Source organism: Hymenobacter terrestris (assembly GCF_013377905.1).
GTDB lineage: Bacteria > Bacteroidota > Bacteroidia > Cytophagales > Hymenobacteraceae > Hymenobacter > Hymenobacter terrestris.
In genome coordinates, this window is record NZ_JABKAV010000005.1 from 1 (window position 1) to 57,671 (window position 57,671).

Genomic DNA, 57,671 nt, shown 5'->3' on the forward strand with positions numbered 1-57,671 from the left:
CCGCCCGCGTTGAAAGTAATTCTAAGAGCGGGCGCGGCGGGGGGGGGGGAACAGCCCCCGCCCCTACCGCGTTTATCATAGAAAGCCCGCTGGTGCGGGCTTTTTTGTTTGCCTGACTTCCAACCTCAGCGGCACGTTTTGCCTCTCTCTTGGCGTTGGGGTTTTCGTACCTTTGACGCAAGCTGGTTAAACCGGCCGGCTTCCCTCCTATTTCAGCGAGTTCCTTTAGCAATGGCAGATATTACGTGTTCCTTCTGCGGCAAGAACAAGAAAGACGTTACGGTGATGATTTCGGGCATTAACGCTCACATCTGCGAACGGTGCGTGGGGCAGGCCCAGCAAATCCTGAACGAGGAAAATAAGATTCGGGCCAACTCCAAAACCCCGAAGTTCAACCTCGTGAAGCCGCGGGAGATGAAGGAATACCTCGACCAGTACGTGGTGGGCCAGGACGAAGCTAAAAAGGTGATGTCGGTGGCGGTGTACAACCACTACAAGCGCCTGATGCAGACCCCGCAGAAAGACGACGTGGTGATTGAGAAATCGAACATCATCATGGTAGGCGAAACCGGCACGGGCAAAACCTTCCTCACGCGCATGCTGGCCAACATTCTGCAGGTCCCCTTCTGCATTGCCGACGCTACTGTGCTTACCGAGGCTGGCTACGTGGGCGAAGACGTGGAAAGCATCCTGACGCGCCTGCTGCAAGCCGCCGACTACAACGTGGAAGCGGCCGAGCGTGGCATTGTGTACATCGACGAAATCGATAAGATTGCCCGCAAGAGCGACAACCCCAGCATCACGCGCGACGTGAGCGGCGAGGGCGTGCAGCAGGCCATGCTGAAGCTGCTGGAGGGCACGACGGTGAACGTGCCACCCCACGGCGGGCGCAAGCATCCCGAGCAGAAGATGATTACGGTGAATACCGAAAACATCCTCTTCATCTGTGGCGGCGCCTTCGTGGGCATTGAGCGCATCATCAAAAACCGCCTCAATACTAAGCCCATCGGCTTTGCCAAAACGCAGCTTGATGAAAAGGTAGACACCAACAACTTCCTGCGCTACGTGACGGCCCAGGACTTGAAATCGTTTGGCCTGATACCCGAGTTGATTGGCCGCCTGCCGGTGCTCACCCACCTCAACCCGCTCGACCACGCCACGCTACGCAAAATCCTGACGGAGCCCAAAAACTCCATTGTGAAGCAGTACCAGCGCCTCTTCGACATGGAAGGCATTGCGCTGAGCTTCTCGGAAGGTGCCCTCGAATATATCGTGGTGAAAGCCGACGAGTACCGCCTTGGCGCCCGCGGCCTGCGCAGCATCTGCGAAGGTATCATGACCGACGCCATGTTTGATATGCCTTCCGAAGAAGGTGTGAAGGAGCTAATGATAGACGAGGACTACGCCCGGAGCAAGTTCGAGCAGACTGCTATGAAGCAGTTGCGGGCAGCATAACCTAAAATAGCCGACAGCCGCCAGCTTTCATCAAAGAGGAGGCCCTGTTCCATCCGGCGTAAGCCAGACGGAACAGGGCCTCCTCTTTTGGCTATCGACCGCTTAATCGAAGTTGGAGTCGCGTAGTTGCACGGGGCCATCCGGCGACTTTTTGCGTAGCCGAATATTGAATAGCTCAACCAAAAGTGAGAAAGCCATAGCGAAGTACAGGTAGCCTTTCTCGATTTCCTGGTGACCGGCTTCCATTACCAGCATCACACCGATCATGATCAGAAACGACAGTGCCAGCACCTTGATGGTGGGGTTACTGTTGACGAATCCAGCTACTGTCCCCGAGAAGGCCAGCATCAGACCCATCGAGATAATCACGGCGACAATCATCACCAGCACATTATCCACTAGGCCTACGGCCGTCAGAATGGAGTCGAAGCTGAACACGATATCGACTATTATAATCTGGAAAATAACATTGGTCATGGTAGCCGAACCCGCGCCGGGCGTCTCCGTTTCTTCTTCGCCCTGTAGCTTGGTGTGCAGTTCGGTAGTGCTTTTGTAAATCAGAAACAGGCCCCCACCCAGTAGAATCAGGTCGCGGCCGCTCACGCCGAACGGCACATCCTGCCAAGGCAGGTTGAGGGTAAAGAGGGCCGTTCGCAGCCCGATAATCCAGCTGATACTCAGCAGCAGTCCGAGCCGGAATACCAGGGCCAGAATGAGGCCAATAGTACGCCCGCGCGCCTGCTGCGCAGGCGGTAGCCGATTGACAATGATAGAGATGAAGATAATATTGTCGATGCCCAGCACTATTTCCATCAGCGTCAGCGTCAGCAAGCTAACCCAAGTAGCAGGCTCAGCGAAAGCGGCAAAGTTGTACATGAAAAGTAAGTAAGAGTTAAAGGGGGAAAGTTAAAAGATACAGGGTCCAGCGACTCCTTTACAGCACCGTATTTGTTGCCTGATATGGCGCGCTGCTTTTTTCAGGACGCAAATTGCGCTGAAATGATTTAGGGAAGCCCGGCGGCAAAAATTTAGTTCTTCATCGAAGAATTTTATGCAAAAGACTTGCGCAAAGAGAGTGTAGCGCGAAGCTGGCTCTTCGTGCTACACTCTCTTTGCGTAATTCCTGATACTATGTTAGCTCGCTATGTCGCCGTCTGCTTCGGGCTGGTGTAGCACAGCTTCCACGAAGTAAGTAGCCTCGCCTTTGGGCATAGGCCACACTACTGTATCGCCGGGGCGGCAGCCGAGTACGGCGGTGGCCACAGGGGCCAAAATGGATATTTTTTTAGCCTTTATGTCGGCGTGGCGCGGATACACAAGCGTGATTTCGAGCGTGCTGTCGTTGGCTGCGTTGCGCAGGCGCACGCGTGAGTTCATGGTTACCACATCGGGCAGCACGGCGTACGATTCCACCATTTCGGCTCGTCTCAGTTCCCGCTCCAACCCTTCGACCACCCGATTGCCGGTTTGCTGGCGCTCCAAACGTACAAGTTCGAGCAGGCGCTGATAATCGACCTTAGTAATATAGATGGGGCCGGAAGTAGACGGGGCGGTTTTCATGGATGAAAAGGCAAAAAGTGAAAGAATACGCACGGCAGGGCCATCGGGTAGCACACGTGCTTTGCTCAAGTTACTATAAAGGTTGCGGGCCGGACCATGATCGGCCGGTTGTAGCCAGCCGATCCAGAGAGCCAGCAGGAGCCATACGGATATAGCCGCCAAATCGCCGGACCGCTAAGCCTTACTAATTCAGTATTTGTTTGCGGCCATTTATGAACAATATCTTCCCGCTCACCCAAGCCAACACTGGCGGCGAACAGTAGCGCACTGCTCCTGCAATGTCGTCAACTTAGCCCAGCCGTTGCAGCGGCATACGGGCCAGCATCCGCCTTCTTGATTCGGACATGCTTCCGGTGACCAATACCCAGGCACGCACCGCCCCAATTAATGGCTTTTACGCGCATAATGAAGACTAAATCGGAGGCCATATTGCGGGTCGTGTGATTGATGGCGGAAAAACGACAGGCCCAACTGGCCGTCGTAGGCCACATCGAGCTTATAGCCTTCGCCCCGAAAGCCTTTTTCGACGAAATAAGCGAGCTTGGACTCATCCTGCGCCAACAGTGCTTTCGTAAACCAGTGCGCTGAAAAAGCTCAAAACTACGGTAAACCCAACCGCTGCTGCTCGGCGGCTCGACAGTCCGCGTGTTTTTCGCAACTTGCCCCCATGCACGCTCCCCGCTTCGCCCCGCCCGCCCTCGTCCCCGAGCTCTACACCAATCGACTGCTGCTGCGGGCCTTCCGCATGGCAGACCTGCACGAGTACGCCGCCCTGCACCAGGACCCCGACTTCTACCGCCATCTGACCAAGAAACCCATGCCTGAGGAAGACACCTGGCGGCGCATGCTCACCCTCATCGGGCACTGGGCGCTGCTGGGCTATGGCTACTGGGCCTTGGAGGAACGGGCTACTGGCCGCTTCTGCGGCACGGTAGGTCTGGCCGAATATCATCGCGACCTCACGCCTTCCATCGACAATATCCCCGAAGCCGGCTGGGTGCTGGCCCCACGCCTACATGGCAAGGGCTACGCTGCCGAGGCCGTAGCCGCCGCCCTGGCCTGGGCCGATGCGCATTTGGCCGCCCCGCGCACTGTCTGCATCATCAATCCCGAAAACGAGCCATCGCTCCGGCTGGCCGCCCGCTTCGGCTACCGCGAAATTGCCCGCCCTACCTACCACGACGAGCCGATCGTGCTGCTGGAGCGCCGGATAGGCGCTTGATCACAGTTGCACAGGACGGGGTAGGATGCGAGGACAAGCCCCGCACCCTACCCCGTCCTGTGCACCCGCACTCGTTTATTGAATAAAGTCCGGGCGAATCAGGTTTTCGAAGGTGAAGATTTCGTCCCACTTTTTCTGCGTGAGCAGGCCGCGCTCGGTTACGGCAATATCATGAACCGATTTGCCGGTTTTGAGGGCTTCCTTGGCAATACCGGCCGAGGCCTCGTAGCCTAGCAGCGGGTTGAGTTGCGTTACGATACCCACGCTGCCGTACACCAGCTCGGCAGCGTGCTCGCGGTTGGCCGTGATGCCTACCACGCACTTTTCGCGCAGCGTGCGGCAGGCGTTGCTCATGTAGCTGATGCTGGTAAACAGTGCGAAGCTGATAACCGGCTCCATTACGTTGAGCTGCAGTTGGCCGGCCTCGGCGGCCATGGTCACCGTCAGGTCGGCCCCAATTACGTAGTAGGCCGTCTGGTTCACCACTTCGGGAATAACCGGGTTCACTTTGCCGGGCATGATGCTGGAGCCGGGCTGCTGGGCAGGTAGATTGATTTCGTTGAAGCCGCAGCGCGGGCCCGAGGACAGCAGGCGCAAATCGTTGCAGATTTTGGAAAGCTTAACGGCCGTACGCTTCAGCACGCCCGAGAGCTGCACGTAGGCGCCGGTATCGTAGGTGGCCTCAAACAGGTCGCCGGCCAGCAGCAGCTCCAGGCTCGAAATGGTGCTCAGGTGGCGCGTAACCAGCTCGGCGTATCCATTAGGGGCGTTTACACCGGTACCAATGGCCGTGGCGCCCATATTAATTTCGCTAATGAGACGGCGGCTGTCCTCGATGCGCGAGAGTTCCTCGCGCAGGTTGGTGGCAAAAGCCCGGAACTCGTCGCCCATGCTCATCGGCACGGCATCCTGGAGCTGAGTGCGGCCCATTTTCAGCACGTCGCGGAACTCGTCGCCCTTGGCGGCGAAGGCTTCGGCCAGCTCGCCCAGGCCTTCACTGTAGCTTACCAGCTTCAGGCTAAGGGCAATGCGGAAGGCCGTGGGGTAGGCGTCGTTGGTACTCTGCGAGCAGTTGACGTGGTTGTTGGGATGGCAGAACTGGTACTCGCCCTTTTGGTGGCCCATGATTTCGAGGGCCACGTTGGCAATCACCTCGTTGGCATTCATATTCACCGAGGTGCCCGCACCGCCCTGAATCATGTCAGTAGGGAAGTGGTCGTTGAACTCGCCGGCCGCTACCCGGTCGCAGGCCGCGGCAATGCCCTGGGCAATGTCGGCGGGCAGCACGCCCAGCTCGTGGTTGGCCAGGGCGGCGGCCTTTTTCACGAAGGCCAGCGCCCGCACAAACAGCGGCTCGGAAGAAAGCGGAATGCCCGTGATGGCGAAATTTTCGAGGGCCCGTAACGTCTGGATGCCGTAGTAGGCCTGGTTCGGAATCTCGCGCTCACCCAGAAAATCGTGTTCGAGGCGGAAGTCAGCAGTTGTCATAAGTAGTGGGCAGCGGATGGTGGGAAGTAGAGGACGAAGGTAAGCCACCCAACCGAAGCAGCCACCCGGTAGTGCCAGTGTGGCGCTACCGGGTGGCTGCTTCGGTTGGGTTCGGCTGGGTGTTTAAGCCGTGTGCCTAGAAATTGTACGCCAGTCCACCGGTTACGGATGTGGATTTACCCACGTTGCGGCCCGCCACGTAGGCGCTGCCGCCAACTACCAGCCCAAAGCCCTGCGCCAGCGGGCGGAAACCGCTCACGCCTACCCGGATAAAGTTGACACGGGTAGCCGGGAAAAACCCGTCGAAGCCCGGCTGCAGAATATCGGTGCCGGGGCCCGAGCGCTGCATGGTAGCCCAGCCGTCGACGTAAATGGAGGGACCAGCATAGCCGGTTTTCAGCTCGGCCAGAAAAGCGTTGGGCACCCGGCCCGAGCGCAGGCTATAGCCCGCCTGCCCGGTTACGAACACGCCCGAAGCCGTTTGCAAATGCGCAATGCCCGAGCTGGACACTTTAGTAGCGCGGTTGCCGATGGCAATAATGTACTCCAAGCCCTGTTCGCTTTTATAGTTGCTGGCCGGGGTGCTCAGGCTCACGGCACCCAGCAAATTGAGCACGCTGCTGCCCAACACCGTGGAATAGGCCTTGAACTTGAGTAGTCCGGTAACGTCCTGCAGGCCCTGGCGCACATTGGTGTAGCCCAGGTCGTTGATTACCTGCTCGCCGGCGTGGCCTTCGGAGCGGACATACGGCAGACTTATAACCGCCTCAATTTTATCGGTGAGGCCGTAGTTAGCAAACAGGTTGACCGACTGAATCTGAATCCGCTCAAAAATCGGCACGCGGTCTACTTTTTCGGGTACCAGATATACTTGCTGGTACCACTCCTGGGTAGTAGAAATGGAAACCGAGCCGTGTTTACGGCCCGACATAAAGCCGTTGCTCAGGCTCTGGGCCGAAGCCTGTAGAGCGCTCAGCAGCAAAACAGCCACGATGGGCGAGAAGTAGCGTTGTTTCATCGAAAAAAGAGGTTACACAAGAAAAGAAAGTTAAAGAGGCTTAGCCGGAATAACACAATTCCCGATTCGAGAACAAAAGTAGCCTTTCTTAGTTATCCTAGTTGCCGACTTACGGAAAATAATTAGCTAACGGTTTGCAAATTGAATAAATCCGAAGAACTTTTGTTCTCGTTAATACGCCCTGAATTCGACAATGACTGCCGAAAAAACCCAATTTTTGTTTCTTAAAAGCATGGCTAGATTCTCTACACGCTGTTTCTACCTTCTGGGCGCCACTTCGCTGCTATTGGCCAGCTGTTCCGAAAAGCAGGACGCCACTCCTTCCATCGCCTCTATTGCCGTCAATACGGCCGAGTTCCAGATATTAGAAGATGCTGCTGTACGGGGTGGAGTAGTACCGCTGCTATCCAATAAAAATCCTAACGACCCCAGCGGTAACTTCACGGTTTTTGCACCCAACAATGCGGCTTTCGCCCGGCTGGGCCTGAACTCGGCCGCCGACCTGAACAGCCTGCAGAAGGAGTTTCTGACTAACACGCTGTATTACCATGTTGCCAACGGCAACCTGCCCGGCACTGAGCTAACGGCCGGCAGCACTTCGCCCTCGGCCCTGACTTCCGCCTCGGACATGCCGGTAAGCCGCCGCATTGTAGTCCGGGCCGATGGCACGCGCTACGTGAACGGCTCGCGCATAGTGGCCACCGACGTACCGGCCGCCAACGGCACTGTTCATGTAGTGGATAAGGTGCTGCTGGCTACCGGAACCGATATCGTGCAGTCGGCTATTGCGCTGAGCCAGGCCAAGGTATTCGTGCAGCCAGAGCTGACGTTTCTGGTGGAAGCCGTGCTGTACGCCGAGTTGGACGGAGCCCTGTCGGCCACGCCGGGCGGCCCGCAACTCACCGTTTTTGCTCCTACCGATCAGGCCTTCCGCGAACTGGGCACCCTGCTGAACGTGCCGCTGCTGGTGCCGGCTGATATCCGTAAGCTGCCTAAAGCCACCGTGCAGGCGGTATTACTCAACCACGTGGTAGCCGGCAGCCTTTTCACGCCTGAGCTGCCCGAAAATGCCGCTGTAAAAGCACTGGGCGGCGGCAGCCTGCGTCTGGGGCCTTTCGCAACCGGTACGCTCACGGTACAGGGAGCCGGCAACGCTGCCCCAGCCGGCATGGTCATCCCCGATGTGCAGTGTATCAATGGGATAGTACATGTAATCAACCGGGTACTTCTGCCCTAGTGCCGGGCAGGCTTCCGACGGCCGGCCGCCGGAAGCTCAACCGTATATTCAATATCTTGCGGATGCCAATGGCCGGCTTCAGATTTATGACTATTTACATCCCATTTCGCTTCTTTCAGCGTGCGTTGCTTTACTTAAGGTTGCCGGCGGCGTTGGCGTGGCTGCTGCTACTGGCAGGTAGCCTGCCAGCGCAGGCGCAGGGCCCGGGTAAATACTCGCTCGAAGGGGAGTGGAAAGGCCCACTGGTTGTGCCGGGCGGCAGCCTGCCCATTCAGCTTATTGTAACAGAACTGGCCAGCGGCAACCGCTTTGCTGTGCTGAACGTGGTGCCCCAGCGCATCAACCGCATTCCCACTACCGTGGAGCAGCGGGGCGATACTGTGCTGTTTGTTGCCGAGCAGGTGGGTTGTCGGTTCAAAGGTGTGCGCACCCCCGAAGGCAACCGCCTGACCGGCATCTGGAGCCAGCCTGGTTACCAGGCGGCCCTCACGCTGGATTTTGTGCCCCCCCCGGTTGCCGCCGCCCCCAAAAGCTTTAAGTTTCCGCCCCCTTACCGGGTGCAGGCAGTTAAATTCGCCAACGAAACCGATAAGATAGCCTTTGCCGGGACGCTCACTATTCCGGCTGGCGAGGGGCCATTTCCGGCCGTGGCGCTACTCTCCGACTGGGGAGGGCAAGACCAGGACGGCCGCTACGGCGACTACAAGCTGCTGGGCGGCTTGGCCGACTACCTGACCCGGCGCGGTATTGCCGTGCTGCGCTTCCCCGATCGGGGCGTAGGCGAAACCGGGAGCCGCGCCGAACTGACCAGCCCCGAAGACCGGACCCGCGACGCCCAGGCAGCTTTGCAGTTCATGCGTACTCAACCCCTGCTCGACGCGGCAAACCTGGGCCTGCTGGGCCACGGCGAAGGTGGCAACGTGGCGCTGCTGGCGGCCGGCCGCCCCTTGCCCCCGGCCTTTGTAGTGACGCTGGCCGCCGCCGGGCAGTCGGGCCTAGAGGTGCTTAGCAGCCAACCCGCCGTAGGCTGGCCCACCGCCATAGCCGATTCGCTGCTGGCGCGCACGGCCCGCGAACGAAGCACCACCCAAATGGTTGGGCAGGCCCGGGTAGAGAAAATGCGCAGCAGCGGGGCCAACGCGGCACAGCTACAGATACAGCAGGAGCAGGTATTTCTGCGGCAGCGGGCCGAGGAAAAGAAACGCCTAGAGGCGCTGGCCCGCGAACAGCGGCCCCTGCTCGATATTGTGCGCCGCATTCCCGACGATGCCACCGCCCGCGACCTGCTGCTACAGGCTCTACGGGTGCAACGGCCCAGCCAGCCAGATTCGGCCTATGCTACGACAGCCGACCGCCTCACCACGCCCTGGACCCGCTCTTACCTACGCTTCTACCCTCAACAGGAGTTGGCGGCGGTGCAGTGCCCGGTGCTGCTGCTACACGGCTCCGACGATTTGCTGCTTAGCCCCGATGTCAATCTCAGCCTGCTGAGTAAGGGCCTGAAGGGCAACAAACTAGCTGAAAGCCACCAGTTGGATGGCGTCAACCACTTGTTTCAGGGTCCGGCCAACGAGTGGCCGCTTATCGATGGCCGGCAGTCTCCGGCAGTCTCCACGGCAGCCCTCGATGCTATCCGTAGCTGGATTCAGGCCTTGGCCCCACCAGTCAAGTAAAGGGTAAATATCATTGGGAAAATAAGACAACAGCGCCCGATTTCCAAGAGGAAATCGGGCGCTGTTGCTCAGCCACTTAGCGGTAGCACCTACGCTGCCCGGGACAGCGGGGCTACTACTTCAATATCCAGAATTTCGACCACGAACCCCTGTTCGGGCGCGTAATTTTTGCGGTATGACACCAGCAGCGCCCGGCCCTTGGCCGACTCGGCGGTGGTAGTACAGATTTCACCGTAGGCCTGCTCCTTTTCCAGGAAAGGACGCAGTTTTTCGATGGCGGGCAGAAACTCGGCGGGTAGCAGGCCTTGCCGCTCCTGCAGTTGAACGGCACTCACGGGGTACAGAAAACGGGTGGGAAGCAACAACATAAAATCGGGGAAAGATGGCACAATAGCAACCCCGAAAAAACACCCCTATTCACTGGATAATTCCCTGAGCCACACTATTCGTAGGCCCAGTTCAGCCATTGATTTTCAATCAAACGTAAGCCCGATTTACAACCGAAAAATTACAAACAAACGCTTCTGCTCTCATCCAGGAAACGACTACAGAAACTGACGACTTAAACAACGAACTCGGCCATTACGACCGTCGAGCCGCCCGCGTCGTCGTCGGTTACCAGCAGCAGCTCGTAGCGGCCGCGAGCTACTTGGCGACGCACGGCTACGCTTTCTACCTTGCCTAAATAGGGACGGCCATCGGGCCACACCAGGCGTGCCAGCGCCGCAGTGCCCGCTTTAGGGGGCAACACGCCTACAAACGAGCCCAGCACAGCTCCGTCGAGCACGGCGTCGACCGTGTCTTCTACCGAAGCCGTTACAAACAACTGGCCCGCAAACCAAGTGGCCCCTGAGAAACCAGCTGGTTTTCCATCAATAATCGGCAACTGAAAACGTTGCGCCTGCACCGGGGGCGGCAAAGGTTGCCGGCGGTACAGAAAAGCCAGTGTGCCGGCCAGCGGCAGCCGAAACAACAGGTTGCCGCCAACTACTGCCCCTACCGTGCGCTGCAACAGCAACAACTCGGTGGTGGTAGCGGCGGCGGCTTCCAGGTTGAGCGTGGCACCAGTCGGCAGATGCGGGCGCAATGCCGCGTACAGGCCCGCCATACTTAATGGGTACACGCTGCCGGGCAATTTCTCGGGGCCAGCCAACGGCACCCAGTAGCCCTGCTCGCGGGCCGGTGTGGCACCCGAGCCCAGGGCCAGCAGCCCGGTTTCACCGTCGGCAGCACAAACAAGGGTCAGGCACTCCAGGTCGGGTTTGAGGTTCTTGGGAATGCGTCCCTGGCTGAAATGGGCCGTTTCGAACAGTGCCGTAGCCTTATCAGTGGCCAGCGTGGCCGCATCGAGCCGATATAGCCAAGGAGAATCGTCGCCGATAATGTACAGCGCGTTACCAACCAGCTCGGCCCCCGAAGCAGAGGGCAGATTGGGGAGGGCAACTTCGCGGTGAACGATGGCGTGCATATCGGTAGTGGAACAGCGAAGCCGCCTCACCAGATGACCCAAGAGGCCTATTTCACAATGGTGAACTCGACGCGGCGGTTGAGCTTACGGGTATTTTCCTGGGCGTTGGAGGCGCGCGGACGGCTGCCACCCAGCCCTATGGTGCTGATGCGGCGCTCGGCTACGCCTCTACTCACGAGGTAGCGCTTCACCTCGTTCACGCGGTCTTCCGACAGCTTCACGTTCAGGTTGGCCGCGCCCTGGTTGTCGGTGTGGCCTTCGAGGCGGATATTCACCATGGGGTTATCCTCGAGGGTGCGGGCTAGGCGGTTGAGCTCGGTGTAAGAGGCCGGCAGCAGCGTAAACTTGCCCTGGGCAAAAATCAGCGTCGGCAGTTCCAGGCTGGAGCCCACAGCGGCTGGCACCAGCGTCAGTTCCACGTTGCGCGAGCCGGTCATGGTAATGGTGTCGGTGGCAGTGAGGTAGCCTACGCGGGTGGCCTGAATGCGGTAACGACCGGGCGGCAGCGTCATCTGGAAAGCGCCCAGCGCTACATCGGTACGGGCGGTGGCATTAAACATCAAGTCGTTGCCCAAGCGGTTGACCTGCACCTGGGTAGCCAGGGCCTTGCTGGTTTTGGCATCGAGCGTGCGGCCCGTGAGCAGCGTGCGGGGCGTGGCGGGGGTGGGCGCAACCACAGCTACCGGCGGGGCCACCACTGTGTCGGGAGCGGCCGGCTTGGCACCCGTGGCAGTGCGGAACAGGTCGGCGGGCCCGTTTACCGAAGCAGTGGAGGAGAAAAAGGCCTGCTTCTCATCCGCCGACAGGCTCAGGTAGGCATTGAAACCGGGCCCGTTCATAGGAAAGCCCAAGTTGCGCGGCTCCGTCCAGTTGGTCCAGGAATCATCGAGGCGGGTGCTCACGAAAATATCGGAGCCACCGTAGCCGGCATGGCCATATGAACTGAAGTACAGCGTCTTGCCATCACTGGAAAGCCAGGGCGCAAAGTCGAAGCCCGGCGAGTTGATGACGGCGCCCAGGTTGAGCGGCTGAGCCCAGAGGCCACTGGGCGTGGGCCGGCTCACGTACAGGTCGTTGGCACCTTCCGAGTCGCTTCGCTCTAGGCTCAGCAGCAAAATCTGCTGATCGGGGCTCATAAAGAAGCCGGTGGCCGGGCCGGCCGAGTAGTAATTGGCTACCTCCACTTCCTGCGGCCGGTTTTTTTTGACCGATACGCTACGCGGCACCTTGCTCAGGCCCGCATCCTGAAACGAGCCGTCGCGCCCGTAGCTGCCGCGCACTATCAGGGACTTGCCTTCTTCTACCACGCTCATCACGCCGTTGTGCTGACTGGTATTGAGCTCGTCGAAACGAGTGGCGGGTGCCCAGGTCTTGCCATTGTTGGCCGAAGTACTCAACCAGATGTCACCCGATTCGGTAATGCCCTCGGTGTTGCCAGCGAAGCGGGTGCGGCTGAAATACAGGGTATTGCCATCGGGCGATACCACGGGTTGCAGCTCGTTGCCGGCGGGCGTATTCAGGCTCAGCAGCGGCTCGGGTACGCCAAATCCGGGCAGCGAGGGGTCCAGGTTGAGTCGCAGCTTAAACAGCTTCCATTGCTGCGAGGCGCGGTTTTGGGGTTTCTGGCCCACCACGGGCGTGCCATTAAATTTATCGGCCGCCGCCAGGGAAGCGCATTTGTCGTTGCCCCGGCTAACCAGCATAAAGCTGCCCAGTGGCCCCGAAGGAACCAGTTTCCATTGCTGGTAAAAGCTGCCGTCCCAGGGGCGCTGGCTTAGGGGCGCATTTTCTTGGGGGCCGGTGAGGGTGAGGCACTGGCCGGTGTGGCGCACTACAATCCGGAAGAACTCGCTGCCCGCCGACGCCGGCACAAAGCGCCACTGCTGGCTATCGGTGTGGGTGAACTCCCACTGCACGGCGGCGGCCCCGGCTTCGGCCGAGGCGTTGGTAATATCAAGCGAACGGCCGCTGCTACGCGCCACTATCCCGTACCAGGCCGAAGCATCGGGCAGAAACGGGCCGCCCGGCTGGGCCTGGGCGCTGGCCGACAGCAGTAAAAACAAGGAAAAAAACCAGGTGGTCCGGCAAAGCAAAAGCTGAATCATGCACACAAAACGATGAACGAGCCGGCAAGTTACCCCATTTGCCGGGCTGCCTGCCGGTGCCCCAACACCAGGGCACCGCACCTCCCAACGGAAGCGCGGTGCCGGTTTACCTGGCTCAACCACTCGGACAAGGGTTAGCAGATGGCTAGTTGTTGTGCATGTACTTAAAGCGCACGAACCGCTCGTTCTCATAAATGGCCGCAAAATGCCCACTTGGAGTGGGGTTTTCGGTTTTGCGCGGAGCAGACTTACGGTTGGTGGCAGCAGAAGCGGTAGCATGAGCCCCGGCACTCATTGCTGGTACGTGGCAAATGAAGGAGAGGATTTTTGACGACATGACAGCAGAAAGTTTAATATGAGTAGAAGCGTAGCAGAGAGGTGTTCTCGTAGGCTGAGGTGCTACCGCCTGCAGAAAACGGTTTTGAAACGGCACCCAACAACATGACGATATTTTTATTCAATTGAATGATACCAAGGTACATTTTTTATTGATAAAATCTAAAACATCCCGCTATTAGAGTAAAAAATACGTGCCAGTACGTAGGCACCGTTCTACATCAGCTGCCAAACAGCTTATCCTATGGCTATTAAGCCATAGCCCCGACGACATAGAATGGAAGTAGCCGCCGGGCACCATACAGCTGAAAACACCCGCCCCGCAACCTGACATCCCCTTTGGAAGGTGTCTGGTTGCGGGGCGGGTGTTTTCGGCTGACGGCTTAGTGGCAGCTACGCAAGCAGGTTGTGGCGGATGGCGTATTGAATCAGGCCCACCACCGATTTGGAGTTGGTTTTCGCCAGCAGGTTGCGACGGTGGGTTTCCACTGTCCGTTCGCTGATAAACAGGGCTTCGGCTATTTCCAGATTGGAGTGCTCGCGGGCCACAAGCTGCAGAATTTCCCGCTCGCGGGGGGTGATGCAAGACGGACGGGCAGCCTCTAAGCCGGCCGCAATCTGCTGGCACTGGAGCAGTGTATCGGCTACATCCTGGCTGAAGTAGGTGCCGCCCACTGCTACCTGCCGGATGGCAGTGCTCAGTTCGGTACGGCTAGCAGTTTTAAGCACATAACCGGCCCCGCCGGCCTCCAGCACTTCGGCTACAGTTGTGTGGTCATGAAACATACTCAGGGCCAACACCCGCACATCGGGCCAACCAGCTCGGATGGCGCGGGCCAGTTCAATGCCACTCATACCGGGCATGCTCAGGTCGAGCAACACCACGCGCACATGCGGGTGGGTTTCGAGCTGCTTCAGCGCCTGCTCGCCACCATTGGCCTGGGCTACCACCTGCAAATCGGGTTCGGGCAGCAGCATTTGCCGGATGCCTTCTACTATCATCGGGTGGTCATCTACCAACAGTAAGTTGATAACGGTTTCAGACACAGAGAAAACGGGCATGAGTAAGAATTACGCTAAAAAAGGCTATAGGCACGTAGCACAAAGCCCCAGTAATCACTTGTAGATACAATACGATCAGCCTCGGGCCCGAGCCTACCATAACAGACCCGGGCTTTAAGGAAGGTACATAAATCCGGGCGGACGCGCGTCGGGCTAGGTAGCCCCTGACAACGCGCCCAGGGCATTGACGTAAACCAAGGTGCTACCTCTACCTTTTATTTCCATACCCACTTTTCCCCATTCTCCCATGCGCAAAGGCACTCAGGTAAGCTGGAAATACGGCACTGGCACCGCTACCGGCAAGATCGAGCAAACCCACAAAGAAACCGTCAGCCGCAAAATTAAGGGGGCCGAAATTACTCGCCATGGCACGCCCGAAAACCCCGCTTACCTCATTATACAGGAAAACGGCGACAAAGTGCTCAAGCTGAAAAGCGAAGTATCGGAGGCGTAGCCATATTAACGATACTATTAAGGGCAAAAAAAAGACCTCGTTAGGCCAAACACGTCGTGGTAACGATGTCGTTTGGCCTAATGAGGTCCTTTGATTTTACTAGCACGCTTGGCAGTGCATTAGCTACCAGGCTTTCGTTTTTGCTAGCTGATTTGGGCGGCTTCGGCCTCCCGCTCGCGGTTGAGCTTGCTGTTGTGACGACCGTAGAAGAAGTAGATAGCTACGCCAATAACCATCCAGATGATGAGACGCAACCAGGTGTCCCAGGGCAGGTTGAACATCATGTAGCCGCAGATGAGAATACCCAGGATGGGTACGAGCGGTACGAAAGGCGTTTTAAAGGGCCGTACCACATCGGGGTCGCGGCGACGCATAACGATAACGCCGGCGCACACAATAATAAAGGCGAATAGCGTCCCGATGCTCACTAGCTCGCCCAGCAGGCCTACGGGCAGAATGCCGGCTACGGTGGCAGCCACTACCCCCGTGAAGATGGTAGTGATGTGGGGAGTTTTGAAACGCGGGTGTACCCGGCCAAAAATAGCTGGCAACAGGCCGTCGCGCGACATGGCAAAGAAGATGCGGGGCTGGCCCATAAGCATCACCAGAACCACCGAAGCCAGACCGGCAATGGCGCCGATACCGGTGAAGAAATACAGCCACTTAAGCGCCGGGCCAGCAGCTTCGAGGGCCACGAGTACCGGGTCGGGTACGTTGAGGTTTTTATACGAAGTCAGACCGGTGAGTACCAGCGCCATCAGCACGTAGAGCAGGGTACAGATACCAAGCGACAAGAGCATGCCGATCGGCATATCGCGCTGGGGGTTTTTGGCCTCCTGGGCGGCGGTGCTCACGGCATCGAAACCGATGTAGGAGAAGAATACTACGGCCGCGCCACGCACAATACCTTGCCAGCCGAAGCGCGAGCTACCGTCGGGCAGAATTTCTACCTGCGGAATGAAAGGCTCCCAGTTAGCCGCATTCACGTATTTGAAGCCGAAGCCGATAACGAGCAGCACGATGGCCACCTTAATGAACACGATGACATTGTTAAAACGGGCCGATTCCTGAATTCCGATAACGAGCAACGTCGTCATAACCCCAATCAGCAGCACGGCGGGCAGGTTAATGAACGAGCCAGTCAGGGCAAATTCGCCGCCATCGTAGCTAACGGGGGCGCTGGCAATGGCAGCGGGCAAATCGATGCCCGATTTGTGCAGGATGCTGACCACGTTGCCGCTCCAGCCTACGGCCACTGTCGCGGCACCAAACAGGTATTCCAGAATCAGGTCCCAGCCGATAATCCAGGCGACAAACTCGCCCAACGTGGCATAGCCGTAGGTGTAAGCCGAGCCGGCAATCGGAATCATGGAGGCGAACTCGGCGTAGCACAGGCCCGCGAACAGGCACCCCAGGCCGGCAATGATAAAGGAGATGACGATGGCCGGACCAGCGGCGTTGGCCGCCGCCGTGCCCGTGAGCACGAAAATACCGGCTCCGATAATGGCACCGACCCCGAGCAGGGTGAGGTTGGTAGCCGTCAGGGTCCGGTTCAGCCCGCCGCCTTCGCCCTCATCGGACTCGGTCATGAGCTTTTCGAGCGACTTTCTGGCGAAAATATCTGCCATAGAAGAAGAGGTATTAAAGAGGTGAAAAAAGGTGAGAAGAAGCCCTAAAGAAGCGGAAAGTTCCGTTCAGGTGGCCCGAATATAGGCTATAATCCGGTTTGTGGGGCACAAACCGGGCAAAGCAGCGCAAAAAGCCGCCCCCTTTAAACCTCCCGGCCGCGCCGGCGTCTATCGGCCATAAACCAGGCCCACAGACTCTCCTTCTATGAAAAAGTTGCTCACTCTACTGGCTCTTGCGGCCCTATCGGCCAGCGCGGCTACTGCTCAGGTTTCGCCTGGTCGCAAAAAGGCTACGGCCGCTGCCATGCAGGACGGTTCGCCCACTAACGCCCCCGAAAACGCACAGCGTCAGGCACCTATGTCGGCTGAGCAGATAGCCGACCGTTTCACCCAGCAACTGGGCCTCTCGGCCGGGCAGCGCGAACAGCTTATCCAGCTCGAACAAAGCCGCCGCACCGACGCCCAGGCCCGTCGTGCCGGCAGCCCACCACCTGCCGACACCAGCCCGGCCGAGAGGCGCCAGACGGTCCAAACCCGGCAGCAGCAGTATGAAGCCCAATTACAGGGCATTTTCACGCCGGACCAATATGCCCGCTATGCCCAGCTGCGCCAGGAGCGCCAGCAACAGCGCGGCAACCGCCGAATGCAGACCCGGCATTAGCAGGCGGCCGGCGCAAGCCGTAATTCGTTTGAGCCGACCTGAAAACCGGCCCGCTTCCCGGCGGGTCGGGCGCAGGCTACCGGGAAAAGCGGACGGGCCGATACTACGTGCCGCCCGCAGTGAAGTGCCACCTTGGCTGGGCCCCGCACCAGTTTAGGTGGCGTTTTTTCTAGTGGGCAGGAAGCCGGTGCGAACAACTTTTGCAGCACGGAGCAGTTGGGTTACGTATATTTGAAAGTATGCCCCTCTGCAACGGCTCAGCAATGGCCGGGGCACCTTTCACCACATCCAACACCCCATGAGTCCTCTGCCCAGTAGTACCGGCTCGGTACAAATTCAGCAGTTTTACGATAAAGGCCTGGCCCACGCCAGCTACGCCATCCGCAGCGAAGGTCAGATTGCCCTCATCGACCCCGCCCGCGACCCGCAGCCCTACTACGATTTCGCCGATGAGCACGAGGCCCGCATAGTGGCCATCATCGAAACCCACCCTCACGCCGATTTTGTTAGCTCGCATCTCGAAATAGCCCAGGAAACCGGCGCTCCTATCTATATCAGCCAACTGGCCCAGGCCGGCTACCCGCACCAGGGTTTCGACGATGGGCAGCGCATCGTGGTGGGCAGTGTCGAGCTGCACGCGCTCAACACGCCCGGCCACTCGCCCGACTCCATCAGTGTGCTGCTGATGGACGAGTTGGCCAAGACCCGGGCCGTATTTACCGGCGACACGCTATTTGTAGGCGACGTGGGCCGGCCCGATTTGCGCGAATCCGACACGGTAGGCGGGCACAGCCGCGAGTCGTTGGCGGCCCAGCTCTACCACAGTACCCGCCAGAAGCTGATGACACTGCCCGCCTCTACCAAGGTATACCCGGCCCACGGCCCCGGCTCGCTGTGCGGCAAAACCACCAGCTCCGACCTCGACAGCACTATTGGTAAGGAGACAAAAACCAACTACGCTCTCCAGCCTATGAGCGAGGAGGATTTTGTGAAGGTCTTGCTAGAAGACCAGCCCTTCATGCCCAAGTATTTCGGGCACAATGTGCTGCTCAACAAGCATGGTGCCGCGCCCTTCGAAGACAGCATCCGGACGGTGCCACGCCTGCGCGATGAAACCGAGATGGAGCCCGGCCTGCTGGTAGTAGACACCCGGCCGGCCGACGAGTTCCGGGCCGGCCACCTGCCCGGGGCCATCAATTTGATGGATGGGGGCAAGTTCGAAACCTGGCTGGGCTCGATTGTAGGGCCCGATGAGCCGTTTTACTTACTGGCCGACTCGCAGATTGCTCTCGATACGATCATCCGCAAGGCGGCCAAAATCGGCTACGAAACCAATATCAAAGGCGCCCTGCTCGCCCCCCGCGAACAGTCCGACACCAGCCCCGCTGCCGACGTAGAACACGTGCGCCAGCACCCCAGCAGCTATACCATCGTCGACATCCGCAACCGTACCGAAGCAAAAGAACGGCTATTCGACAACGTCCTGAATATTCCGCTGCCCGAGCTGCGTGAACGAACCGCCGAAATTCCAACCGACAAGCCCGTGCTAATACACTGCGCCGGTGGCTACCGCTCGGCGGCTGGTGCCAGCATTGTGCAGGCTGCTTTGCCGGATACGGTGGTGTACGATTTAAGCGAAGCAGTTACCTCGTTTCAGCAGCAGTCCGCTTAAAACCAGCTGGTGGCTGTGCAACCTTTCTCGGTTGCAGCTAACTCTTACGTGTCGAAGCTATATCAGCTTCGACACTTTTTTTTATGCCAGTTCTGTGAAACGAACCATGCTATTGTTAGCCTTGAGCGCGCTCGGCTTCGGTTCCTGCAAAGACACAATGGAAGGCGTAGAGCCCAGCAGCGGCTGCATCACGGAGAAGGTGCAGCAATTCGCCAAGGGAAGCTCCTGCAAAACCGGACCGCGCACGATAGGAGCCAGCATAAAGGAGTTCCGTTTTCAGGACCGGCTGGTAATCGTCTTCAGCCCGGGTAACTGCGGGGCCGATGAAGCGTCGGATGTACTGGACGAAAACTGCCGCAGCATTGGCTTTTTAGGTGGCTTTAGCGGCAACACGACAATAAACGGAGAGTCGTTCAGTAAGGCCGAGTTCAAGCGAACCCTGTGGGAGCAGTAGCCGGTGGCTGCGGTGGTATGGCTTCACACAGCGCCCGATACAGCAGGTTTCTGCCGGCCGGAGTACCTTCGTAGTCATGCGCGTACTACATACCGCCGACTGGCATCTGGGCCAGCGGTTTATTCAGGGCCACGAACGAACCGAGGAGCACTGCCACTTCCTCGACTGGCTGGTAGCCACTATTCAGGCCGAGCAAGTAGAGGTACTCATAGTGGCGGGCGACATTTTCGATAATGGCTCGCCCTCCAACCAAGCTCTGGAGCTGTACTACGATTTCCTGCTGAAGCTGCGCAACACGGGCTGCCGCGACGTGGTGGTGGTAGGCGGCAACCACGACTCGCCAGCCACCCTGAACGCGCCGGCCCGGCTGCTGCGCCACCTGCGGGTGCACGTGGTGGGCTGTGTGCCGGAGTGCTTCGAGGATCAGGTGCTGGTGCTTGATGATGCCACCGGTAAGCCGGGTCTGGTGGTGTGCGCGGTGCCGTTTCTGCGCGACCGGGATGTGCGCCTCTCGGTGCCCGGCGAGTCGGCCGAGGAGCGCGAAACCCGCATCAGGCAGGGCCTGGCCGACCATTACGCCCGCGTGGCTGAGGTGGAGCAGGTGTGGCAACTGAAGGCGCTGGGGCTGCCCGTGCTGGCTACCGGCCACCTCTACGCCGCCGGGGCCGCCCCCTCCGATTCGGAGCGCACCATTCATGTGGGCAACCTGGGCCAGGTAACCGCCGACCACTTTCCGACCGTTTTCGACTATGTAGCCCTGGGCCACCTGCACCGGCCCCAGCGGGTGGGCGGGCAGGAGCATATCCGTTACTCAGGCTCTCCTATTGCCTTGTCGTTTTCCGAAGTCGACCACGCCAAGGAAGTACTGCTGGTGGAGTTTGTGGCCGGCAAAGTAGCCAGCCTGAACAGCCGGCCGGTGCCGGGCGCACGGCGGCTGGTACGCATGCATGGCACGCTGGACGAGGTAACCGCCGCCCTCACGGCCTACGACAACGCCGGCTACGCGCTGCCGGCCTGGGCCGATGTGCAGGTACACTCGGAGCTGAGCCAGCTGGAAGTAGCCGAAACGCTGCTGAAGGTAGTTGACGCCCTCGACCGGCAGCAGCTCGTGGTGCTGGCCCGCCGGCACCTGCGCCTGATTGCCTTGCGGCCGCTGGGGGCCAACGAGGAAGCCGAAGCCAGCCTCACACGAAGCCTGCACGATTTTACGGCCCGTGAGGTATTCGAGCAGCGCCTGGAAGCCGAGCCGGCCGAGGCCCGCGCCGAGTTGCTACGCACTTTCGATGAGCTGCTGGAAAGCCTGTAAAAGGCCACTTCGTGGTCGGCGGCTGTGGTGAGTCTTGTATCTTTGGCTGAGAGAGCCGGGGGCCGTTTGCCGTGCCGCAGCTCGCTACCCTGGGCCCGCGGCAGCTTTTAGCCGCCGGCCTGTGCACTTCTACCCTGCTGGCTTCTATGGCTGTACCCCAAATCGTTCGTCCGCTGGTGCGGCCCTTTACCGAGTTTTTCCGTCGCGAGGCAGCAGGTGGCATTATGCTGATGGCCAGTGCTGTGCTGGCCCTGGTACTGGCTAATGTAAACTGGGGTCCGGCGCACTTTTTCCCGCGGCTCTGGGACAAGCACCTCAACCTCACCGTTAATGGCCTGGGCCTGAACCTGAGTTTGCTGCACTGGATCAACGACGGGCTGATGAGCATTTTCTTTCTCATTGTGGGCCTGGAAATCAAGCGCGAGTTGCTGGAGGGCGAGCTTTCGGACCGGCGGCAGGCCACGCTGCCCATTGCGGCGGCCTTTGGCGGCATGGTGGTGCCGGCGCTGGTGTACTTTTTCATCAATCGGGGCGAGCCCGCCGCCAATGCCTGGGGCATTCCGATGGCTACCGACATTGCCTTTGCCCTGGCCGTGCTGCAGCTACTGGGGCCGCGCGTGCCGTTGGGCCTCAAGGTATTCCTCACCGCGCTGGCCATTGTCGATGACCTGGGTGCCGTGCTGGTAATTGCCGGCTACTATACTACCAATCTGCACCTAAACTCCCTTTACCTGGCCCTGGGCGTATGGATGCTGCTGATGAACCTGAACCTGCTGGGCGTGCGCAGCCTGGTAGTGTACCTGCCGCTGGGGGTGCTGCTGTGGTTTTTCATGCACGAGTCGGGAGTCCATGCCACACTGGCCGGCGTTATGCTGGCCTTCACCATTCCTTCGCGCATCGGCATGGCCAAGCCCGAGCTGCTGCTCATGCTCAACAGCCGCTTGAGCATGCTACAGGACGAGGTACATGGCCTGGGAGCTAACCCGCGCATAATCAGCGAAGAGCTGGAGTACCTTTCCGACTCTATCAGCTCGCCGGCTCAGAAGCTGGAGCAGCGCCTGCATTCGGTGGTGGCCTTCGTCATCATCCCCCTCTTCGCCTTCGCCAACACCAGCCTCGAAATCGAAGCCTCGGTGTTCCGCGACCTGCTTACGCCGCTGGGAATGGGCATCATTCTGGGCCTCACAGTAGGCAAGCCGCTGGGCATCGGGGCTCTCAGCTGGCTGAGCATCCGCTTGGGCTGGGCCTCGCTACCGGCTGGCGTTACGTGGCGGCACATTTGGGGCGCGGGCCTGCTGGGCGGCATCGGCTTCACTATGTCGTTATTCATCACGCTGCTGGCCCTGGGCGAGCACTCGGCCGGTGAGCCGGTAGCCAAGCTGGCCATCCTCACCGCCTCGCTCATCTCCGGCACCCTGGGATTTTTGCTGCTGCGCACCATGCCGCTGCCGAAGATAGTGGTGGTGAGTAGTGGGCGGTAGCGCCCAGTCAAGTTTATCGGCCCCCACGCTTAGGTCTTGACTAACGTTTGAGGTTAGTACGCCCATTTTTGGCAATTGCGCTGACACAAAACAGGCCGGAGAAGCAGTTCAATCATCATCTGGGGTCAGAAGAAGCGCTCGGTTCCATCTTGCCATCTAACACCAAGGAGATTCCTTCAAAAATAGCTGCTACCGATAAATCAATGGGTTTCCACCCGTAGGGGTAAGTATGGTGAGTGCCGGAGGTCCGGCCAAGCTCGCATAACAAATAGGTTGCCCCACCATTGAGTGGCAGCGTTCGTTCGACGGTAAACCAGCGCTCCACTTTATCCCCCGCCGGTGTGATGAGGTACGCTCGATAAGCAACGGCAAGTATCTCAAGCGGCTCATCCAGGCTACGGTGCACAGTCATCAGCTGCTTTTGCCAGTGGAACTCAGCCACCGCTACAGTGCCTGATTTAGTTATTTCTGCTGGCAATTTATTTTGCTTGTACAGGCGTTGAAACGCAACGAAAACACTGTCAGCCCGCTTGTACTGCCCCGCTGCATTTAGCGCCTTCAGCAGCTTGCTAGTCAACTCGAATTCCTCTGGAAACAGTTCTATAGCGCGGGCATACGTCGTGGCTGCCTTGCGATAGTCGCCGGTGAAGCTATACTCCAGCTTTCCAATATCAGCGAGCGTTTCTAAATAGCGAGGATGCTTTGGTGGAATGAGGGTGGTGGCGGCGTAAAACCCGCTCAATTCCAGCGTGTAGTGTTGCTGCAAGTGCAGTATATGCGGAATCATATACAAGGTTGTGGGCGAGGCGCGCGGTTGCTGTTGCAACTGCCGGAAGTAGCTTAAAGCCAAATCATACTCTCCGGCCTGATAATAGACGAGCCCTTTCTCGGCTTGGTATTCGGTGTTTTTTGGCTCTATCATAAGAGCCTCGTCAAAGGCAGTCAGCGCTTCGGAGAACCTTTTTGCGAAACGTAGTGCCAGTCCTTTTTTAAAATAAACTGGCCCAGTCTTCACGCCTTTGGCCAGCGCCATATCAAAGTAGTTTACAGCCAGCTCATCCTGCTCAATTTGGAAATAGGCGCAACCCACCATGTACGCCTCTGCTCCGCTCAACTTCTTGGCCGTAGCTGCATTGCGCACAATCGCGGCGTGGTTCCCTTGCTGATATAGTGTTTCAATGCTTTGTGCCTGAGTCGTAGTGCCGACCAAGAGCAGACACAGAAATAAAATGCGGAGCATGTTGGCAAGATAGATAATGAGTGCCGCCGGTAGTGCAAAGCGACTACCGACGCTCACCGGTATGTTGGTGCGGTTACTTTTGGCTGAATATAGACATCCGTTCGATTTTCTGGGGTCGCTGCTCTCAAATAAGTACCACTCAACCGTTCTACCTTGCGGTTCATTTACCGTTGATCCACTACTCAAGCGTCAGCAATTAAGCTGCGGGCGGTGATAGAATACCTGATTTATAGTCCCGCATGAAAATCCTCCGCGTCCGCTTCCTCAACCTCAACTCTTTGCGCGGCGAGCATTTCGTGGATTTCAGTATCGCCCCACTGGCCGATGCGGGCCTGTTTGCCATTACCGGGGCCACCGGAGCGGGCAAAACCACCATCCTCGACGCCATTACGCTGGCTCTCTACGGCCAGGTGCCCCGCCACGAGACCACGGGGCCCGAGCACGTGATGAGCCACGGCACGGGCGAGAGTTGGGCCGAGGTAGAGTTTGAGGTGAACGGGCAGCAGTACCGCAGCAAGTGGGGCCAGTACCGCGCCCGCAAGCGCGCCGGGGCCAATCTGCAGGACCCCAGAATGGAGCTCAGCGAGCGAAAACAGGCCGAAGATGGCACCGAAACCTGGGAGTTTCTGGAAACATATAAAGCTAAGGTACCACGCCGGGTGGCCGAGTTGAGCGGGCTCGAATACAAACAGTTTCTGCGCTCGGTGCTGCTGGCCCAGGGCGACTTTACGCGGTTTCTGAAGGCCCCGGCCGGCGAGCGGGCCCAACTGCTGGAGAAGATTACCGACACCAAGAAGTACTCCGACATTTCGCGGGCGGCTTTTGAGCGGGCCAAGCACGAAACCCAACAGGTGGAACAGCTGCGCCAGGGCCTGAACGGCGTGGCGCTGCTCTCGCCCGAGGAAGCCGCTTTTCTGGAAGAAGAAACCCAAAACCTAACCCGCCAGCTGGCAGAGGCCACTGCCCGCCAGGAGCAGCTGCGCGAAACCCAGCGCTGGCACCAGCGCCTGCACGATTTGCAGCAGAAGCAGCTCGGAGCCGAGCAGCGCCGCAGGCAGCTGGCCACGCAGGCCGAAACCCTGGCCCCGCTGCGCCAGCGGCTGGCGTTGCACCTGCAGGCGCTGCCCTTTGCTCCCGAGCTGGCGCTGCTGCGCCAGGACGCCGGACAGCTGGCCCGCATGCAGGCCGAAGCCGAACGCCTGCGCCAGCAGCTACCCAAGCTACAGGAGCGCCGCGCCGCTGCCGAAACTGCTCACACCATAGCCCGCGAGGCATTCGAAAGCACCACCGCTACTCGTGAGGCCCAGGCCCCGGTGCTGCTGGCTGCCGAAAAGCTCGACCTCACCATTGCCCAGCAAGTCCGGGAACTGGACGGCCGCCGCCAGGAATACGAGCAGCGCAACGACGCCTGCAAACTCCTGAATGCCGAGTTAGCCACCATCAGCACCCGCAGCCAGCAGGCCCGTGAGCAGCTCGAAACAACCGCTGCCTGGCTTCGCGAGCATGGCCGCCGGGCCGAGATGCTGGACGCTTTTGCCGCTTTTACAGGCTTAGTGCAGGACTGGGACCGGCTGCGCACCGAGGATGGCCAGTTGAACCTGCGCGTAACCACGCTTGCCAGCCGCCTGCACACGGCCCGGCTGCAGGAGCAGCAGGCCGCCGCCGCCGCCCGCCTTGCCCGCCAGCACCTCGAAGCCGCCGAGCAGCAAATCCAGATTGCCGCCACCACCCGCGACGAGCGGCTACGCCTGCTGCACCACCACATACAGACACTGCGCCGGGAGCTGGCCGAAAAAGAAACCCACCGCGAAACCCAGCGTCAGCTGGCCCAGGCCCAACAGCTTATTCTCAGCCACGAGGAGGCCCGGCGGCAGTTAGAGCCCCACGCGCCCTGCCCGCTATGCGGCGCTTTGGAGCATCCGTACGCAGCCGGCGTACTCGGCCTGACCGATGCCGGACTGGCGCAGGAGCAGGCCAAAGTTGAAAGCCTGACCCAAGAAGCCCATGCCCTCAACACCCGCATCAACCGCCTCAACACCTTTCTCAACCTGCTCGAAAATGCCGGTGGCGACGCCAGCCGCGTAGCCCCCGACGCCCCGCTGCAGTTCGTGACGCCGGCCCGCGAGGAAGCCATCCCCGCCGAAAGCCGGGCGCTGGTGCAACAGCTTCAGGACCTGAACAAGCAGCGGGCTGAGGCCGAAATGCAATTGGCCAGTGCCCTGGCCGGGCAGCTGGCCGCCCAAAATGCCCAGGTAGGCAGCCAGCAGGATTTGCAGGAAACCCAGCAGCAGCTCCGGGACGTGCAGGAGCAGCTACCCAGCGTAAAAAACCAACTGGAAAGCCTGCTAACCAACTTCGGCCTGAACTTTACGGGGGAAAACGGAGCCGCCATGATCACGCAGCTCCGGGCCCTGGAGGCCGAGTTCAAGGCCCGCGAGGCAGAATTCAATAAAGCCAGCAAGCAGGTCGAAGCAGATCAGGCACGCATCGATTACTTGGTTATAGAGAAGCAAAAGGCGCAAGCCTGGCTGCACGACAACCGGGAGGGCTTAGTAGCTCAAAACCGCGCCATAGAGCAGCAGCGAACCGAGCGGCTGGCCCTGTTGCCCGAGTCCGACGTGGCTGGGGTGCGACAGGCGCTGGAGCAGGCCGTGAAATCGGCCAGCCAGCGCCGCGAGCAGGCCGACGAGCAGTTCCGCCAGCACGATACGGCCCTTATGGTGGCCGCCGACCAGCTCCGCCAGCGCGAGCAGGACGCCGCGGCCCAGCAACTGGCCCACAACCAGCGCCACACAAGCCTCGCAGCGGCCCTGGCCGCAGCCGCCCTCGCCCCCGACCCCGCCGCACTGCCGCCCCTGCTGCTCCCCCAATCCGAAGCCAGTAGCCTGCAAACGCAGCTTCGGCAGCATGAGCAAGACGCCGCCCTGGCCGAGCGGGTGCTGCTGGATGCCGGCACCGAGCTGGAGCAGCAGGCCGCTCGCGCCCTCACCACCGATGCCCCCGAGCACACCGCTCAGCAGCTGTCGGGAGCCAACGAGCAGCTGGCCACACTTAACCAGCAGTTGGGGCAGCGCCAGGAGCGCCTCAGCGCCCACCGCGCCGGCCAGCAACGCCACGCCGAGCTGGCCACAGCCCTCGAAAACCAGCAGCAGCAGGCCCTGCGCTGGCGGCACCTAGCCGAACTCATCGGCTCGGCCGACGGCAAGAAGTTCAGCGAATTTGCCCAGGGCCTCACGCTGGCCCGCCTCGTCGATCTAGCCAACCGCCACCTGTACCGCTTCACCGACCGCTACCGCATTCTGCGCCACGCCGAGCAGCACCTCGACCTGCTCATTCAGGACGAGTACCAGGCCGGTGCCGTGCGCTCGATGAACTCGCTTTCGGGCGGTGAGAGCTTCCTGGTGAGCCTAGCGCTGGCCCTGGGCCTGTCGGAGCTGGCTGGCCGCCGCACCCAAATCGACACGCTCTTTATCGACGAAGGTTTCGGCACGCTCGACCCCGACACACTCGATGTGGCCCTTTCAGCCCTCGAAATGCTCCAGGGCACTGGCAAAACCATCGGTATTATCTCGCACGTCGAAGCCCTCAAAGAGCGCGTCAGTACCCAGATCAATGTCCGCAAAGGCACGGGTGGCATCAGTTCGCTGCAGGTATTGGGGTTCGGGAGTTGAGAGGAAGAGTGAGAATCAGGAGGCAAAAAAAACTGTCATTCTGAGTGAAGGCGCAGCCGCAGTCGAAGTATCTCTACTGCAATGCTAATCCTGTTGGCTGCAACGAAGCGGTAGATATTCTTCGACTTCGCTCATAATCACGTTCCTTCTCCACCTCTCACCTCTTCACTTCCAACGTCTTAACCTCCGCCCAGCTCCAGTATTTTTTCGGCTCGATGCCTGCGTAGTCGGCATCGAAAAAGGCGGCCAACTCCCGCTCCAGCTCGGCGGGCGCAATGGAGGAAGCATAAACCGGGCGCTGGTCAGGGTCGGCGTAGCGTTGCGCCTTGCTGAGGGTGCGGCCACCCAAACGCAGCAGCGGGCCGGTATCGGTGATGCCGTCGTGGGTCCAGCGGCGGGCCGAATTTTCGAGGGTGTTGAGGCGGTCAGCCAGAGGCGCGAGGGGCCGCCGGGGCAGCGTGGGGCGGCTTTCCAGGTCAATCCAGGTGGTATATTTGTACTCAAATTCGTAGCGCTGCCCACTGTATAGGCTCAGCACCATATCGGTGCCGATGCTGGGGCCAAACAGGGCATAGTAGGGCACTGGCTCGGGCGTCTGCACCACCGTCAGGCCGATGGCGGGGTAGCGGCGCACGGTGGTGTCGGGCCCCTGCATAACGGCTACGGCTCGCTTCACGCGCGCAAACTCGGGCTCCCAGGCGGCGCGGCCGATTTCGGGGTTTTCCAGCAGCGCACCGAAACGGGGCAGAAACCAGGCGAATTTTTCAGCGGAAGCCTCATCTTCGCGGCGGCGGCGGGCGGCGGCCCCAAAAGGCTCATAAAAACGGGCCTTTTCTTCGGCATTTAACCAGCAGACCAATTGCAGAGCGTGGTCGGCAAGCGGGTGCTGCCAGTCTATTTCGCGGAAGTCGCCGAGCGTGGCAACCAAGCGCAGCAAGGGTTCGTGGCGCAATGCCAGTTCGGGGTTCAGCAGCGCCCACACGCCCACAAATCCATCAATATCGAAGTGGTTGGCCGTTACAGCGCGAGCCTCCAGGCCTGGCGTACCAGGAGCATGCAGGGCCCGGAGCGCCGAGCCGGCGCTGGTATCGTCGCGCAGGGCCTCGGGTGTGGCCGCCCCGCGCCAGTGCGCCAGCGTGAGCACTGCGCCCAGTCCCATGCTGTCTACCACAATGGTTGGCTGGCGGCGCAATGCCTGAAAGGGAACGAAGTATCGAGACAAGGAGATGAGAGAAAAGGGACGTCGTTTTTTATCTGGCGTCCGCGAAGCCGGATAAAGAAGTCAAAGAAATGATACTGCAATACTACTTCTATCGGCCACAACGAAGCGGTAGAGGTTCTTCGGCTTCGCGGGTGCCATATGAAGGATGACGTTCCTTCTCACGTACATCCTCTTTCTTACCGCCGCCCTGCGCGGCGGTTACTGATGCGCTCTACCCGGCTGCGGCGAATCCAGTGCAGATATTTCTGCAGCTCCTCGGCAGTTCGCAGCTGTTCGATGCTGGCGTAGTGGCGGGCCAAGGTTTTGTTGTCGAGTAGCAGATGGATGGTACTGTGGCAGGGCTGGCAAAGGTCGGCGGTGGGGCCATGGCGCCCCCCCTCCTCGCGGGGCACCAGATGGTGACGCGACGTCCGCTGCACTTCCCGCTCGCACAGTGCGCACCGGTTGCCGCCAGGTTCTTCGGCAGTTGTGGTGAAATCGATGGGCATGAACTAAACCTATGGGTAACAGGGCGACTGAAAAAAGAACACGCGGCCGGTTGCCAGGTTTCGCAAATTCCACGGTTGCATTCTATGGCTGCCCAGCCCCACGTAGGGGCCAAGCAACCAGCAACTCATGACCGGAAACCAGACCAGTTTGCAATACAGCTAACCCGCTTCCTTGCTTTCGCCACGCCTTATTCAAATAATAATACTATCAGGATAATTTAAATGCCATTATCCTGTAAAAATCATCTGGAGAGTATTTATATTTGGTTACTTCTTGTCTATATTCCTAAATATTAGCCGGCTGTCTCACCACCGCCGGGTAGCAAGAATCACCTTCTCGTTGAAACTCTTTCTCACTCTTTTACCGCTTTCTATGCGTCTTTCTACTTTTAATTTTGTGTTGCGCCGACTGGTGCCCGCTGCTGCGCTGCTGTTGGTGCTGGCGGTTTTCTCCCCTTCGCAGGCGCGGGCCCAAACCTGGCTCGTATCCACCGAAACGTTTGCCAAGCTGGGCGTAGTAGACAAGTTTGGCCAGCTGGGTGCCTATTCGGCTAAGTTTGTGGTGACCAGCCAGCGCACCGGCAAGGCGTTCATCCTGGTAAAGGAAATTGAGAAGGGCCAGAACGGCGTCGATGTACTCTTCCCATCGTTGGCCACTGAGGCCGATTATTTCAAAGCCACTTCGGGCGAGGCTGGTACGGCCGCGCCCGGCGCCTACACCTGGGAGTGCCTGGTAAACGGCAAAAAAGTGGTAGGCGGCAACTTCAGCTTCTCCGAAGTAGCCAACGACGTGAACCTAATAACCAAGCAATAAGCGGCAGACCGCTTTTTGTCCTCTTTCTTGTCCGAAGCCCGGTGCTACAGCACCGGGCTTTTTGCGTACTGCCCATTTGGCGGCGCTACTTTTACCGGGCAACCGCGTACAAGCAAGTACCGCTCGAATTAGGGCCTGTCACCTTTCTGTTGCGCTCATTATGCCTAAAAAGTCATTTTCCGAACTCCTCAACAGCCCTGGCATGCCTGTTTTGGTTGATTTTTATGCCGATTGGTGCGGCCCTTGCAAAACAATGGCCCCCATTCTAGAGCAGGTAGCCAGCCAGCACCAGGGTAAGCTCAAGGTTATCAAGATTGACGTCGATAAAAACCAGGCAGTGGCCCAGCAGTTTCGGGTCCAGAGTATTCCTACCCTTATTCTATTTCATCAGGGGCAGCCGGTTTGGCGGCAGGCAGGCGTGGTGCCTGCAGCCCAGATAAGTCAGGCTATTCAAGGGGCCATCAAGTAAGGGCTAAGTGCTGGCAGGCTGGATAGGCGCCTAGCACAGAAGGGCTACGTGACGGGCTTTTTAATACAGGCTTTGCGCAACAGGATTACGCAAAGCAACGATGAACGAAGCTCTGACTTTGCACATCGTTGCATGTACTTATTTGGCCGTCAGCAAGAATCCGCGACGTCGGAGCCTCGCGCATCGTTGCAGAACATACCTCTTATACAAGTGCTTGGCTTGACTGAAGAGTGCTGGCAACATTCGACCTGCGGCCGGGTTTGCAGAACGCGGGCGTACCTTTGCACGCTCAATGCATAGTTGGCTTCGATGACTTTACGCTTCGCTTTCGGGCTTTTTCTGCTGGCTTTTACACTATTGCCCGCCGCATGTTTTGCCCAGGCCCGCTACACCCTCAGTGGACTGGTGAAAGCAGCCGGCAATGGCGAAATCTTGCCCGGTGCCACCGTAGCGGTGCCCGCGCTTGGCCTGGGGGCCACCGCCGACGAAAAAGGGGCTTACCAGCTCACGCTGCCCGCCGGCCGCTACCAGCTGGTAGTATCGTTTATCGGCTACCAAAGCCTGAGCCGCGACCTGAACCTGAACCGCAACCAGCGCCAGACCTTTCAGCTAACGGCGGCCGGCAACGAGTTGGGCGAAGTAGTGGTGGAGGGCAGCGGCACACTGGAGCAGAAGCTGCAAACCACCCAGATGAGCGTGGAGCGCCTCACGGCCAAGGAGGCCAAGCTGCTGCCCGCTTTGTTTGGCGAGGTCGATATCCTCAAAACGCTACAGCTCAAGCCCGGTGTGCAGAACGGCGGCGAAGGCACCACCGGTCTGTTTGTGCGCGGCGGCGCGGCCGACCAGAACCTAGTGCTGCTCGACGATGCGCTGGTATACAACCCCAGTCACCTGTTCGGACTGTTTTCGGTGTTCAATTCGGACGCCGTGCAGTCGGTGGACTTGTACAAGGGCGGCTTTCCGGCCCAGTACGGCGGCCGGCTTTCGTCGGTGGTTGATGTGAAGATGCGGCCGGGCAACGCCGAGAAAATCGGCGTTAGTGGCGGTATCGGCCTCATTTCGTCGCGTCTGGCGCTGGAAGGGCCGATCAAGAAGGGTAAGGGGGCGTTTCTGGTGGCCGGCCGCCGCACCTACTTCGACGTGTTCACGCGCCAGATCAACCGCCTTAGTGCCGACGACCCTGAGTTCGACCCGATTCCGGACTATTACTTCTACGATTTCAACGCCAAGGCCAACTACAAGCTAGGCCCCAAAGACGAGCTGTTTCTGACCGGCTACTACGGCAACGACGTGTTCGGCTTCAACTCTCAGAACGGCTTCAACTTTGACTTCAACTGGGGCAACCGGGTGGCCTCGCTGCGCTGGAACCATGTGTACAACTCGCGGCTGTTTCTGAACACCACCCTTTCGTACACCGGTTACAAGTACGAAATCACCAACCGCATCGACCAGTTCAGCTTCAGTCTAGCCTCCGACATTCAGGACTTCACGCTGCGCTCCGACCTCGACTACCGGCCCAACGACCAGCATGAGTTCCGCTTCGGGGCCACGCTCACCAACCACCGCTTCGGCACCGGTCGCCTGCAGGCCGGCTCCGACGACGGGCGCATCAATTTCGGCTCCGACACCCGCTACAGCGGCCAGGAAGGGGCCGTGTACGCTTCCGACGTGTACAAGCCCAACGACAAATGGCAGTTCGAGTACGGCCTACGGGCCTCGGGCTTCCAATCGGAAGGCGCGGGCAACCGCTACGGAGGCCTGGAGCCCCGGGCCGCGGCCCGCTACGCTATCAAATCCAACGTCTCGGTGAAGGCCAGCTACGCCCTGATGTACCAGTACGTGCATCTAGTAACCAACTCCGGGGCTTCGCTGCCCACCGATATCTGGTACCCCTCGCGCGAATCGGTGCTGCCACAACGGAGCCAGCAGGTGGCCGCCGGCGTGAGTTGGCTGCTCGGCAACGGCCGTTACCTGCTCACCAACGAGGTTTACTACAAGTGGGCCCAGCGCCAGATTGACTTCAAGGACGGAGCCCAGTTGTTCGTGAATCCCGACCTCGATAGCGAGTTCCTGTTTGGCAAGGGCTGGGCCTACGGCAACGAGTTGTACCTGGAGAAAAAGCAGGGCCGCCTCACGGGCTGGATTGGCTATACGCTGGCCTGGACCAACCGGCAGTTTCCAGCCCAGCGAGGCACGGCGGGCATCAACAACGGCAACTCGTTTTTCCCGATTTACGACCGTCGCCACAACCTGTCGGTGGTGGGTATCTACAATCTGTCGGAACGCCTGAAGCTTACCAGCTCATTCGTGTTCAGCTCGGGCCAGCCCACCACGCTCCCGCAGGCGCGTTTCCTGTTTCAGGATGTGTTCGGCGAGAATGGAGGGCCAGTGCCGGTGTACCCGCAGCGCAACACCACGCGGCTGGCGCCGGTCAACCGCCTCGATATTGGCTTGGTGTGGCAGATGAAGCCCACCCGCTGGATTCCGGCCGCAGACCTGACCTTCAGCATCTACAACGCCTACAACCGCCGCAACCCATTCTTCGTCTTTTTCGAGCAGCTCGAAGATCCCGAGACCGAAGAAATTACCGGCTTTCGGGCCCGGCAGGTGTCGTTATTTCCAGTGATTCCGTCGGTTACCTACAACTTTAAATTCTGAGCACGGATGATGCGGATTACGGGAATTTCACGGATGTTGGATTCGGCGCGGGCTGGTCTGCTGGCTACGGGCCTGGCGCTGGCCGGGCTGGCGGGCGGGCTGGCCAGTTGCGGGCTGCAGAAGGACATTGATGTGGTGCTGCCAGTGTTGCCGGCCCAGCTGGTGGTGGAGGCGTACCTCGAAGACGGCCAGGTACCGCGCCTCACCGTTACCGAGTCGGTGGCTTACTTGAGCGCCCCTACCCCCACCATCCCCACCGAAATAACCGTTACGCTCACGCTGCCCGACGGCAGCCGTGAAAACCTGCGCTTCGCCCCGGGCTTCGACCGGGGTACGGGCAAGGCCTACACTCACATCGGCACCCGCCCGCTAAGCCCCCAGCCGGGCCAGCGGTTTCAGCTCGAAGTAACCGACAACAAGGGCCGGCGGGTAACGGGCTCGGCCACCATGCCCGCCCGCATCCCCATTGATACGGTGGAGTGGCAGTTCAACGACCGGGAGCCCGAATTCCGCGAGGCCCTGATTCTGACCCGCTTCCGCGACCCGGCCACCCCGCTCAACTTCTACCGGATCATGATCCATAAGGACAGCATCACCGACGATCCGGAAAGCGAGTTCGCATTAGAAGACCGCCTCAATAACGGCGAGGAGTTCACGCTTGGCACCAGCTTCCGCTTCCGGCCCAACGATACGGTGGTCGTTACCCTTTTCCACCTAGACCAGGCCTACAACAACTTTCTGGAGTCGGTGGAAGATGCGCGGAACGCCAATGGCAACCCCTTCTCGCAACCGGCCGGCATCCGCAGTACCGTGGAAGGCGGGATAGGCGTGTTCACGGTGCTCAGCTACGACCGGCGCACCGTAATTGTGCGTTGACAACATAAAAAAGGCTCCTGACTCTACGCAGTGCGACTGTGGCGCGCTACGCAGAGTCGGGAGCCGGTGACAGCCGTTATTTAGGACTTGTGCCTGTTGCACATGCTCCTGTCCTACTATTAGAAGTTGCCAACTTTATTGTGGCGTGTTTCTGCCGTGGCAGCTAGTATTCGCCTTCCTGATCCACATCGGCTTCCACCAGCGCCAGCCGCAAAGGCATAGCGGCTTGACATCGAGCAAGCTGCTGGCCTGCCGGGTACCGGTGGCAGCATCGTAGCTGCTGAGCGTACCATCTTTGTCCAGCATCAGCACGCTTTCGCATTCCTCATCGCGCGCCACCCGCACTAGTTTAGTGGCGCTCCTATCTGGATTATGGGGCTGAGGCAGCAGTGCTATACAGCCGGCTGGCACTCGCGGCATACGCCCGCCAGCAGGTAGTCGCGGCTGACGACCTGAAACTGGGCGGGCAGCGTAACAGTCGGAATGGCTACCTGGTTGAGACAGTAAATGTGCTGGCAGATGGTGCATTTGAAATGCACGTGGTTGTCGAAGTGGGCCTCGGCGCTGCACTCAATCGAGCAGGCGGCGTAGCGCACAACGTCGGTGGAATCGATGACCCGATGAATCAGCCCGCTCTCCTCGAACGATTTGAGGGTCCGGTAGAGGGTGATGCGGTCGGTACCGGCAGGCAACTGCTGCTCTATCTCACTACCCGACAGCGCGAAGGCGGCATCAGCCAGCACCTGCAATACGCTTCGGCGCACGGGTGTCTGGCGCAAGCCGTGTTGGCTCAGGGTTCGAACAAGTCGGTCGGCGGAGGTAGGCATGGGGATGGAAGGGTAAATGCTTGGCCCCAGTCTGGATCGAGGATGCCGGGCGAATAAATACAAAAGTAACAAAGTTGCAGTTGAGCACACTAGGCCGGCGCCGAACCCGACCAGTGTACAAAGTCCGATATTCGGTATATATTTGGCCCAACAAGTTACACTGTTGCACGTGCAAACTCTTCGTTCCCGACTGGCCCTGTTGCTGCTGCTCTGCTTTACGCGGGTGCTGCTGCCGGAGGCGTGGGTACTGAACCTGCATGCGCACGAGCACACAACCGAGGAGCCCAGCCTGGCCCCCGGGGAACTGTATGGCAAAACTGTGCTCAGTGCCGAGCACAAGCACTGCATCGTCGACAACTTCTGTCACGTGCCATTCCAGCCAAGCGCACCAGTTGAGTCGCCGCTTGTATTTGCCGCTTACCAGGCGCCGGCTTCCGCAGCCGTAGTGCCCACTTGGCAGGATGCCCGCACCCCGGCCGCCGACTCGCGTGGGCCGCCCCACCGGATATAATTCAGTGGCCTATCGGTGGCACTATGGCACCTGCTCCGGATGATTTTCCGATGAGCAGTGGGCACAGGTAAACAGCTGTTTCCCAACCGGAAGCGCACGCTTTATCTGGAGCCCTGCTTCCCCCGACGGCCGGTTTTATATTCCCCGGCTTTCCTCCCCTATTTCATGCGTATCCGAATTCCGGGCAGCCCGGAGTTGCCCCGGCTGTGGCTGAGCCTACTGCTCGTGCTGGGCATGGCTGGCACACGGCCGTCAGCCCAGGCCCAGGTGCAGGCTCCGGCCGAGGCCTGCGCGCTGTCGTTGAGCGGCCGCGTGGCCGACCACGAGTCGCGGGCCGACCTGCCGGGCGCAACAGTAGTGTTGCTCGAAACCCAGCAGGCTACCCAAACCGATAACGCGGGCAACTTTCATTTCCACCTCTGCCCGGGCGTCTATCGTGTACAGGTAACGTTTGTGGGCTACGAACCCGAAACGACCGAGCTACGCGTGGACCGGGCCGTAGTACGCGACTTTCAGCTGCACCCTAATGCAGTTATGTTGCGCGGAGCCAATATCCGCGGCGAGCGGGTGACAGCCCCCGTGAGCCAGCCCACGGCCACGCTAAGCGGGCAGGAGTTGCAACAAACCCGCGGGGAAACGCTGGGCGAGGCGCTGCAGAATATTGCGGGCGTAACAGCCATTCAGACGGGTCCGAGCATTTTCAAGCCAATGATTCATGGGCTGCACTCCAACCGCCTCACCATCCTCAATAATGGAGTGCGGCAGGAAGGCCAGCAATGGGGGCAAGACCACGGCCCCGAAATCGACCCGTTCAGTGCCTCCCGCCTGACGGTGGTGAAGGGCGCGGCCAGCGTCCGGTATGGCTCCGACGCCATTGGGGGCGTGGTGCTGGTGGAGACCAAGCCCCTGCGCGACTCGGCCGGCACCGGGGCCGAACTGCACTTAGTGGGCATGAGCAACAACGGCATGGGGGCTGCTTCGGGGATGCTGGAAGGCAACCTGCACCGGCTGCCGGCCCTCAGTTGGCGGGTGCAGGGTACGGCTAGGCGGGCCGGTACTATGCGGGCGCCCGGCTACTACCTGCGCAACTCCGGATTCTCAGAATACAGCTTTTCGGCCGCCGCCGGCTGGCGCAAAGACAGCTACGGGCTCGATGTATTTTACAGTCAGTTTCGCACCCAACTCGGGATTTTGCCGGCTGCTGAGGTGGGCAACCCCTCCGACTTGGTGCGGGCCATTGCCCGAGCCCGGCCCCTGGAAACCGGGGGGTTCAGCTACACCATAAACCGGGCCTACCAGCAGGTACGCCACGATTTGGGCCGACTCACGGGCTTCATACGCACCGGTTCGGCGGGCCGGCTGTCGGTTACCCTGGGCCAGCAGATTGACTCCCGCGACGAGTACGACCGTAACCGCCCGCGCAACAATAACCTGGCGGCCCGCAACCTGCCCGAGCTCAGCTATACCAACCGCACCAGCACCGCCGAGCTACTATGGGAGCACCGGTCCTGGCGCAATTTTACGGGTAGCGTGGGGTTGGCCGGCACCTATCAGGCCAACCGCTACGCACCCGGCAGCCGGCAGTTCATTCCGTTTTATACCAGTACAAGTGGAGGAGCTTTCTGGATTGAACGCTGGCAGAAAGACAAGTGGCTGCTGGAGGCCGGGGCCCGCCTCGACCGGCGCGACTTACAGGTGCGGCGCGGCGACCGGGACGCTAACGGCGTGTTTTTCGTGGACCGCAGCCGGTTTCAGTACACCACCCCGGCCGCCTCGCTGGGAGCCACCTTCGACCCAACCGCTCACCTGACACTCAACCTGGCTACCGGCCTAACGCGCCGCGCCCCGGCCGCCAACGAGCGGTTCAGCGACGGCGTGCACAATGCTCAGTACGAGCTGGGCTACGACCTGGTGCCCGGCAACGGTGCGCTGGTACCCGAAACGGCTCTGAACGTAGGCCTGACGGCCACCTGGCACAACAATCCGCGCCTGAACGGCGAAATCACAGTCTACCAGACGCGCATCACCGACTTCATCTACCAGGTACCCATTTTACCGCCCGTAGTTACCATTCGGGGGGCGCTCATCAGCCGGCAGTACCAACAAACCGATGCCACGCTGCGCGGCGCTGATGTGACGGGCAGCTACCAACTGGCCCCGCGTTGGCTGCTGACGGCCAAGGGCTCGGTGCTGCGCGCCCGCGACACCCGCGCTGATGAATGGCAGATTCTGATGCCGGCCGACCGGGCCGAAGCATCAGTCCGCTATGATTTTGCCGACCAGCCGGGCGGAAGCCTGAGCCAGCGCTACGTGCAGCTAAGCGGCAGCGCAGTGGCCCGCCAGACCCGCGTACCCGATAACTACGCCGCCCGCGACTACAAGACGCCGCCTGCCGGCTACGCGCTGCTGGGCCTGCAAGCCGGTACCACGCTGCACTGGGGCCGCCTGCCGCTCGAAGTAAGCGTGGCCGGCTCGAACCTGCTCAATCACCGCTACCGCGACTACCTCAACCGCTACCGCTACTTCGCCGACGAGATGGGCCGCAACGTGACGCTACGCGTGCGTGTGCCGCTGGCTTTCTGAGTTGTTGGCTGACAGTTTGGTAGCACAGGATTTCGACCCTTGCTTTTTTTAAAGACTCCTTTTCAAAACTTCACCCTTTATTCCTTTTTACCATGAAAAACCTGTTGCACACCCCCGCCCGCCTATTGATGCTTTCTATGTTGGCCGCCGCGCCCCTGTTCAGCGCCTGCTCGGATAATGACGACCCCACGCCCGACGAGGATAACGAGCAAATCACAACTATCACCTACACGCTGACCCCCTTGAGCGGCGGGTCACCGGTAACTGTGAGCTACCGCGACCTGGATGGCGACGGGGGCTCCGCACCCGTTATCGGCAGCCTGAACCTGGCTCCCAACACTACCTACACCGGCGTCGTTACGCTGCTCGACGAAACCAAAAACCCGGCCACCGACATCTCGGCCGAGGTGCGGGCCGAAGCCGATGAGCACCTGCTGGTATTTGAACCGGCTCCGGCCAACCTGTTGACCATCACCCGCACCGACCGCGACCAGAACAACCTGGAACTGGGCCTGCAAACCCGGGTGGTTACGACGGGCACGACTACGGGTACGCTTAAAGTCACGCTGCGCCACCAGCCCGGTGCCAAAAACGGCACCTTCGCGCCCGGCAGCACCGACGTGGAGGTGGTGTTTCCGACTACTATTCGCTAAGTATTTGGTGGAAGGCTGGCTGGCTGCAACCGGCGGCCTTACTTTTTTTCTCCCAGTTTGGTTGTGGAGATATGCAGGAAGGCACCCGCTATTGGCGGGTGTTTTCTTTTTACGGAAGCCTTATTGAGAAGAGCTATCCAAAAGTACTATATGCAACCAATTCCCGGCTGGTTGCACTCCTGGGAGCAGTTTTCCACCTTCCTACTCGTTCTATGAAACGCTTTCTATTCCCGGCCCTGGCGGCGCTAGCCCTCACGCTGGGCAGTTGCGACGAAAAAGAGTGCTGCGTTCAGCCCCTTACCCCTCCGATTACAACTACCTCCCTCACCCAGACCAGCACCTGGTACCTAAGTGCCTATTCTGCCGCCGGCCAAGTTACCGAAGGCGGCGCCATTAAAGACCGGTTCGCGCTCCGTTTCGCCTCCGATGGCAGCTACCGCCGCATCCTGCTTAGTGACAGCTCGGAAATGGCCGGCACTTGGAAGCTCGCCGACCCCGACAACCGTCAGCTCAACCTCATCGACCACAAGGGCGACCCGCAGAACTTCACCGTGGCAAGCGTCAACACAGAAAACCTGTACCTCTCCCGCCCCGATAAAGCCGGCCAGTTGGAAATATATCTGTTCAAAACAGTCCGGTAAGGCCGTTGCCAACAGTACGCTAACCACGCAAAAAGCCCCTGACGCAGCACGGACGTCAGGGGCTTTTTGCGTGGTTAGCGCACTGTTGGCAACGGCAGCTTTATCAGCAACCTTACAGCTTCGCCAGCACAGCCTTGATGAGGGCCGTGAGGCGGGGTTCGGCCGTGGCGGCGGTACGCAGGATGTCGGCAATGTTCACCTTTTTGAGCTTGTCGGGCGCGCACAGGTCGGTGATGACGGACACGGCCAGCACCGGCAGGCCCATCTGGACGGCGGCAATTACCTCGGGTACCGTGCTCATACCCACGGCATCGGCCCCGATGGTGCGCAGGTAGCGGTATTCGGCAGGCGTTTCGAGCATGGGGCCGGGCAAGCTGGCGTACACGCCGCGGCGCATATACTGGCTCAGGCCCAGGTCGCGGGCGGCCTCCTCGGCCAGGGCCAGCAGGCGCAGGTCGTAGGGCTCCATCATGTCGGGAAAGCGCGAGCCTAACTCGTCGAGGTTTTGGCCCACCAGCGGGTTTGTGGGCTGCAGGTTGATGTGGTCTTCGAGCAGCATCAGGTCGGCGTAGTCGTAGTTGGGGTTGAGGCCGCCGCTAGCGTTGCTCACGAACAGGTTACGGATGCCCAGCAGCTTCATCACGCGCACCGGAAACACAACCTGCTGCATGGAGTAGCCCTCGTAGAAGTGGAACCGCCCGTGCATGACGAGCACCTTTTTGCCCGCCAGCGTGCCAGCCAGCAGCTCGCCGGCGTGGCTTTCCACCGTCGAAACCGGGAAGTGCGGAATATCGGCGTAGCTGAAGCGGTGCGCCACCTCAATTTCATTGGCCAGCGCGCCCAGCCCGGTACCCAGGATAATGCCCGCCTCGGGCCGGAAGTCCTGCAGGGTTTTCTGGAGGTAGGCGGTGGCTTCGTGGAGTTGCTGCATGCTGATTTTTGATAAAACGTCATTCAGAGCAATGCGAAGAATCTCGCTTGCCGACGTTGCAAAAGTAAGCGTAACGCTTAGTTACTATTGCAATGTCAGCAAACGAGATTCTTCGCTTTGCTCTGAATGACGTTTTATCTACACGCCAAAAACCAACATTTACCGCACGTTCAGCTCGAATGGCAGGCGGGCCTGGGCGCCGCGCATCTCCGAGAGCTGCTTGTACTGCACGTACATCGGGTAGAACGGGCCCATTTCCTCTTTCACGGCCCGCATCCGGGCTTCGGTGCCAAAGGAGCTCATCAACTCCTCAGCAAAGGTTTTCTGGCGGGGCAGCTGCTGAATGCGGTAGTCGCCCTCCTTCAGCTTGGCGCGGCGGGCGGCAATGCGCAGCGCATCGTCCATCGAGCCCAGCACGTCTACGAGGCCGCGGGCTTTGGCATCGGTGCCCGACCAGACCCGGCCCGAAGCAAACCGGCGCAGGCGCTCGACGGGCATGTTGCGGCCGGCGGCGGCTTTGGTGGTGAAGTCGGCGTAGATACGGTTGATTTCCTGCTGAAATTGCTGGGTCTCGTAGGGCGTGAGGGCCCGCGTGATGGTGGGGAAGTCGGAGAATTCGCCGGTTTTCACGCGGTCAGTGGTAATACCAATTTTATCACTCAAAAACGGCCCTAGGTTGGGCAGCACGCCGAACACGCCAATCGAACCGGTGATGGTGGTGGGGTGGGCCACAATAGTATCGCAGCCCATAGCAATGAAGTAGCCGCCCGAAGCCGCCACGTCCGACATGCTGGCAATAACCGGCTTCACTTTCTTGGTCAGCATCACCTCACGGTAAATAATATCGGAAGCCAAGGAGGAGCCGCCGGGCGAGTTGATGCGCAGCACTACGGCCTTCACTTTATCATCGAGGCGGGCCTTGCGGATGGCCTCGGCGAAGCGGGTGCTGCCGATGCTGGAGTTGCCACCCTTGCCGGTTACGATGTCGCCCTCGGCGTATACCACGGCAATTTTATCGGTGCCCGTGCCCACTTCGTCCTCGTTGTTTTTGGCATAGTCACCCAGGTCAATCAGGCTGAGCTTGGCGTCTTTCTTGAGGCCCAGCTTGCCCTTCATATAATCAGTAGCCTGGTCGTAGTAGCCCAAGTCGGTTACCAGCTTCAGGCGCTTGGCATCGTCGGCGTTGTGCACCATCATCGAGTCCGAAATCACCTTCAGACGAGCCGGCGCGATGTTGCGGCTGGCGGCCACATCGGCCAGCATAGCGTTGTTGAGCGAGTTAAGGAAAGTGGAGGTTTGCAGCCGCGCCGAGTCGGACATGCTAGTGCGGAAGTAAGGCTCGACGGCGCTTTTGTAAGTGCCGACCCGGAAAATCTGCACGTCCACGCCCAGCTTGTCGAACAGCCCCTTGAAGTAGGTTGGCTCCGAGCTCAAGCCGTTGAATTCGAGTGTGCCCTGAGGGTTAAGGTAGAGCTTATCGGCCACCGAGGCCAGGTAGTAGCTCTTCTCCGACTGCGCATCGGCGTAGCTCACGATGAATTTGCCGCCTTTCTTGAACTCCAGCAGCTCGTGGCGGATTTCCTCCAGCGAGGCCATGCCGCCCTGCACCAGCTCCAGATTCAGGAAAATACCCTTGATGTCGTCGTCCTTGGTAGCGCGGCGGATGGCGGTTTTCAACTCGTGCAGGCCCAGGGTGCTGGTTTGCCCACCCGTGAAACCAGCCAATGGGTTATCGAAGCCCCGCTCGCCAATCGGCTTATCGAGCTTGAGCTCCAGCACCGAATTTTTGGCTACGGTAATGGTTTTGTCGGACGAAGCCAGCCCGGCAATCAGCCCGAGCAGCAGCAGGGTGCTAACGATGCTGAGCACAATAACGCCGACGATGGTAGCCAGCACGTATTTAAAGAACTGTCGCATGAAAGTAGGTAGGACAAGTAAGGTCTGGTAACAAAGATAGGCGCTCCGAGCCCGCACCGCCGGCTATTCAACCAACAGCCCGTTTGGCGGCCGGAACGACGTAGGGGCGGGGCTTGTCCGCGCCCGCCGCTGGAACAGTAACGCCGGAAATCGTTTAACGGCGGGCGGTAACAAGCCCCGCCCCTACATGCCGTACTTATCGCCCCATAGCTCCCGCAGCCGCTGGCGGGCTTTGGTTTCGGCGGGGTTGTCGGCGGGCTGGTAGAAGGTGGTGCCGCTGAGGGCTTCGGGCAGGAACTCCTGGTAGGCGAAGTGGCCGGGGAAATCGTGCGAATACTGGTACTGGCTGCCATAATCCAGCTCCTTCATCAGCTTGGTGGGGGCGTTTCGCAGCGGCAACGGCACCGGCTGCACGCCTTGCTGGCGCACCAGTGCCCGCGCCGCCCTTATGGCTTTGTAGCTGGCGTTGCTTTTGGGCGAAGTGGCCAAGTACACCACCGTCTGGCCCAGAATAATATCCGACTCGGGCAGCCCGATAACCGTGACGGCCTGAAAGCAGCTCTGGGCCAGAATCAGGGCGTTGGGGTTGGCCAGGCCCACATCTTCGGAGGCCAAAATGAGCAGCCGGCGGGCAATGAACTTCACGTCTTCGCCGCCTTCGAGCATCACGGCCAGGTAATAGAGCGCCGCGTTGGGGTCGGAGCCACGGATGCTTTTGATGAAGGCCGAAATAACGTCGTAGTGCATCTCGCCTCCCTTGTCGTAGCGCGCCAGGTGCTGCTGGGCCAATTGCTGCACGCCCGTGTCGGTGAGCACGATTTCGCCGGTTTTGGGGTCGGGGCGGGTGGCTTCCACCACAATATCGAGCAGGTTGAGCAGCTTGCGCGCGTCGCCGCCCGAGATGGTGAGCAGGGCACCGTAGTCCTGCACCCGCACCTTTTTTTGGCTAAGTACCACGTCCTCGGCCAGGGCTTTGTCCACGAGGCCAGTGAGCACGTCCTTGCCCAGCGGCTCCAGCACATACACCTGCGAGCGGCTCAGCACGGCCGGAATCACCTCGAACGACGGGTTTTCGGTGGTGGCCCCAATAAGCGTAACCACACCCTGCTCCACGGCCCCGAGCAGCGCGTCCTGCTGGCTTTTGCTGAAGCGGTGGATTTCGTCGATGAACAGCAGGGTGCCCGGCTGGCGCTTGGCCCGCTCGATTACCTCGCGCACGTCTTTCACGCCCGCATTCACCGCGCTCAGCGCGGCGAAAGGTTTGCCCAGCTCGGCGGCCAGCAGGTTGGCCAGCGTGGTTTTGCCCACGCCCGGCGGCCCCCACAGAATGAGCGAAGGCAACCGCCCGGCGCTCAGATACCGCCGCAGCACGCCCTCGGGCCCGATGAGGTGCTGCTGGCCCGCATAATCTTCGAGCGAACGGGGCCGCATGCGCTCAGCCAGCGGGGCATTGACGCCGGCTTGGGCGGGCTGATTGGGTTTGGGCGCGGGGTCAGAATCGAAAAGGGAACCAGTCATTTTTTTTAAGCTGCAAGCTTTAAGTCGCAAGCTACAAGCTTCGGGCGGGAGGCTACCGGGTGACAAAGGCGCAAGATGTTGCGTCTCGTCGTTGAACGGCCCACGTAAGCAGCGTCAGTAACGACGAGACGCGAAATCCTACGTTGCTACCACCGCCCATTATCGTGCGCAAAATCGTTCAACGACCTTGCAGCTTGTAGCTTGCAGCCTGAAGCTCAAAAAGAAATGAAAACTTCCGTTAAGGTCCACGCGGCCCTGTTTGTGGTGGCCCTGATTTACGCGGCCAACTACAGCATTTCCAAAGACGTAATGCCGCGCTACATGGGCCCGTTTGGGCTGGTGCTGCTGCGCATTACGGGTGCCACGCTGTTCTTTACCATCGCCCACCGCCTGGCCGCGCCCCACGACCGGATAATTGGCCGCGCCGACAACCTGCGCTCGGTGGCAAGCGGGCTGCTGGGCATCGGGTTCAACCAGCTGCTATTCTTCTCGGGCCTCAACCTGACTTCGCCCATCAACGCCTCGCTCATCCAGACCATTGCGCCGGTCGTGACGGTGCTGGCCTCGGCCTGGCTGCTGAGCGAGAAGCTGACGCTACGCCGGGTGCTGGGCGTGGGCGTTGCCGGGCTGGGCGCGGCCAGCATCATCCTCAGCCGCGGCCCGGTAGTGGCCGGCGCCCCCAGCGAGCTGCTGGGCGACATCTATATTCTACTCAACGCCACATCTTTCGGCATCTACTTGGTGATTGTGATGCCGCTGATGCGCAAATACCACCCGTTCACAGTGCTCAAACGCATCTTCCTGGTGGGCGCAGTGCTGGCCGTGCCCACCGGCTGGCACCAGGCTACTACGGCCGATTACGCCAGCTTCCCGCCCGGCATCTGGGCGGCCATTGCCTACATGGTCGTCTGCGTCACGATTATGGCCTACCTGCTCAACAACTGGGCCCTGAAATACGCTTCGCCCGCCCTGTTGGGGGCCTACATCTACCTGCAGCCCGCGCTGGCCGTGCTTATTGCCGTAAGCCTGGGCAAAGACCACCTCACCTGGGACCGGGCCGGCCAAGCCCTGCTGATTTTCCTGGGCGTATTCCTCGTGAGCCGCAAGCCCAAGCCGAGCCAACTGGTCGCCGTGCCCCCGGTAGCACCGATACAGGATTAAGAAAGGAGTCAGAAAGCGAATAGCGGCATGTATGGTATCCCTTCAGACATGGCATCTTTGACTCACTGGTCCGACCAGCTACTACAAGCAGTATATTCACTCATGCTTCGGTACGGCTTTTTGTTTGCTCTGGGCCTGCTGGCCGCCTGCACCCCCACTCCCACCCGCTCCGTTGGCAACGGCCCCCCACCTATCCTCACGGCCACGCTCGATTCGTTACGCCAAGCCGACCAGCAGGACCGCCAGACAATTTTTGCCGTGTTCCGCCAGCATGGCTTCCGCTCGGTGGCGGCCGATACGGCCAACCGCTGGCTGCTCCGGCGCGACTCGGTACGGCTACACAAGTTTCAGCAATTAGAGCAGCGCCTTGGCTGGCAGGTGCTGGCGCAGGCTGAGCCCAAGGCCTCGTTTCTGCTATTGCAGCACGCCCCCGATTCGATGCAAGTGCGCTACCTACCGAAGGTTCAGGATTTGTATGATGCCGGCCAACTGCATCCGGCCAGCTACGCCACTTACCTCGACCGGGCGCTCATGAACCAGGGTCAGCCGCAACGGTACGGCACGCAGTTTGGCCGCATAGTGCGGGCTTCGGGCCTTGAAATTGATTCGCTGTTTACTACGGCCGATTTGCAGAACGTGGACCAACGGCGCCGCCAAATGAAGCTGGAGCCGCTGCTGCCCCGATTGGAGCCGGGCACTACCTATTTCAAGAAGGCACCTTAGTACCTTTGCAGGGTGGAGCCCGCCGCCGAAAACCGCAAGATTATTCACCTAGACATGGATGCCTTTTATGCTTCCGTGGAGCAGCGCGACCAGCCCGAGTTGCGGGGGCGGCCGGTGGCGGTGGGCGGCTCGCGCGAGCGGGGCGTGGTAGCGGCGGCCAGCTACGAAGCCCGGCAGTTCGGGGTGCGCTCGGCCATGTCGTCGGCGCTGGCACGGCGGCGCTGCCCCGAGTTGGTGTTCGTGAAGCCACGGTTTGAAGTGTACAAGGAAGTGTCGCGGCAGATTCGGGCCATTTTTGCTGAGTACACGCCCCTCATTGAGCCGCTTTCCTTGGATGAGGCCTACCTCGACGTAACTGAGAACCTGAAGGGCGTGGTGCTGGCCAGCCAGGTGGCACGCGAAATCAGGGCCGAAATCCTGCGCCAGACCCAGCTGACGGCTTCGGCGGGCATTAGCTACAATAAGTTTCTGGCTAAGCTGGCCTCTGACTACCGCAAGCCCAACGGCCAGTTCGTTATCCGGCCCGAGCAGGGGCTGGCATTTGTGGAACAGCTGCGAGTGGGCGAGTTTCACGGCATTGGGCCGGCCACAGCGGCGCGGCTCAACGGGCTCGGCATCTTCTCGGGCCTCGATTTACGGCAGCAGTCGGAGGCGTTTCTACGGCAGCATTTCGGCAAGGCCGGTGGGCACTACTACCTTATTGCCCGCGCCCAAGACCCGCGCCCCGTGCGCCCCGATCGGGTGCGCAAATCCATCGGCACCGAAACCACCTTCGAGCACGACCTGACCAGCTACGACGACCTGTGGGCCCGCCTTGTGCCCTGCCTGGCCACTACCTGGGGCCACGCCGAGCGCCTGGGCCTGCGCGGCCGCACGCTCACGCTCAAAGTCAAGTACGCCGACTTCCAGCAGATAACCCGCAGCCGCACGCTGTTTGCCCCGCTCCAGCAGCGCGAGCAGGCCGAGCGCCTGGCCCACGAGCTGCTGCTGGCGCTATTACCCATGCCGCTGGGCGTGCGCCTGCTGGGCATCACCCTCTCTACCCTCGAAAGCCAGGAAGACCAGATAGGCCAGCAGCTGGGACTGGCGTTATGAGTAAGCTATTAGCTTTCATTGAAGGGAATAGACTAAAAGCTACCAGCTGAAGCTGCTCATAAACCCACTTCTTCAAACGACAAATCCAGCAGGTCGAACTCGGGCCAACGGGGGTGGTCGAAGTGCCACCACTCGGCGGGGTAGTTCTGGAAACCATCCAACCCCATGGCAGCTAGTAGCAGGCTGCGGTTGAACAACACGTGGCCCGATAGATCAGCATAGCCGACATGGGCGGCGGGCGTTAGCTCATCGAAGTCGGTGGGTAGCGGCAGGGGCTGGCCGGTGCCGAGCTGCACCAGCCCCACATCGACTGAGCAGCCGCGGTTGTGGCGCGACCCTCGCCAGGGCGGCGCGGCAAAGTTTTCGTCGCCAATCAGTTCGTAGAATGCGCGCGTTACGTGGTAGGGCCGGTAGGCGTCGTACACGCACAGGCCCACGCCATGCGCAGCTAGGCGCTCTTGCACCCGGGCCAGCGCATTAGCCACCGGCCGGCGTGCCAGGGCTTGAGCGCGGGTGTAAAGCGGCCGGCCAGCCAGGTTGTCGGCGGTGGCGTAGCGTAGGTCCAGCACGAGGCCGGGCACCCAGACCGCCAGATCTACCATTTCCTGGTCAGGGTCGGCGGCCACCTGTGCCCGGTACTTTTCTACGGACCAGATTAGCGGGAGATTGTGAGGGTTGCGCATCCTTTTAAGCTTGTAGCTGAGAGCTATTGGCCGTGGGCTTTATGTTCTTCAATCTGCAATCTGCCGAAAAGCTAACGGCTAACAGCTTATTTCACGCGACTTTTCTCGTGTTCGTACACAACCTCGCCCAGACGGCGCAGGAACGGAAAACCAACGGAATCGTAGTCGTATTTATCGTCGTTGAGTACGCCGTTGGAGTTCACGTAGATGACGGCGCTGAGCATGAATTCGACGCCGGTTTCAGGGTTGACGATATACGCGTTATCGATGAGAAAGCCATAGGCCAGCCCTATTTTATTGTAAATGCGCACGCCATCTGGCAGCGGCCCGGCAGGGCCGCCAGCCAGCAGAAACTTAACGTAGTTATCAGGGTAATCGGCTGGCCGGTAGCGCGGATAACGGCTTTGGCGGGGCAACTGGTGCAGGCTGTTGAGTACGAGTCGTCGGTCGGCCGAATCGAGGCGCAGGCGCTGGGCGGGCGGCACGGATTCGGGAAAGAATACCAGCTGCAGGCTGCGCTGCAAATCGGCCAGGGTAGTGGCGTTTTTAGTGCTGAAATCGAGTGGCTGACTGATGCGCTGCTGGCCCTCCAGATAAGCCGATCCGATGTGGCGGCCCCGGCGCGCGCCCCGCGGCCAGCGGCCCCCAAAATAGGCGGCCGGCTGCAGGTATAGCGGCCGGGCCAGCGTGGTATCGGTGTACAGGGCCAGCGGGTTGGTATGGCGGGCCGTGGAGTCCTGGTCGCCCACCGAAAGGCGGTGGCGCAGCACGGTGCGGCGCAGGCCGTGGGCGCGCAAGCCCTGGTTCAGCCCGGCCGGACCCACGAATTCGTATAGGCGGTTATAGGCATCGTTATCACTTACCAGCAGCATTTTGTGCACGTAGTGCGCCAGGCTGGCGCGGCCATCGGCGCTGGTGCTGTCGTGCTCCACCGGCGTTTGGCCCCAGCCGGCGGCCGCTATGCGGAGCGGAGCGTTGCTGCGCAGCTCGGGCTGGGTCTGGCGTAGGTTGTGGAGCTTTTCAAGGGCCAGCAGGGCGGCGGGCAGCTTAATGGCACTGGCCGGATAGAAATATTCGCCGGGCCGCAGCCGGTATCTAAAGGACCTAAAGTGCGGCCGGCCCTGCGCATCGCGCCTGATTTGGGTGTACAGAATCTGTAGGCGATGCTTGCCGGCCTGCCGGGCCACGGCCGCCAGCGTCGGGTCGGTGCGCAGCAGCCGCGGCAGCGGGTTCTGGCCGCACGCCGCGCGGGTTGCAGCCAAGAGCAGACAGAGAAACAGGTAGCGCATAGATGGCCGGAATACGGTAGCAAGTAACTGAAACGAACGGAAGGTAGGTCAAAAAACACCCGGCCCGCACCCACGAAACAGACGTTCGTGGTGCGGGCCGGGTGTTTTCTTAATACAGACCGTTAAATTACTTGGAAGGCTTCTCGGGGCCGCCTTCGAGGCCGTTGGTCTGGTCGCTGTTACCGTAGCCACCGCGGATGCCCGTGCCGTCGCCCATATCTTCCTGGGTGCTTTCGGGGATACCGGCTTCAGGATTGCCTTCGGCAGTGGACTGCGAATCGGACTGCTGGGCAGCTGCACCAGCACCATCGGCAACCATATCGGCGGCCCCGGCGGGCTGGTTTTCTTTAGGGGAATCTTTCATTGATCTGGGAATCAGAATTTGGAGGTAATACTACTACGGACCTGTTTAGACCGGGTTATCGGCGTCGCCCATTTTGCCGCCATCGTTGGCCGAGCTGGGGGCCGAGCGGGCGTTGGAATACTCGGTATTGTAGGCCGTAGTGTTCTTGGTCTGGTCGGCATTTTCGGCATCTGCGCCGCCACCGTCATTTTTCTGGTCGGCGCCGGGCTGGCCGCCGCGGTTGCTGCTGCCTTTAGCGCTTTTGGGGCCGTCATTCTGGCTGCCACCGCGGTTTCCGCCGTGGTCACCTTCCGGGTCGGGCGAGGAAGTGAGCGGGTTGGCGCCCTGTTGCTGCACGCTTACACCGCCCACATTTTCGGGGCGCGGGGCATTGTTGCCGGTATTGGCTACCTGCTGCTGCGTGCGGTTGTGTTCGTTCTGCAGCTCTTCATTGGAATTTTTCTCGTTGCTTGCCATCGGATGGTAGATAAGAAGTTGAAAATAAGAATAATGGGAGCCGGTAGGCTATAAGCGCACCGAGGGACAGAGGGCCCCTACCATACACTACCGTTTACCTGTCAGTCGGCCCGGCAGGCGAGGCGGCTCCCATAGGCTATACGGGCCGAATGGCGGCGGCGTTGGCAGTAGCTGGTGGGAAAATCCGGGCTTTTCCTCAACTTAACGGCCTCATTCGCCTCGTTTATACGCTATGTCCGGCTTGCCTACCGCCCCCGATTCTTTCCAGCAAAAGACTACTGCCGAGCTGCAGTACCTCATCGAAAACCCTGACTTTTATGATGCCGGCGTAGTGGCCCTCGCCCGGCAGGAGCTCCGGCGGCGTGGGGCGCTGGTACCCGCCGGGCCCTCGTTCTCTGAACCGGCCGCGCTGTCTGCTCCGGCCGACTATGACGACGAAACTGCCCCCGCGGGCCACGGCAATAGGTGGCTGCTGGGCGGGCTGCTGCTGGCCGTGGTGCTGGCCGTGGCCTGGTGGATGCTACGGCCCCAGCCCGCCCCCCCCGTTGCAGCCGCTCCGGCCGCGCCCATTGTGCTAGAAGCTACTGTTATCCGGCCCCTACCGTCTTTCGAGCAGGAAGCGGCCGGGCAAGTGGCCATCACCCGCCGGCTACTGCCCGCCGCCGACCGCGCCGACACGACAGCCGCCGGCCGCTACGCCCGCATGGCCCGCCGTTACTGGCTGGCCGAAAATACGGCCGCCTACCTCATAGCTCAGGCCCTTGCCGACTCAGTAACGAATGTATTTCCGGGCCAGGTAACTATTGCTCAGGAGCGCATAGACTGGTTTATGAGCGCCAAAGCATACAATCAGAATCTCACGCCCAACATGGAAGCCCGGCTCACGCTTATGCAACAGGCCCTTGTGCTGCGCCGCGTAAGCCTCGAGAATTTCAAGACTCGTTACGAAACCTACGGCGAGCTGTACACTGACCGCGACCAAAACCGCGCTGACTTTGAGGCAGCCGATATTGCAGGTGAGCTTCTGGGCCGGCCAACCAAGCGAGTTCCAATGCAAGGCAACATTTCCGACTTGTAGACATGCCGTGTTGGTGCAAAGCCGCAACTCTGGCAGGTAGCGCGGGCTGGCAGGGTTTGTGAAGCCGATTGCAGGGCCGCACAGCATCTGATTCGACAGGATGAAGCGGCGCTTCGCTCTTCCTGTGCCGCTTATGCCCGATTCCGACAGCCTCCCTCCCGACCCGCTTCCCCCCGACTCTGCCACCACCCCGCTGACCGGCTACACCGAGGCCGAGCTGCTGTACCTGGCCCGCCATGCGGCCGAGTACCCGCCGGCCGTGGGCCAGGCCGCCGGCTACGAACTGCAGCGGCGCGGCCTGGTACCTGGCCCGGAAGCAGCCCCTCCCCGCCCCGCCGGGCCGGCCGAGGCTGCTGGCCAGGGCGGGGCAGCGGCCACCCTGCGGGCTGTTTTTGGGTTCCGGTCGGGCTACCGGGCCACCCCGGCGCTGCTCTGGCTGAACCTGGTGGCCTACCTGCTGCTGGGGCTGGCCGGCACCAACCTGCTGCAGCCCGCCGGCGCCGACCTCATCCGCTGGGGCTCCAACTATTCGGCCCTTACGCTGCCCGGCCAGCCCTGGCGGCTGCTTACGAGCACGTTTCTGCACGGCGGCTTTGGGCATCTGCTGCTCAATCTGCTCACCTTGGTTTTTCTGGGGCTACTCACGGAGCGGCTGGTGGGTAGCCGGCGGCTGCTGGTAGTGTATTTGCTGAGCGGAGTGGCGGCCAGCCTCACCAGCTTGTGGTGGCACAGCCAGGGCGTGAACTCGGTGGGTGCCTCCGGGGCCATTTTCGGGCTCTATGGGCTACTGCTGACCACGGTGCTGCGCCGGCCGGCCTCGCTTAGCCGCTCCGAGCGGGCGGCGCTGGGCCTGTTCGTGCTCTATTTTATGGTGAACAGTCTGGTAGGTGGCCTCGAAGCGCACACCACCGACAACGCGGCCCACGTGGGCGGGCTGCTGGCCGGTGCCATACTCGGCGCGCTGCTACCAACTCCGGCGACCGACTCGGGGCCAACTACTCCGCACAATGACTGAACGATGCCGCCGCAGGGCCGGTACTATTTTTTCGGCTTTTGGCAACCATTCCTGCTCTATTGGCCTCCTTAGGGCATGAAAAAACAGCTATACCTATTAGTAGCCGCGGCGGGCTTACCGCTGATGGCCCACGCCCAAAGCACTACAGCCGTAGCCAACGGCAACCTCGAAACCTGGCAGACCCGCAACCTGGTAGAAGCCCCAGCGGCCTGGATAACCACCGACGACCTGCTGGCCAGCCTGGGGCTGCCCCCGATTGTGGCGCCACGCACTGTTACAAAGGCAGGCGACGCACAAGGCGGCAGCTTCGCGGCCAAGCTCCAGAATCAGTCGCTGGCCCTGCGCGGCACGGGCACGGCCAGGCAACTAGCGGCACTCCGGAAGCTACCCCGGCCGCTGGACCGGCGCGATGATGAGTTTACCCTGCCCGGCATCCTGCTGAAAGCCTCGTTCAATGAAGATGGGGAGCTGGTTAATGGCGTGCCCTACACCGGTCGGCCCGCCCGCCTGCAGTTCTGGTATAAACTAACGGGGGCTACGGTCGAAGCCGATTCGAGTATTGCCTTTCTGGCGCTGCTGAACAAATCTACCCCGGTGGCTACCGCTGCCCAGGTATTACTGCCCAAGGCGGCTTATACCCTCATGGATGTACCGGTTACCTACCTATCAGGGCTCCAGCCCGATACGCTGGCGCTCGGCTTTGGGGTGGCAACGGCCGGCGAAGCCGACCCTACGGTTCAGCTGCTCATCGACGATGTGCAGCTAGTGGGCACCGTAACCGGCAACCGCAACTCGGCCGCCCCCGCCACGCTGTTGGTGTACCCTAACCCCAGCACTACCGGCGAGTTCAGCCTGGCCTCGCTGACCGATGCGGCCCTCTCCACGGCTCCGCTCACCGTAACCGACGCCACCGGCCGGCTGGTGCTGCGCCAGGCGGCGGCCGCGGCCAGCGAATCGCGCGGCCGCCTGGTCGATTTGCGCGCGCAGCGGCCGGGCGTATATCTGTTACGCCTCGAAGCACCAGCCGGCCCGGTGGTCCGCAAGCTGGTGGTGCAGTAGAAAATCAGGGAGCCTTTTTCAGCAGGGGGGCTCCGGCGTACAGCGTTGGGGCCCGCTTTTGCTTGTGGCCGCCAGGGTATTCGGCGCCGAGCTGGTATCTTGGGCTTGTAGCCAACGCGATGTGTGCAGCGGCTTCCTTTGCTACTTTTGCTCCCGTGACTGAACCGCTCGACCAGGATGACGCTACTCCTTCGCCCCGGCGCCCGCGCTGGAAGCGGGTGGCCGCCGCCGTAGGCCGGGCCGCCCGCGCCCCCTTCGATGGGGCCGGCGCGCTCTACCGCATTGGCCAGGACAACCTGCACTTCACGCTGCCCGTGCTCAACGGGGCCTTCGGCGACCAGCTGGCCGCCCGCCACGACCGACGTACCATTCCTTTCAGCTTCCGTCGCTACGCCGCCGATGTGGCCGTAGCCGACCTCGGCCTGCAGCCGGCCAACGGTGGCCGCCCGCGCACCACGGTGGTTTTCCTGCACGGGCTGATGGGCGATGAGGTGATCTGGCAGACCGGCCACGGCCCCGACGACCTGCGGTTTGGCCCGCGCCTACAGCAGGACCTGCCCGAAGTGTGCTGCCTGTACGTGCGGTATAACTCGGGCCTGCACATTTCCGAAAACGGCCGCCGCCTCCACGAGTTGCTAACCGAACTGGTGGCTACCTACCCCAAAGCCGTGGGCGAGCTGGTGCTAGTGGGCCACAGCATGGGGGGGCTGCTCATCCGCTCGGCTGGGTATTACGCAGAGGAGGCAGCCCTCGAGAGTGAAAAATCAAACGGTGAAAATGATTCGACCATCAGCTCGGCGGCTCTGGTTGGGGAGGAGCGTGATACCGCGGAGCTTGCGCTTGAGGACCCGCAGCCAAGCGGCAAAAAACCAAACACGAAAACCAAACAACAAGCGCCGAAACCCAACACCTGGCTGGACCGCCTGCGCGACGTGTTTCTGCTGGGCGTGCCCAACGACGGCTCGTTTCTGGAGCAGAACAGCCACTTCACCAGTCTGGTACTGCGCAAAATCAACCTCTGGCCCACCCGCGCCATTAGCGGCCTGCTCGACCAGCGTAGCAACGGCATCAAGGATTTGCGCCACGCCTTGCTCGTGGATGAGGACTGGCAAAGCCCCCACGCCGACGACCTGTTTCCGCCCCGCACGGTAGTGCCCCTGCTGCCCCACGTGCACTACCACGTGCTGGTGGGCTCGTTGCTGAAATCGGCCAGCTCGGCGCTGCACGACTACTTTGGCGACGGACTGGTAGGAGCAGGCAGCGCCGCCGGCCGTATTTTTCAGGACCCCGCCGCGCCGCCCGGCCGGCTCATCAGCACCCGCGTGTACCCGCAGCTCCACCACGGCACGCTGCTCAGCAACCCCGAGGTGTACCAGTACCTGCGCGAGCGAATTGGCTGATACCAGCGTTGGCGCGCAACGGCCGCAGCAGGCCGGATGCCCGAATTTTGTATAGAATTTCACCCGCATTGAGTAGCAAGTAGGCAAGAAGTTAGCCCCCGTTTTTAATGATTCCGATACAGAACTACACCTAACCGGGGCGGAGGCACAACAGAGGCAGATTGGCGGGCATTATTCCAGACAGTCAGGCGTTTAAGCGCCACGAACTGTCCGGGCAGCTTATTCCGGCAGGACCCATTTGCACTCCTTCCGCTTCTATGCAACCAATCATTTCTTCGCTGCGGCTGCTGCTTAGCGGCCTTTTTTTCGCCGTTCTGGCCAGCCAGCCAACCTTAGTTGCGGCCCAGTCAACACCTTCCAACCCTGCAAAACCGGCCATTACGGCAGGGCACGGTACATCGCTCTGGGAGGCAGTAGCCGCGCCGGCAGCGGCCCGCGGCCCGGTAGCTGGCCCTCCCGCCAGTTGGTTCCGGCTCGATACCACGCAACTGGCCGCCCGGCTGGCGCTGGCTCCGGCCGAAAACCAGCCTGCAGCTCCGGTAGTGTTGGAATTGCCCCACCCCGATGGCACTATCCACCGCTACGCTTTCACCCAGGTGCCCGTAATGGCCCCGGCATTAGCCGCCCGCTACCCGCGCATCCGCACGTTTGCTGGTCGCTCGCTCGATGAGCCCGCCGCCACCGTGCGCCTGGAATGGACGCCAACCGGGTTGCACGCCCAGCTTCTGGCCGCCGATGGGGCCGTCAGCAGCATTCTGGCCGACGAATCGGCTGCCGCTTCCACTCTATATCAGAGCCGCCCGCAGGCCCCGGTTGCTTTCGACTGCCAAAGCCTGCTGCCACCCGATGCCCCGCTGGAGCGCCCCGGTGATACGCCCCCGGCCCCACCCGCGCCGTATGGCGGGCAGCTGCGCACACTGCGCCTGGCCGTGGCCACCACCAGCGAGTTTGTAAGCCGACTGGGCGGCGGCACCGTAGCCGGCACCATGAGCGAACTGGTAAAGCTGGTGAACTCGCTCAACGGTGTATACGAGCGGGAGCTGGCCCTGCGCCTGCAGTTAGTGGCCAATAACGATAAGCTCATTTTCGCCGACGCCGCTACCAGCCCTTATTCCGACACCTCGCCTATAGGCCTGCTGAATGCCAATGCGAGCGTGCTCAACAACAACATAGGGGCCGCCAACTACGACCTGGGCCATGTGCTGGGCTACAACAGTGGCGGCTACTCGGGCGTGGCCTACGTGGGGGTGGTCTGCTCGCTTTCTTCGGGAATATCGGGCAAGGGCGGCGGGTCATCGACGGCCAGCAACGCTAGTTTTCTTGCGGAAGTAACCCTGCACGAAATCGGGCACCAGCTGGGCTCCGGGCACACTTTCAACGGCGACAAAGGCATTTGCAGCGGCAACCGCAGCAGCACGTTGGCTTACGAACCCGGCGCGGGCAACACCATCATGTCGTATGATGGCCGCTGCAGCCCCGACAACGTGGGAACCGGCATCGTGTACTTCCATGCGGCCAGCCTGAGCGCCATTATACCCAGACTTACCTGCGGCACGCTAACGGCCAACAACGGCAACCGGGCGCCCACTGCGCAGGTGCCGGCCGGCTCGTTCATTCTTCCCAAAGGCACCCCCTTTGCCCTCACCGGCATCGCCACCGACCCCGACAACGATGCCTTATTCTACAGTTGGGAGCAGTTGGATTTAGGCGACCCCACCGGCCTTGCCGGCGCGGCCACCGACGCCAGCGCGCCGCCGCTGTTTCGCAGCTTTTTGCCCATTAACAGCGCTACACGTACGTTTCCGCAGTTAAATGCCGTCCTGAATAATACCAGCTCGGTAGGCGAAATTCTGCCGTTGGTAGCACGGCCCCTCAACTTCCGCCTGACCGTGCGCGACAACCGCGGCGGCGTGGCCGGTGCCAACCTGCGCATGAGCGTGGCCGATGCAGGCCCGTTTCGGGTAACGGCCCCGGCCGCAGCCCTCACGGCTGCCCCAAATAGCCTTTACGTCGTAACCTGGGATGTGCTCGGCACCGACCAGGCGCCTGTAAGCTGCGCCAACGTGCGGATTCTGTTTTCCACTGATGGCGGCCTGACTTTTCCTGATGTGCTGGCGGCCAGCGTACCCAACAATGGCGCGGCCTCGGTGCGCCTGCCCGTAACCCCAACCACTAAAGGCCGGCTTAAGGTGGAGGCCGTTGGCAACGTATTTTTTGCTCTCAGCCCGGCCACCATTACCCTGAGCGGCCCGGCGGTTCCGTTGCCCGTTACGCTGGTTAGCTTTACGGCCGAGGCGCGCGGAACCGCGGCCCAGCTTCGCTGGCGCACGGCCACTGAGTTCAACAACGCAGGCTTTGCGGTAGAGGTATCCACCGATGGCACGGCGTTCCGGCGGCGGGCCTGGATACCCGGCCGCGGCGAGGCGGCCACCTACGAGTTCACCGACAACCAATTGCCTACCTACGGCTCGAAACTGGTGTACTATCGCCTGCAGCAGATCGATTTCGACAGCACGGCCAGCCTGTCGGAGGTGCGGCCGGTGGCGGTGCCGGCCGGCAGCGTCGCCTGGCAGCTGTGGCCCAACCCCACCCGCGAGGGCCGGGTATCGGTAGCCGGCCTGCCCGCCGGCCAGCCAGTACAGCTGCTCGACCTGACGGGCCGCCTGCTGCTGACGACCACCATGCCGCCCGCCGGCCCCCTGACCCTGGAGCTGCCAGCCGGCCTGCGCGCCGGGCTGTATCTGGTGCGCAGCGGCAGCCAAAGCCGGCGACTAGTAGTGGAATAGCTCTGTGGAGGCTGAAACCAGGAGTAAAATGAGGAGTGCGGCCCCGAGCCACAATACCTTTTTTTCTACCTTGCCGTACTCCTGGTATCTACCTCGACCATCTACTAGCCTATGTCCACTGCTTCTTCCCGCGTATTGCTGCTTGGCTGGAATGAAGTATTTCCTCCCCAGTCAGCGGCCATTGCGCCGCTCCGAACCTTGGTGCAGCAGCTGGCTCCGTTAGCCAACCTGGCGGTGCTGCTGCCCCACGAGCCGCAGCCGGCCTTTGCCGCAGCCGGGACCAGCCTACGCATTACCGGGCTGGCCAACCTTGACCTGGCTGCTCTTCAGACCGGAGCACGCCCCAGCCCGAACCCAGCTGCGTGGCAGGCTCCGGCTTCGCCCTACATCGGCAGCAGCAGTCCGGCCGCGCCTTATCTGGGAGCCACTCCTATGGTTTCGGCCGGGCCCATTGCCTCTGTTGCACCGACCGCTTGGCCGGCTGCGCCCGAAGCAACTGGCGGAATTCCAACCGAGCCCGCCAATCCGCCAGCTGCTTCGGCAGCGCCAGTAGGCAGAACACCGGCCGATGGAGACTTCCCAACTATCGGCACCCAATCCGACCGTCCCGAACTGGTCGAACCGAACACTGCCCCCGCTGCCCTCGACGCCGGGCAACCGGAGCAGGGCCCGGCTGATTCAACTGATCCTGCTCCTACTCCCTTCCGTGTTGCGCTAGGCCCGCCACCGTCGCTCTCGCCGGTGCACGCCACGCTCACGCAGGAGCTGGCTGCGCTGGGGCACAATCCGCCCAACGCCGCAGCAGCCGACCTCAACTTTCAGGTGATTCAGTATGCGCGGTTTGCGACCAGTTGGGCCAGTGGCCGGCAGTTTGCCGTAATTTACGCCGTAGATTGGCCCACTTGGCTGGCGGCCATGGAAATCCGGCAGCTAACGGGCTGGCCTCTGGTGCTGCACGTACACAGCCTAGCCCAGGAGCGCGCCGCCGCCGCCGAAACCGGCTGGGCCGTAGCCCTGGAACGCCTGGCCTTGCGCCGCGCCGATCTGGTGCTGGCTTCCACAGTCGAGGTAGCCAACCTGCTGATTGAGCGGTACCATCTGCCGTCCGAGCGGCTCCAGACGATTGCCGTCAGCAATACAGCCGCCATCAACGAGCGGCTGCTTCACATCGAACACTACCGGACGGGCCGTTTGGCCGGCTCCCCTATTACCCCTTCTTCAACATGAGTTCCTCTGCCTCCGCTACGCCAAATCGCCACGAAT

At 60.7% G+C, this 57,671-nt stretch carries 50 protein-coding genes (1 of these 50 running past the window's edge); 29 read left to right on the forward strand and 21 right to left on the reverse strand.

Going from position 1 to position 57,671, the window contains the following annotated elements:
- The first annotated feature begins 231 nt into the window (after positions 1-231).
- Positions 232-1,455 carry an ATP-dependent Clp protease ATP-binding subunit ClpX gene (gene clpX, locus HW556_RS02915; RefSeq protein ID WP_176897794.1) on the forward strand — a complete coding sequence of 408 codons (1,224 nt, stop codon included), beginning with the start codon at positions 232-234 and terminating at the stop codon, positions 1,453-1,455.
- Between the two features lie 102 nt (positions 1,456-1,557).
- Here clpX and HW556_RS02920 read toward each other — a convergent pair whose 3' ends face one another.
- Positions 1,558-2,331: a TerC family protein gene (locus tag HW556_RS02920; protein ID WP_176897797.1), complete on the reverse strand. Its 774-nt coding sequence runs from the start codon at positions 2,329-2,331 to the stop codon at positions 1,558-1,560.
- Between the two features lie 258 nt (positions 2,332-2,589).
- Complete coding sequence (rnk, locus tag HW556_RS02925) at positions 2,590-3,015, reverse strand: nucleoside diphosphate kinase regulator (protein WP_176897799.1); 426 nt, start codon at positions 3,013-3,015, stop codon at positions 2,590-2,592.
- 667 nt (positions 3,016-3,682) lie between these two features.
- Here rnk and HW556_RS02930 point away from each other — a divergent pair.
- The gene (locus HW556_RS02930) at positions 3,683-4,237 is read left to right on the forward strand and encodes a GNAT family N-acetyltransferase (protein WP_176897801.1); all 555 of its coding nucleotides are present in this window, start codon (positions 3,683-3,685) and stop codon (positions 4,235-4,237) included.
- A 75-nt stretch (positions 4,238-4,312) separates the two neighbouring features.
- On the opposite strand, the gene aspA is transcribed toward HW556_RS02930, so the two are convergent.
- Both aspA and HW556_RS02940 read right to left on the reverse strand, forming a co-directional pair.
- A complete protein-coding gene (gene aspA / locus HW556_RS02935; protein ID WP_176897803.1) occupies positions 4,313-5,725 on the reverse strand; it encodes an aspartate ammonia-lyase in 1,413 nt (470 codons plus the stop codon).
- A 136-nt stretch (positions 5,726-5,861) separates the two neighbouring features.
- Positions 5,862-6,743: a hypothetical protein gene (locus HW556_RS02940; RefSeq protein ID WP_176897805.1), complete on the reverse strand. Its 882-nt coding sequence runs from the start codon at positions 6,741-6,743 to the stop codon at positions 5,862-5,864.
- A 232-nt stretch (positions 6,744-6,975) separates the two neighbouring features.
- Here HW556_RS02940 and HW556_RS02945 point away from each other — a divergent pair, with 232 nt between their 5' ends.
- The gene (locus HW556_RS02945; protein WP_176897807.1) at positions 6,976-7,980 is read left to right on the forward strand and encodes a fasciclin domain-containing protein; all 1,005 of its coding nucleotides are present in this window, start codon (positions 6,976-6,978) and stop codon (positions 7,978-7,980) included.
- Between the two features lie 86 nt (positions 7,981-8,066).
- The gene (locus tag HW556_RS02950) at positions 8,067-9,653 is read left to right on the forward strand and encodes a serine aminopeptidase domain-containing protein (RefSeq protein WP_176897809.1); all 1,587 of its coding nucleotides are present in this window, start codon (positions 8,067-8,069) and stop codon (positions 9,651-9,653) included.
- A gap of 89 nt (positions 9,654-9,742) precedes the next feature.
- On the opposite strand, the gene HW556_RS02955 is transcribed toward HW556_RS02950, so the two are convergent.
- From HW556_RS02955 to HW556_RS02975, 5 genes are all read right to left on the reverse strand, one after another.
- Complete coding sequence (locus HW556_RS02955) at positions 9,743-10,021, reverse strand: hypothetical protein (protein WP_176897811.1); 279 nt, start codon at positions 10,019-10,021, stop codon at positions 9,743-9,745.
- 194 nt (positions 10,022-10,215) lie between these two features.
- Positions 10,216-11,121 carry a DUF6929 family protein gene (locus tag HW556_RS02960; RefSeq protein ID WP_176897812.1) on the reverse strand — a complete coding sequence of 302 codons (906 nt, stop codon included), beginning with the start codon at positions 11,119-11,121 and terminating at the stop codon, positions 10,216-10,218.
- A gap of 47 nt (positions 11,122-11,168) precedes the next feature.
- Entirely contained in the window at positions 11,169-13,184 is a 2,016-nt protein-coding gene (locus tag HW556_RS02965) for an RICIN domain-containing protein (RefSeq protein WP_176897814.1), read from the reverse strand.
- 187 nt (positions 13,185-13,371) lie between these two features.
- A complete protein-coding gene (locus tag HW556_RS02970) occupies positions 13,372-13,563 on the reverse strand; it encodes a hypothetical protein (RefSeq protein ID WP_176897816.1) in 192 nt (63 codons plus the stop codon).
- 392 nt (positions 13,564-13,955) lie between these two features.
- Positions 13,956-14,624 (reverse strand): response regulator, encoded by a 669-nt coding sequence (locus HW556_RS02975; RefSeq protein ID WP_176897818.1) that lies wholly within the window; start codon positions 14,622-14,624, stop codon positions 13,956-13,958.
- 247 nt (positions 14,625-14,871) lie between these two features.
- On the opposite strand from HW556_RS02975, the gene HW556_RS02980 reads away from it, so the two are divergent.
- Positions 14,872-15,078, forward strand: coding sequence for a hypervirulence associated TUDOR domain-containing protein (locus tag HW556_RS02980; protein ID WP_176897820.1), 207 nt, complete (start codon positions 14,872-14,874; stop codon positions 15,076-15,078).
- 143 nt (positions 15,079-15,221) lie between these two features.
- Here HW556_RS02980 and HW556_RS02985 read toward each other — a convergent pair whose 3' ends face one another.
- Positions 15,222-16,706, reverse strand: coding sequence for an amino acid permease (locus tag HW556_RS02985; protein WP_176897822.1), 1,485 nt, complete (start codon positions 16,704-16,706; stop codon positions 15,222-15,224).
- Positions 16,707-16,911: 205 nt separating this feature from the next.
- On the opposite strand from HW556_RS02985, the gene HW556_RS02990 reads away from it, so the two are divergent.
- The 5 genes from HW556_RS02990 (at position 16,912) to nhaA (ending at position 22,280) form a co-directional block, all read left to right on the forward strand.
- Entirely contained in the window at positions 16,912-17,367 is a 456-nt protein-coding gene (locus HW556_RS02990) for a hypothetical protein (RefSeq protein ID WP_176897824.1), read from the forward strand.
- Positions 17,368-17,665: 298 nt separating this feature from the next.
- Positions 17,666-19,039 carry an MBL fold metallo-hydrolase gene (locus tag HW556_RS02995; protein WP_176897826.1) on the forward strand — a complete coding sequence of 458 codons (1,374 nt, stop codon included), beginning with the start codon at positions 17,666-17,668 and terminating at the stop codon, positions 19,037-19,039.
- 94 nt (positions 19,040-19,133) lie between these two features.
- Entirely contained in the window at positions 19,134-19,493 is a 360-nt protein-coding gene (locus HW556_RS03000; protein WP_176897828.1) for a DUF6970 domain-containing protein, read from the forward strand.
- A gap of 76 nt (positions 19,494-19,569) precedes the next feature.
- Positions 19,570-20,799, forward strand: coding sequence for an exonuclease subunit SbcD (gene sbcD / locus HW556_RS03005; protein WP_176897830.1), 1,230 nt, complete (start codon positions 19,570-19,572; stop codon positions 20,797-20,799).
- 146 nt (positions 20,800-20,945) lie between these two features.
- Positions 20,946-22,280: a Na+/H+ antiporter NhaA gene (gene nhaA / locus HW556_RS03010; protein ID WP_176897832.1), complete on the forward strand. Its 1,335-nt coding sequence runs from the start codon at positions 20,946-20,948 to the stop codon at positions 22,278-22,280.
- A gap of 115 nt (positions 22,281-22,395) precedes the next feature.
- On the opposite strand, the gene HW556_RS03015 is transcribed toward nhaA, so the two are convergent.
- Complete coding sequence (locus tag HW556_RS03015) at positions 22,396-23,520, reverse strand: tetratricopeptide repeat protein (protein ID WP_176897834.1); 1,125 nt, start codon at positions 23,518-23,520, stop codon at positions 22,396-22,398.
- Positions 23,521-23,759: 239 nt separating this feature from the next.
- Here HW556_RS03015 and HW556_RS03020 point away from each other — a divergent pair, with 239 nt between their 5' ends.
- Positions 23,760-27,191: an AAA family ATPase gene (locus HW556_RS03020; protein ID WP_176897836.1), complete on the forward strand. Its 3,432-nt coding sequence runs from the start codon at positions 23,760-23,762 to the stop codon at positions 27,189-27,191.
- A gap of 157 nt (positions 27,192-27,348) precedes the next feature.
- On the opposite strand, the gene HW556_RS03025 is transcribed toward HW556_RS03020, so the two are convergent.
- Positions 27,349-28,413, reverse strand: a complete 1,065-nt coding sequence (locus HW556_RS03025) for a DUF6687 family protein (RefSeq protein WP_176897838.1) — start codon at positions 28,411-28,413, stop codon at positions 27,349-27,351.
- Positions 28,414-28,589: 176 nt separating this feature from the next.
- Entirely contained in the window at positions 28,590-28,901 is a 312-nt protein-coding gene (locus HW556_RS03030; protein WP_176897840.1) for an HNH endonuclease, read from the reverse strand.
- A gap of 373 nt (positions 28,902-29,274) precedes the next feature.
- Between HW556_RS03030 and HW556_RS03035 the strand changes: the two genes are divergently transcribed.
- The 4 genes from HW556_RS03035 (at position 29,275) to HW556_RS03050 (ending at position 33,718) form a co-directional block, all read left to right on the forward strand.
- The gene (locus tag HW556_RS03035) at positions 29,275-29,715 is read left to right on the forward strand and encodes a hypothetical protein (RefSeq protein WP_176897842.1); all 441 of its coding nucleotides are present in this window, start codon (positions 29,275-29,277) and stop codon (positions 29,713-29,715) included.
- 160 nt (positions 29,716-29,875) lie between these two features.
- The gene (gene trxA / locus HW556_RS03040; RefSeq protein ID WP_116943115.1) at positions 29,876-30,184 is read left to right on the forward strand and encodes a thioredoxin; all 309 of its coding nucleotides are present in this window, start codon (positions 29,876-29,878) and stop codon (positions 30,182-30,184) included.
- A gap of 309 nt (positions 30,185-30,493) precedes the next feature.
- Positions 30,494-32,842, forward strand: coding sequence for a TonB-dependent receptor (locus HW556_RS03045; protein WP_176897844.1), 2,349 nt, complete (start codon positions 30,494-30,496; stop codon positions 32,840-32,842).
- 6 nt (positions 32,843-32,848) lie between these two features.
- A complete protein-coding gene (locus HW556_RS03050) occupies positions 32,849-33,718 on the forward strand; it encodes a DUF4249 domain-containing protein (protein WP_176897846.1) in 870 nt (289 codons plus the stop codon).
- Positions 33,719-34,110: 392 nt separating this feature from the next.
- On the opposite strand, the gene HW556_RS03055 is transcribed toward HW556_RS03050, so the two are convergent.
- Positions 34,111-34,545 (reverse strand): Fur family transcriptional regulator, encoded by a 435-nt coding sequence (locus HW556_RS03055; protein ID WP_176897848.1) that lies wholly within the window; start codon positions 34,543-34,545, stop codon positions 34,111-34,113.
- A gap of 169 nt (positions 34,546-34,714) precedes the next feature.
- Here HW556_RS03055 and HW556_RS03060 point away from each other — a divergent pair, with 169 nt between their 5' ends.
- The 4 genes from HW556_RS03060 to HW556_RS03075 all read left to right on the forward strand — a co-directional run bounded on the left by HW556_RS03060 (position 34,715) and on the right by HW556_RS03075 (position 38,933).
- On the forward strand, positions 34,715-35,056 hold the full coding sequence (locus HW556_RS03060) for a hypothetical protein (RefSeq protein ID WP_176897851.1): 342 nt from the start codon (positions 34,715-34,717) through the stop codon (positions 35,054-35,056).
- Between the two features lie 165 nt (positions 35,057-35,221).
- Complete coding sequence (locus HW556_RS03065) at positions 35,222-37,639, forward strand: TonB-dependent receptor (RefSeq protein WP_176897853.1); 2,418 nt, start codon at positions 35,222-35,224, stop codon at positions 37,637-37,639.
- Positions 37,640-37,731: 92 nt separating this feature from the next.
- Complete coding sequence (locus HW556_RS03070; protein WP_176897855.1) at positions 37,732-38,292, forward strand: hypothetical protein; 561 nt, start codon at positions 37,732-37,734, stop codon at positions 38,290-38,292.
- A 212-nt stretch (positions 38,293-38,504) separates the two neighbouring features.
- On the forward strand, positions 38,505-38,933 hold the full coding sequence (locus tag HW556_RS03075; RefSeq protein ID WP_176897857.1) for a hypothetical protein: 429 nt from the start codon (positions 38,505-38,507) through the stop codon (positions 38,931-38,933).
- A 112-nt stretch (positions 38,934-39,045) separates the two neighbouring features.
- Here HW556_RS03075 and HW556_RS03080 read toward each other — a convergent pair whose 3' ends face one another.
- The 3 genes from HW556_RS03080 to HW556_RS03090 all read right to left on the reverse strand — a co-directional run bounded on the left by HW556_RS03080 (position 39,046) and on the right by HW556_RS03090 (position 43,212).
- Positions 39,046-39,864, reverse strand: coding sequence for a purine-nucleoside phosphorylase (locus HW556_RS03080; protein ID WP_176897859.1), 819 nt, complete (start codon positions 39,862-39,864; stop codon positions 39,046-39,048).
- A 159-nt stretch (positions 39,865-40,023) separates the two neighbouring features.
- Positions 40,024-41,781, reverse strand: a complete 1,758-nt coding sequence (sppA, locus tag HW556_RS03085; RefSeq protein WP_176897861.1) for a signal peptide peptidase SppA — start codon at positions 41,779-41,781, stop codon at positions 40,024-40,026.
- Between the two features lie 183 nt (positions 41,782-41,964).
- Complete coding sequence (locus HW556_RS03090; RefSeq protein ID WP_176897966.1) at positions 41,965-43,212, reverse strand: replication-associated recombination protein A; 1,248 nt, start codon at positions 43,210-43,212, stop codon at positions 41,965-41,967.
- A 312-nt stretch (positions 43,213-43,524) separates the two neighbouring features.
- Between HW556_RS03090 and HW556_RS03095 the strand changes: the two genes are divergently transcribed.
- From HW556_RS03095 to dinB, 3 genes are read left to right on the forward strand one after another with little or no spacing between them, the layout of a single operon-like run.
- Entirely contained in the window at positions 43,525-44,460 is a 936-nt protein-coding gene (locus HW556_RS03095) for a DMT family transporter (RefSeq protein ID WP_176897863.1), read from the forward strand.
- Positions 44,461-44,508: 48 nt separating this feature from the next.
- Entirely contained in the window at positions 44,509-45,183 is a 675-nt protein-coding gene (locus HW556_RS03100) for a DUF6624 domain-containing protein (protein WP_176897865.1), read from the forward strand.
- Between the two features lie 12 nt (positions 45,184-45,195).
- Positions 45,196-46,278 (forward strand): DNA polymerase IV, encoded by a 1,083-nt coding sequence (gene dinB, locus HW556_RS03105; protein ID WP_176897867.1) that lies wholly within the window; start codon positions 45,196-45,198, stop codon positions 46,276-46,278.
- A gap of 56 nt (positions 46,279-46,334) precedes the next feature.
- Here the strand turns inward: dinB and HW556_RS03110 are convergent, their stop codons facing one another.
- The 4 genes from HW556_RS03110 to HW556_RS03125 form a co-directional block, all read right to left on the reverse strand.
- The gene (locus HW556_RS03110; RefSeq protein ID WP_176897869.1) at positions 46,335-46,961 is read right to left on the reverse strand and encodes a M15 family metallopeptidase; all 627 of its coding nucleotides are present in this window, start codon (positions 46,959-46,961) and stop codon (positions 46,335-46,337) included.
- Between the two features lie 86 nt (positions 46,962-47,047).
- Positions 47,048-48,250, reverse strand: coding sequence for a serine hydrolase (locus HW556_RS03115; protein WP_176897871.1), 1,203 nt, complete (start codon positions 48,248-48,250; stop codon positions 47,048-47,050).
- A gap of 127 nt (positions 48,251-48,377) precedes the next feature.
- A complete protein-coding gene (locus HW556_RS03120) occupies positions 48,378-48,614 on the reverse strand; it encodes a hypothetical protein (protein WP_176897873.1) in 237 nt (78 codons plus the stop codon).
- Positions 48,615-48,659: 45 nt separating this feature from the next.
- Positions 48,660-49,070 (reverse strand): hypothetical protein, encoded by a 411-nt coding sequence (locus HW556_RS03125; protein ID WP_176897875.1) that lies wholly within the window; start codon positions 49,068-49,070, stop codon positions 48,660-48,662.
- Between the two features lie 232 nt (positions 49,071-49,302).
- On the opposite strand from HW556_RS03125, the gene HW556_RS03130 reads away from it, so the two are divergent.
- The 7 genes from HW556_RS03130 to HW556_RS03160 all read left to right on the forward strand — a co-directional run.
- Positions 49,303-50,148, forward strand: coding sequence for a hypothetical protein (locus tag HW556_RS03130; RefSeq protein WP_176897877.1), 846 nt, complete (start codon positions 49,303-49,305; stop codon positions 50,146-50,148).
- Between the two features lie 133 nt (positions 50,149-50,281).
- On the forward strand, positions 50,282-51,163 hold the full coding sequence (locus HW556_RS03135) for a rhomboid family intramembrane serine protease (protein ID WP_176897879.1): 882 nt from the start codon (positions 50,282-50,284) through the stop codon (positions 51,161-51,163).
- Positions 51,164-51,238: 75 nt separating this feature from the next.
- On the forward strand, positions 51,239-52,222 hold the full coding sequence (locus HW556_RS03140) for a T9SS type A sorting domain-containing protein (RefSeq protein WP_176897881.1): 984 nt from the start codon (positions 51,239-51,241) through the stop codon (positions 52,220-52,222).
- Between the two features lie 155 nt (positions 52,223-52,377).
- Positions 52,378-53,622 (forward strand): esterase/lipase family protein, encoded by a 1,245-nt coding sequence (locus HW556_RS03145; RefSeq protein ID WP_176897883.1) that lies wholly within the window; start codon positions 52,378-52,380, stop codon positions 53,620-53,622.
- Between the two features lie 257 nt (positions 53,623-53,879).
- On the forward strand, positions 53,880-56,408 hold the full coding sequence (locus HW556_RS03150; RefSeq protein WP_176897885.1) for a zinc-dependent metalloprotease: 2,529 nt from the start codon (positions 53,880-53,882) through the stop codon (positions 56,406-56,408).
- Positions 56,409-56,519: 111 nt separating this feature from the next.
- Positions 56,520-57,635, forward strand: coding sequence for a glycosyltransferase (locus HW556_RS03155; protein WP_176897886.1), 1,116 nt, complete (start codon positions 56,520-56,522; stop codon positions 57,633-57,635).
- On the forward strand, positions 57,632-57,671 hold the 5' end (the start) of the coding sequence (locus HW556_RS03160; protein ID WP_176897889.1) for a DUF1905 domain-containing protein. It continues 455 nt past the right edge of the window; the window shows 40 of its 495 coding nt (coding positions 1-40); the start codon lies at positions 57,632-57,634; its stop codon lies beyond the right edge, outside the window. Before HW556_RS03155 ends, HW556_RS03160 begins: the two co-directional genes overlap by 4 nt.

Bases quoted from the DNA above. Each gene is read 5' to 3' on its own strand.
- HW556_RS03115 (WP_176897871.1), bottom strand. From the start codon at position 48,250: ATGCGCTACCTGTTTCTCTGTCTGCTCTTGGCTGCAACCCGCGCGGCG.
- aspA (WP_176897803.1), bottom strand. From the start codon at position 5,725: ATGACAACTGCTGACTTCCGCCTCGAACACGATTTTCTGGGTGAGCGC.
- nhaA (WP_176897832.1), top strand. From the start codon at position 20,946: ATGGCTGTACCCCAAATCGTTCGTCCGCTGGTGCGGCCCTTTACCGAG.
- HW556_RS03110 (WP_176897869.1), bottom strand. From the start codon at position 46,961: ATGCGCAACCCTCACAATCTCCCGCTAATCTGGTCCGTAGAAAAGTAC.
- HW556_RS02930 (WP_176897801.1), top strand. From the start codon at position 3,683: ATGCACGCTCCCCGCTTCGCCCCGCCCGCCCTCGTCCCCGAGCTCTAC.
- HW556_RS02985 (WP_176897822.1), bottom strand. From the start codon at position 16,706: ATGGCAGATATTTTCGCCAGAAAGTCGCTCGAAAAGCTCATGACCGAG.
- HW556_RS03050 (WP_176897846.1), top strand. From the start codon at position 32,849: ATGATGCGGATTACGGGAATTTCACGGATGTTGGATTCGGCGCGGGCT.
- HW556_RS03095 (WP_176897863.1), top strand. From the start codon at position 43,525: ATGAAAACTTCCGTTAAGGTCCACGCGGCCCTGTTTGTGGTGGCCCTG.
- HW556_RS03055 (WP_176897848.1), bottom strand. From the start codon at position 34,545: ATGCCTACCTCCGCCGACCGACTTGTTCGAACCCTGAGCCAACACGGC.
- sppA (WP_176897861.1), bottom strand. From the start codon at position 41,781: ATGCGACAGTTCTTTAAATACGTGCTGGCTACCATCGTCGGCGTTATT.
- HW556_RS03125 (WP_176897875.1), bottom strand. From the start codon at position 49,070: ATGGCAAGCAACGAGAAAAATTCCAATGAAGAGCTGCAGAACGAACAC.
- HW556_RS03135 (WP_176897879.1), top strand. From the start codon at position 50,282: ATGCCCGATTCCGACAGCCTCCCTCCCGACCCGCTTCCCCCCGACTCT.
- HW556_RS03130 (WP_176897877.1), top strand. From the start codon at position 49,303: ATGTCCGGCTTGCCTACCGCCCCCGATTCTTTCCAGCAAAAGACTACT.
- HW556_RS03150 (WP_176897885.1), top strand. From the start codon at position 53,880: ATGCAACCAATCATTTCTTCGCTGCGGCTGCTGCTTAGCGGCCTTTTT.
- HW556_RS02975 (WP_176897818.1), bottom strand. From the start codon at position 14,624: ATGCCCGTTTTCTCTGTGTCTGAAACCGTTATCAACTTACTGTTGGTA.
- HW556_RS03075 (WP_176897857.1), top strand. From the start codon at position 38,505: ATGAAACGCTTTCTATTCCCGGCCCTGGCGGCGCTAGCCCTCACGCTG.
- HW556_RS03120 (WP_176897873.1), bottom strand. From the start codon at position 48,614: ATGAAAGATTCCCCTAAAGAAAACCAGCCCGCCGGGGCCGCCGATATG.
- HW556_RS02995 (WP_176897826.1), top strand. From the start codon at position 17,666: ATGAGTCCTCTGCCCAGTAGTACCGGCTCGGTACAAATTCAGCAGTTT.
- HW556_RS02945 (WP_176897807.1), top strand. From the start codon at position 6,976: ATGGCTAGATTCTCTACACGCTGTTTCTACCTTCTGGGCGCCACTTCG.
- HW556_RS02980 (WP_176897820.1), top strand. From the start codon at position 14,872: ATGCGCAAAGGCACTCAGGTAAGCTGGAAATACGGCACTGGCACCGCT.
- HW556_RS03090 (WP_176897966.1), bottom strand. From the start codon at position 43,212: ATGCGGCCCCGTTCGCTCGAAGATTATGCGGGCCAGCAGCACCTCATC.
- HW556_RS03015 (WP_176897834.1), bottom strand. From the start codon at position 23,520: ATGCTCCGCATTTTATTTCTGTGTCTGCTCTTGGTCGGCACTACGACT.
- HW556_RS03030 (WP_176897840.1), bottom strand. From the start codon at position 28,901: ATGCCCATCGATTTCACCACAACTGCCGAAGAACCTGGCGGCAACCGG.
- HW556_RS03035 (WP_176897842.1), top strand. From the start codon at position 29,275: ATGCGTCTTTCTACTTTTAATTTTGTGTTGCGCCGACTGGTGCCCGCT.
- HW556_RS02940 (WP_176897805.1), bottom strand. From the start codon at position 6,743: ATGAAACAACGCTACTTCTCGCCCATCGTGGCTGTTTTGCTGCTGAGC.
- HW556_RS02990 (WP_176897824.1), top strand. From the start codon at position 16,912: ATGAAAAAGTTGCTCACTCTACTGGCTCTTGCGGCCCTATCGGCCAGC.
- HW556_RS02920 (WP_176897797.1), bottom strand. From the start codon at position 2,331: ATGTACAACTTTGCCGCTTTCGCTGAGCCTGCTACTTGGGTTAGCTTG.
- HW556_RS02970 (WP_176897816.1), bottom strand. From the start codon at position 13,563: ATGTCGTCAAAAATCCTCTCCTTCATTTGCCACGTACCAGCAATGAGT.
- HW556_RS02960 (WP_176897812.1), bottom strand. From the start codon at position 11,121: ATGCACGCCATCGTTCACCGCGAAGTTGCCCTCCCCAATCTGCCCTCT.
- sbcD (WP_176897830.1), top strand. From the start codon at position 19,570: ATGCGCGTACTACATACCGCCGACTGGCATCTGGGCCAGCGGTTTATT.
- HW556_RS03100 (WP_176897865.1), top strand. From the start codon at position 44,509: ATGGCATCTTTGACTCACTGGTCCGACCAGCTACTACAAGCAGTATAT.
- trxA (WP_116943115.1), top strand. From the start codon at position 29,876: ATGCCTAAAAAGTCATTTTCCGAACTCCTCAACAGCCCTGGCATGCCT.
- HW556_RS03070 (WP_176897855.1), top strand. From the start codon at position 37,732: ATGAAAAACCTGTTGCACACCCCCGCCCGCCTATTGATGCTTTCTATG.
- HW556_RS03045 (WP_176897844.1), top strand. From the start codon at position 30,494: ATGACTTTACGCTTCGCTTTCGGGCTTTTTCTGCTGGCTTTTACACTA.
- HW556_RS02955 (WP_176897811.1), bottom strand. From the start codon at position 10,021: ATGTTGTTGCTTCCCACCCGTTTTCTGTACCCCGTGAGTGCCGTTCAA.
- rnk (WP_176897799.1), bottom strand. From the start codon at position 3,015: ATGAAAACCGCCCCGTCTACTTCCGGCCCCATCTATATTACTAAGGTC.
- HW556_RS03155 (WP_176897886.1), top strand. From the start codon at position 56,520: ATGTCCACTGCTTCTTCCCGCGTATTGCTGCTTGGCTGGAATGAAGTA.
- HW556_RS02950 (WP_176897809.1), top strand. From the start codon at position 8,067: ATGACTATTTACATCCCATTTCGCTTCTTTCAGCGTGCGTTGCTTTAC.
- clpX (WP_176897794.1), top strand. From the start codon at position 232: ATGGCAGATATTACGTGTTCCTTCTGCGGCAAGAACAAGAAAGACGTT.
- HW556_RS03140 (WP_176897881.1), top strand. From the start codon at position 51,239: ATGAAAAAACAGCTATACCTATTAGTAGCCGCGGCGGGCTTACCGCTG.
- HW556_RS03020 (WP_176897836.1), top strand. From the start codon at position 23,760: ATGAAAATCCTCCGCGTCCGCTTCCTCAACCTCAACTCTTTGCGCGGC.
- HW556_RS03065 (WP_176897853.1), top strand. From the start codon at position 35,222: ATGCGTATCCGAATTCCGGGCAGCCCGGAGTTGCCCCGGCTGTGGCTG.
- HW556_RS03080 (WP_176897859.1), bottom strand. From the start codon at position 39,864: ATGCAGCAACTCCACGAAGCCACCGCCTACCTCCAGAAAACCCTGCAG.